The organism is Verrucomicrobiia bacterium, from assembly GCA_035577545.1.
Classification (GTDB): domain Bacteria; phylum Verrucomicrobiota; class Verrucomicrobiia; order Palsa-1439; family Palsa-1439; genus Palsa-1439.
The window spans coordinates 57672-115342 of sequence record DATLVI010000015.1; the positions used below are offsets into that span (position 1 = coordinate 57672).

A 57671-nucleotide genomic window follows, 5' to 3' on the forward strand; every position below is an offset into this window, starting at 1 on the left:
GAAAAGAAGGACGGGGACGACTTTCAAAAATACTGGCAATGAAGGTTGGTCGCAAGCTCCCGCAGTTCAATCCTTGATCAGGAACCGGGAGATAAAGAAAAGAATCGCGACGACGATGATCGCCATCGCCACCCAGTTGTTCTTTGCCCAGGCAACGAGGCCCCCGAGCACTTCGGGCGACTCCGCGGCGGGTGGCGGCGCGGGCGATGGCGCGGGTGGAGCCCTGGATGCCTCGACGGTATTCGTCGGGGTCGTTAGCTCGGGTGGGTGCGCTTTCAGCGTTGTGAGCCTCTGTTTTACGGCATCGCGTTGACTCACGGCGAAATCAAATTGGTTCTGGGCGGCATTGAGTTCACTGCGGGCCTGATCAACGGCGATGTGGGCCTGGGTGGTTGACAGCGAGTTGCGATCCGTGGCCTGCGCCAGCGTTGCCTCGGCCGAGCGCAGTGCCTGACGAGCCCGATCCACCCGATCCCGAGCAGACGAGACCTCACCCACCAATTGCCGTTGTTGACGGTCGAGCGAATTCGTGGCCGATTGATAAGCGGACACCAGTAACGGTCGTGCCGCCGAAGCCAGCTCCGGCTGTCTTTCCATGCGAACGACGAACTGGAGCCGTTGGACAGCCGTCTCGAATCGGCGTTGGGCCATGAGTTCGCGGGATTCTTGCAGCAACTGCTGGCCCCACGCGCGCTCCATCTGCGGCGCAACCTCCGCGGCAGGCGACCATCGGCCACGAAACTTGACGTTTCCGGCGGCCACCAGATCGCGCTCCGCCTTCCACCCAACGATGCGCTCGGTCACGTTCGACGCGTAGGGCGAGTTCGGGTGTTCCTTCAGGAACGCGCCGAAGACGTCGCTGATGACCTGGTCGTAGTACTCAACCCTGTAGCTGTCGCTCGGGCTAAGTTGATACTTCTGCAGGTTTTCGTAGTCACGCGCTATCTGATGCTCGGCCCGTTGCTCGGGCGTCCAGCGGATGACCGCGGCAATGTCCGCCCTGTCGACGCGGCGTGTTTGCGTGATCGTCCCGCCGGCGAACTCCAGCAGGATCGAAAGCGACGAAGCGTCCTCGGACACGATCTCACCCTCGAGCGCCGTGCCGTCCTTGAGTTTGACGGTGTCGGCCCGGGCGTAAAGTCCGGCCAGCAACCACACGGCCAATATCAAGCAGTAGCAGGTCCGCATTGAGTCCTCATTGGGCGCGACGAATCTGGATCGAGACGTACTGGCTGCGCGGGATGCTGAACTTTTTCACCTCGACCGTCACCGCATCGGCCATCTGGCGGGCGAGAATTGCCCCGGCGATTTCATGGGCGACCGCCTCGACCAATTTGCGCGGCCGTTCCGTGACCAACTGGCGGACCAGGTCCGCGACGATATCGTAGCGGCTCGTAGCGGCTTCGGCATCCTGACGCCCCGCTTCTGTGAGGTCGCGTTCCATCTCCACCGTGATGAGCAATCTCTGGGCCTGTGCGCGCTCGGATTCCGTGACGCCGATGTGCGCGTCCACCTCGAGATCCTTGATGACGATCTTATCCACGCACGACCTCGGGCTTGGCGAGGAATTGTTGCAACTCACCGAGATGCTCACAGATGAGGTCGGGTCCCATCGCGCGCAGTTTCTCGAGGGAATTGTAGCCCGTCAACACCGCGCAGGTGTGGATGCCGCCCGCCTGACCGGCCTCGATATCGTGTTCCATGTCGCCGACAAACATCGTCTCGTCGCGGTCGAGGTGGTTCTCGTCGAGGATGTGGTGGATCGTCGATGTCTTGTCGACAATGCCAATGTATGGCTTGGTAATGAAAGATTTGATACCGAAAAGATCCCCCAACGTTTCGTAGGTGTGGGGATCGACCGTGCTGGCGATGTACACGCCCATGCGCCGTTCCTTGCAGAAGCGCAAAAACTCCTGCGTGTGCGGCAGGACGGTGATGGCGGCGTGGTGTTTTGGATATTCTGCCAGAAAAATCTCTTCCAGTTTCGCCTGCGGTATGTGGGAGACGCGCGTCTCGTAGAACTTGCGAACCGGCAGGCAAAACTCCGCGCGGAACTGCGGCAGGGACATCGCCGGCAAACCACAGAACGCGAGCACGTGGTTCGTGGTCCTCACCACCGGCAGCAAATCATCGACGAGCGTGCCGGACCAATCGAGAATGACGTTACGAATGACCACCCGGCGAGGGTATCACAAACACCTTGGTTGAGGGATAGGAAAAGACAGGGGCACGGCCTGTCCGTTCGCGGTAGCACGACCATCTCTCGCCTAGGGTTTGCGGCGGGTGCCGCGGACGCGCTTGGCGAGGCGGTCCGTTTTGCGTTTGCGCAGGCGGCGCTCGATTTTTCCCGCGACTACTTCAAGCGCGCCGATGACATCGGCGCTGGATTCCTCCGCGCTGAGGTCGGCGCCGGGAATTTCGACGAGCACGCGGACGGTGAATTGACGCGGCGAGGGGTGGGCGCTGACTTTGCGCAGCCGCACGCGCGCGCGTACCGCGCGGGGCGCGTAAAGTTCGACCCGCCCGATTTTTTCATCGATGGCATCCTTGATGACTTCCGAGAGTGTGACACCGTCGGCTTGGACCAGAATATCCATGGTCGGTCTCCTTGCTTGATAACGGAACTTGCCTACTCAAAACTTAGCACGGAACACACAATAGACAACCGATGGAACACGAAGACTCAATAAATTTTCAATAGGGGCTCTCGGTGTCCTCTGCTGGCCGCACTTTGCCCGCGTAGTGGCGGTGGATAAAGAGGGAGTAACCGATGGACAGCACCAAGGCGACGGGCCACCAGACGAGCGCGATGGCCAGGCCGTGTCCCGTGGCGGCGCCTTCATACGCGGTGAGGGAGTTTTCTGGCGCGAGCGTGGAGTGGAGCATGACGGGAAAAACGCTGGCGGCCCCGGCGATCATCAGGCCGGCCAGGAACGCGCAGGAACCCATGACAGCACTCTTTTCCAGGCGGTTGCGGAGGCCGATGAATACCGCCAGCAGGCCGCCGAGAACGGCGGCCACGCCGAGCCAGGCGAATGGTTGGCGCAGCATTCCCGGAAACAGATCCGGTCGCACATATCCTGACTCCACCGTAATCACGACGAGCAGCACCAGGACAATATCCCAAAGGAGCTTTGCGAGCCGTTCGGCGCGGTCGTGGACTGGGCCGGTAGTTTTCAATACCAAAGCGACCGCACCGTGGGCCGCGAGTGTGACCAGGGTGAAGACCGCGACCGAGACCGTGTACCAATCCAGGATGCCGACGTGACCGCGCACGCCGAAATGGGTGAAGAAGCTGAGGGTGAACCGACCACGGACGTCCAGCGGAACGCCCCGCACGACGTTGCCGAGCGCGGCGCCGATGAGGATGGCGAGCAGGATGTTTGAGGCCACGAAAGAGAAATGCCAGCCGGTGCGCCACAGTGGATCGTCGATGTGGCCGCTGACTTCATGGGACACACCACGCAGCACGAGCGACCAGAGCAAAAGGAAAAACGCCAGGTAGAATCCCGCAAAGGCGGAAGCCAGGACCGAGGGAAAGGCGACGAAGAGCGTCCCGCCGAAGCTGACGAGCCAGACTTCGTGCCAGCTCCAGAGCGGGCCGATGGCGCGAAGGACCAATCTTCGTTCCGCGTCGGTCTTGCCGACGGCGTATTGCAGGGTTCCCGCGCCGATGGCGAAGCCGTCGAGGATGATGAACATCACGAGCATGAACGACAGGATGGCGTACCAGGTTTCAACCATGGGCGGCTCCCCGTTTGGTGGTGGACGAAGCGGGCTGCGGGCCGTGGAGAATTTCGCGGCCGACCATGAACAGGTAGAGCACGCCCAGCACGAAATAAAGACCCACGAAACCGATGAGAGTGAACAACACGTCGCCGCCACTGACCACTTCGCTGCTTCCTTGAGCGGTGCGGAGAAGTCCATAGACGAGCCACGGTTGGCGACCGAGTTCCGCCACCATCCAGCCGGCGGAGGTGGCGATGAACGGGAATGGGAATGCCAGCATCAGCAACCAAAGTAATGCGGGCGTTTTTTCCAGTCGGCCGCGCATGAGTTGGAAGCAGGCGCAAGCCATGAGCGCGATAAAGATCGTGCCGAGGCCCACCATAATATGGAAGGCGTAATAGAGCAGTTCGATATTGGTCGGCCAGGTGTCTTCGGGGAATTCATCCAGGCCGTGGACGTTTGCGTAGACACTGCCGTAGGCCAGGAAGCTGAGCGCGCCGGGGATGCGAATTGGATTATCGAGTCGGCGCTCCTTCATGTTCGGCTGACCGATCATGTTGACTTCGGCCATGGGGCCGCTGTGGAAGCGGCCTTCCATTGCGGCCAGCGCGACGGGTTGGTACTGGGCGACTTTCTTCGCATGCATATCGCCAGTAGGAAATGCCACGAGTACGGACGCGACCAAGCCGACGATGGTGCCTGTCTTGAGAAAGAGCGAGGCTTGGGCGGAGTGCCGGTTACGCAAGGCGTAAAGCGCGCCGACGGCGGCCACCACGAATGATCCCGTTACGACCGCGGCGGTTTGGTTGTGGAGGAAGACGACCAGGGCCCAGGGATTAAGCAAATACGCCTGGAGATCCGCGAGCCGCAAGGTGCCATCAGCGGCCAGCGCGTAACCGACGGGGTGCTGCATAAAAGCATTCGTGACAAGGATGAAGTAGCCCGAGAGCCAACTACCAACGGCCACGCCCAGGGTGGCGAGGAAATGATTGCGCGGGCCCAGTCGTTTCTCGCCCCAAACCATGGCCCCGACCATTGCGCTCTCGAGAAAGAAGGCGAACATGCCTTCCATGGCGAGCGTTTGGCCGATGATGTTGCCGGAGTAGCGGGAAAAATTCGCCCAGTTGGTGCCGAACTGGAATTCCATCGGGATGCCCGTGACCACGCCGACGGTGAAGTTGATGCCGAAGATGCGCGCCCAGAACCGGACGGCGTTCCCATAACGTTCGTCGCCAGTGCGGAGGTGGCGCCACTTCCAGTAAACGAGGATCCACGCCAACCCCATGGTGAGTTGCGGAAAGAGATAATGATAGGTGATGGTGAAGGCGAACTGCAGTCGATGCCAAAGCAGGGCGTCGTCCATCCCCTGATGCTAGTCCTCCGCGCGGGATGACACCAGAACTTCTTGCGGCGATGATATGCACAGAAGAACCAAGGAGCCTCCAGCATATCGTTAATCGATAATTTTGCTGGACGTGGTGTCGCGGGAGAGGTATAGTCGACACTGTCGGGAAAGGTATCCGCCGTCGCCCGAGGCTATGGCGCGACGAGGAAGGCAAAAGGTCGAAGTAAAATGAACGGAAAATGCCAGAAGACGAAGAGCAATGGCGAGAGCCTATGGTCGTTAATGCTATCTTTGGGGAGGGAGAAAGGGGGTATATACGTTTCTGCGAAACGAACCCAATTTTTTTGGCGAGGCAAAATGGTGTTAAGTAATTGTGGGGCAATTGGAAGTGACGCAAAAATTTGGCTAAATAATTTGGGTTCGTTTTGGAAAACGAACCCAATTTGGGGGGTGTTTTGAGGCGCTTTGAGGGCATTTCTCCAGGTTTAGCCCGCCTTTTTGATGCTCGATCCGGGTTGCTCGTTGGTTTGATGCTATTAAATTCGACAGGCGAGATCCTCCGTCGCGAGGACGCTGTGGAGGGCAGGCTGCCTGTTCAACACGGAACACACGAAGGAGAACTGTGACGACGAACGTTCGCTTGTCGCGGGGAGGACGCGGGAGTAGGGTGGGCATCGACTGTTGGGCGTGCTGATCATCGGAGGAGAATCATGAAACTGCAGACCTTGGTGAAACTCGGTGTAGGGTTGCTGGCGGTCGTGGGGGCGTTGGTTCTGATGGTGGCGGTCGTCGGTGCGGTGTGCGCGCTTGGGGCCAAGCGTCCGGTTCCCTCGAAGGTGATCCTCGAAGCTGATTTTGAGAAGGGCCTGGTCGAGTACGTCCCCGATGATGCGGTGGCGAAAATCGTGTCGGGGAGCAGGGCGCCAACGGTGCTGGGCGTGATCGAGGCGTTGGAGCGGGCCACGACGGATGATCGGGTGGTCGGCTTGATTGCGCGCGTGGGTGAAGCCGGTTATTCCGCCGCGCAAATCCAGGAAATCCGCGATGCCATTATTGCGTTTCGCGGCAAGGGCAAACCGGCCATCGCTTATGCGGAGACCTTCGGCGAGGGCACCAAGGGAAACACTTCGTATTACCTCGCGACGGCGTTCGATGAGATTTACCTGCAGCCGTCGGGCGACGTTGGCCTAGCGGGATTGATGGCGGAGACGCCGTTCATCCGCGGGACGCTCGACAAACTTGGGTTCGTTCCGCGCATGGACCATCGATCCGAGTATAAGAACGCAATGAACGAGTTGACCGAGAAGAAATACACCGCGGCGCATCGCGAGGCGACGACGAAGTTAGTGGAGTCGATCTTTGGCCAGATCGTAAAGGGCATCGCGGAAAGGCGCAAGATGTCGGAAACCGAAGTGCGGGCGCTGATCGATCGCGGGCCGTTCCTCGGCGAGGAGGCGTTGCAGGCGAAACTCGTGGACAAACTTGCGTACCGCGACGACGCGTACGCGGAGATCAAGAAGAAGGCCGGTGCGGATGCGAAGTTTCTCTATCTTTCGAAATATAGCGAGCGTGCCGGCGGCCTGTACGACAAAGGGACGACGGTGGCTCTTATATATGGAGTCGGCGGGGTGAATCGCGGCAAGAGCGGCTACGATCCGGTGTTCCAAGAGGTGACGATGGGCGCGGACACGGTGGCGGCGGCGTTCCGGGCGGCGGTGGAGGACAAGAAGGTGAAGGCCATTTTGTTCCGCATCAACAGCCCTGGCGGTTCGTACGCTGCGTCCGACACGATCTGGCGGGAAACGGTGCGCGCCAAGAAGGCTGGCAAGCCGGTGATTGTGTCGATGAGTTCGGTCGCGGGATCGGGCGGTTATTTCGTCGCGATGTCAGCGGACAAGATCGTCGCGGAACCGGCGACGCTGACGGGATCCATTGGCGTGTTTGCGGGCAAGATGTTGACGACGAATTTCTGGGACAAGCTGGGCATCTCGTGGGATGAAGTGCATACGAGTTCGAATGCCATGGTGTTCACGGGGCTGAAAGATTACACGCCCGAACAGTGGGCACGGTTCGAGACGTTGCTCGACCGCATCTACGAGGATTTCACAACCAAGGTTGCGGAGGGCCGCAAGCTGCCGAAAGAGAAAGTGCTCGAAATCGCCAAAGGCCGCGTCTGGACGGGTGAAGACGCCAAGGCGCTCGGCCTGGTGGATGAACTCGGTGGATTTCCCGTTGCGGTCCGTCTCGTGCGCGAGGCCGCGGGATTGCCTGTGGACGCGAAGATCCGCCTGAAAGAGTTTCCCCTGAAGAAGTCGCCACTGGAGGCGCTCCTCGGTGGCGGTCCCGACAACAGCCAAAAAGCCGGCGAGGCAACGCTGGCGCGCGCGCTTGAAGTCATCCAGCCGTTGGCGCGCGTCGCGCGCGAACTCGGGCTTGGCGCTACCGATTCCGGTGCCTTGCGGATGCCAGAACTCGGCATGGAACCGTAACGACAACCGGAGATCAAGAGGTTACTACCTCATGGCGAAGAAACTCAACCAGGCTTGTGTCCTGACGATCAACGGCGGTTCTTCGAGCATCAAGTTTGCGCTGTACCAGACGGGCGACCTACAGAAGCGAAGACTTTATGGAAAGGTTGATCGCATCGGCTTGAGCGGAACAAATCTGACGTTCCGTGATCGCACAGGGAAACCGCAGGATAGTCGCCGCATTGCCGCTTCCGATCACAAGTCGGCAGCGAAATTCCTGATCGATTGGATCGAACAGCAGGATGGCTTCAGTTCGGTTCGGGCCGTGGGGCATCGAGTAGTACACGGCATGACTCATACCGAGCCGGAACGGGTCACGCCGGAGTTGCTCGATGAACTGCATCGCCTCCGGCCGTACGACCCGGAACATCTGCCCCGCGAGATAGAACTGATGGAAGCGTTCCGCCAGCGTCATCCGAAACTACCGCAGGTGGCCTGCTTCGACACAGCGTTTCACCGCACCATGCCGCGGGTCGCGAAGTTATTGCCGATTCCGCGACGCTTCGACGCAAAAGGAATTCAGCGGTACGGTTTCCACGGTCTGTCGTATGCCTACCTTATGGAGGAACTCGCACGGCTCGGCGACCCGGCGGCAACAAAGGGCCGCGTGATCCTGGCGCATCTCGGCAACGGCGCCAGCCTGGCCGCAGTTCGCGACGGCAAGAGCATCGACACCAGCATGGGTTTCACGCCGACGGGGGGATTGGTGATGAGCACCCGCACCGGCGATCTGGATCCGGGCCTCCTTTCGTTTTTGGCACACGAGGACCGAATGACCGCATCACGATTTGGGCAAATGGTGAACCACGAGTCCGGACTGCTCGGCGTCTCGGAGACCAGCTCCGACATGCGGGACCTGCTCGCACAGGAAGCCAATGACGTGCGGGCGGCGGAAGCCGTGGCGCTGTTTTGTTATCAGGTAAAGAAATGGATCGGCTCCTTCGCGGCCGCGCTCGGCGGCCTGAATACACTGGTGTTTGCCGGCGGCATTGGGGAAAACATGCCGGCGATCCGCGCCCGTATCTGCGAAGGACTGGATTTCCTCGGCATCGAATTGCATGAGGCGCGCAACGCGAAGAATGCAGCGCAGATTTCAACAACTTCCAGTCAGGTCGCCGTGCGGGTCATCCGCACGGACGAAGAACTGATGATCGCCAGGTCAGTTATCCGTGTCCTCAGCCCTGGCGACCCCAAGAAAATTAAACCATGAAGACAAGCACTCTCACTCCGGAACAGCTCCAGAAGATCGATGCGTACTGGCGCGCCGCCAACTATCTGTCGGTCGGACAGATCTACCTTTGGGACAATCCCCTGCTCACACAGCCGCTGACGCTCGCGCATGTGAAGCACATGCTGTTGGGACACTGGGGGACCACGCCGGGGCAGAACTTCATCTACGCGCATTTGAACCGGGTCATCAAAAAATATGATCTGGATATGATTTACATTTCCGGCCCCGGACACGGCGGCCCGGCGGTCGTGAGCAACACGTACCTCGAAGGAACCTACAGTGAAGTTTATCCGAACATCAGCCGGGATGAGGCCGGGCTCAAAAAACTCTTTACGCAGTTCTCATTTCCGGGCGGGATTCCGAGCCATGCTTCGCCGGAATGCCCCGGGTCGATCCACGAGGGCGGTGAATTGGGATATTCGCTCAGCCATGCGTTTGGAGCGGTGTTCGACAATCCCGATCTCGTCGTTGCCTGTTGTGTCGGTGACGGCGAAGCGGAAACTGGTCCGCTGGCTACGGCATGGCACTCCAACAAGTTTCTCAATGCGGCCGCCGATGGCGCGGTCCTGCCGATCCTACATCTCAACGGCTACAAGATCGCCAACCCAACCCTCCTAGCCCGCATTCCGAGAGAGGAGTTGGAACAGTTGCTCCACGGTTACGGGTGGACGCCCTATTTTGTCGAGGGTCACGAACCCGCGCTGATGCATGAAGCCATGGCCGCGACGCTCGACACCGTGGTGGAGCAGATTAAACAAATTCAAAAAGCGGCGCGCTCTGACGGCGACGCCGCCCGTCCTTGCTGGCCGATGGTCGTTCTCAATTCGCCCAAGGGCTGGACGGGACCAAAGGTGATCGATGGTCGAGAGGTTGAAGACACGTTCCGTTCGCACCAAGTGCCGCTCTCCGACCCAGCCACCAATCCCAAACACCTCAAGCAATTGGAAGACTGGCTGAAGAGTTATCGACCCGAAGAACTTTTCGATGGGCAGGGCCGCTTGAAACCGGAACTGTCTGAACTCGCGCCCACGGGCACGCGACGCATGGGCGCAAATCCCCATGCCAACGGCGGTATTTTTCTCCGCGACCTGCGGATGCCGGATTTCCGGGATTATGCGGTCGACGTGTCCTCGCCGGGAGTTCGCGGCATCGGCGACACGCATGTACTGGGAAAATTCCTGCGCGACGTGGTGAAGCTGAACAGTGAACGGAGGAATTTTCGAATTTTCGGTCCCGACGAGACACTCTCCAACGGCTTGGAAGCCGTGTTCGAAACGACCAATCGCCAATGGGAAGCCGCAACCGTGCCGAACGACGAATTTCTTGCGGCCAGCGGACGCGTGATGGAGGTGTTGAGCGAACACCAATGCGAGGGTTGGCTGGAAGGCTACCTGCTCACCGGTCGACACGGACTTTTCAATTGTTACGAGGCGTTCATACACATCGTCGATTCGATGTTCAACCAGCACGCCAAGTGGCTGAAGGTCACCGCGCATTTGCCGTGGCGACGAAAGATCGCCTCGTTGAATTACCTGTTGGCTTCGCACGTCTGGCGGCAGGACCACAACGGCTTCACGCACCAGGATCCCGGTTTCATCGACCACGTTGTGAACAAGAAGGCTGAGGTCGTTCGGATTTATTTGCCGCCGGATGCAAATTGTTTGTTGTCGGTGATGGACCACTGCCTGCGCAGCCGCCATTACGTCAATGTCGTGATCGCGGGCAAACACCCGGCGCCGCAGTGGCTGACAATGGACGCCGCCGTCAAACATTGCAGCAAGGGCATCGGCATCTGGTCGTGGGCCAGCAATGATCAGAGCGGTGCGCCCGACGTGGTGATGGCCTGCTGCGGCGACGTCCCCACGCTGGAGACGCTTGCCGCAGTTTCCATCATGCGCCACCATCTGCCCGATCTGAAAATTCGGGTCATCAACATCGTCGATCTCATGAAACTGCAGCCGCAAACGGAGCATCCCCACGGGCTGAGTGACAAGGATTTTGACGAACTCTTCACCAGGGAGAAGCCCATTATTTTCGCATTCCACGCCTATCCATGGTTGATTCACCGACTGACGTATCGCCGCGCCAACCACGAGAACCTGCACGTTCGCGGCTACAAGGAGGAAGGAACCATCACCACGCCCTTCGACATGACGGTGCTGAATGATTTGGACCGCTTCCATCTCGTAATGGATGCCATTGACCGCCTCCCGCAGACCGGCGACCGGGGCATCTATCTGAAGCAGCAACTTCAGGACAAGCTCATCGAGCACAAACAATACATAGCAAAATTCGGCGAGGACCTGCCGGAGGTCCGTGATTGGAAATGGGGTGCGTCCAATGCAGTCGGGCCGGTGTTACGTTCTTAAGCTCCTTTGTCGCTCGTGATACGCGCGATCTTTACGCATCGGTAATCGTACTTGCCCGGACAAAACGCGCTCGACCCACAACGCCATTTCAAATACCTTATCGGCAGTAATCATGCTCCCGTAGCTCAGATGGATAGAGCGTCGGTTTCCTAAACCGCAGGTCGCCCGTTCGAATCGGGCCGGGAGCGCCATTTTTTGCTCTCTGACAATCCACTGACACCAGTCGGGACGGATCCAATCATGATGGGCGCGGGCTGTGTTTCCTGGGAACGCGTTTGCCAATATCTTTGGTGATCTCCCTGAGGACGGTCTCGTAGCTCTTGCGCCCCTGGGCCAATTCTCCGATGGCGGTACCCAGCCCTTTTTCAAAAGCAAACAGTGTTTGCCCGGCCCGGATGCGATCTCCGGCCGTCAGGCCGGTTTCCGCGACAGGTAGTTGATTCAGCCACGTGCCGTTGACCGACTTCAGGTCGCGGATAGAATGCCGACCATCCTTGTACTCGATCAGGAAATGGCGTTTGGACATTTCCGGATCATCGATTTTTACGTCCACATCCTTGCCACGGCCGAACGTCAGTGCTTTCTCCCCCAACTGCCACTGTTGCACCATCGTGCCATCGGTTTTCTTCTGAATAAGATAAGGCATGGATTCCTCCGTGGTTATCCGCCGCCACTGCCGCCAGTGGATCTGGTAGTTTGCAATGCATAAGAAATGGCGCGTTCGTGATCCATCTGTTTTCCTTCGGACCAGAGCGTCGCAAACGGCGCGCCGCCGAGTTGAGTGCGGGCCGCCTCGATCCGGGCGTTGTATTCGCCGGTTTCAAACGATAGCGACGGCCCGGCACCAAGTGCCACCCGCAATCCCTCGGCGATTCCAAACAAGCGCGCCGCACGGTCGGCCTCGTTCTGGATTGTCGCGAGCACGGCGAACCCTTCCATGCATGCCGTGACGCCGACCTTGTCGTCCAATTCCCGGAAGAGCCCGAGGCTTTGTTGGTAGAGGACACTTGCCCGGGGAAGTTCGCCCTGCAACTGCATCAACTCGGCGTAGTTCCGCAGTGAAACAGCAATCCCCTTCTTGTTTCCCAATTCACGATCAATCGTCAGGCTCTCTTCCAACAGGGCGCGGGCATGGTTGAAGTCGCGTTGTTCCTGGGCCAGCACGGCCAGATTCGTCAGCGATTGTGAAATCCCGGCTTTGTCCCCGATTTTTCTCCGGATCGCCAGGCTTTCTTCCTGTAAGGCGCGGACCCGGTCATTGTGGCCCTGGGCTTGCGCAAGGTTCCCGATGTTGTTGAGCAGGGTCGCGATGCCGGCCATGTCACCGAGTCCCCGTCGAATCGCCAGCGCCTCTTCATAAAGCGCCACGGCCTTCGGAAAATCACCCTGCTCGTGAGCAAATGTTCCCAGGGCGTGCAGTGAACTGGCGATACCGCTCTTGTCACCCAGCGTGCGGCGGACCGCGAGGCTCTTCTCCTCAAGCGAACGGGCTTCGTCATAGTTCCCATGTTTCCACGCCACCGACATCAAGTTGTGGAGAGCGTCGGCAATGCCGCGTTGGTCGGCCAACTCTTCCTGCAGAGCCAGTTGCTCCTCAAAAAGTGCCCGCGCCCGCCGGTAATCCCCCTGGCAGGATGCCAGGTTGCCGGCCGCATCGAGAGCCGCCGCGCGCAGGTCCTTCGCCACCGTATCACCAGCCGACAGGCATTGTTCCAACCATCGCAGTCCTTCCTTCCAGTGTCCGCGGAATTCCCAAAATCGTCCGAGGGCCTTCGCCAGCCTGATACCAAGGGTAACGTCGCGGGTAACGGCCCACGCCAGCGCGATCTGCAGGTTGTCATGCTCCATCTCCAGACGCTGCAACCACGATGCCTGGTCGGGTCCCGTCAGCTGTGCACCCCCGCGTTCCGCCAATTGCAGGAAAAACTCCCGGTGCCGTGCCCGCACGCCCTCGGAATCCGAGGTGCTTTCCAGTTTTTCGCGCGCATACTGGCGGATGGTTTCCAGCAGTCGATAACGGATTTGCTGGTCTTCGTCCACCTCGATGACCGACGCCAGGGATTTGTCCACCAGTTCCGAAAGCAGGTCGAGGATTTCACCGCCCTGCAATCCGTCACCGACACACACGGACTCGCACGTTTCCAGCGCGAACCCACCGGCAAAAACCGCCAGCCGACCGAACAGGACGCGCTCCTTCTCCTCCAATAAATCGTAACTCCAATCCATCGTCGCCCGTAGCGTTTGCTGCCTCGGCAGCGCGGTTTCCACGCCGCGCGTCAACAATTGGATGCTGTCGTCCAGTCGCGACGCGATTTGTTGGACGGACAACATTTTTACGCGCGCTGCCGCCAATTCGATGGCCAGCGGTATGCCGTCCAAGCGTCGGCAGATGTGTGCGATTTCACGGACGTTGCCATCGGTCAACGCAAAACGTGGCTGATTGGAGGCGGCCCGCTCGGCAAAAAGTTGCACGGCCTCCGAATTGCGAAGCTCTTCAAACTGGACCAATGCCGTCGCAAGGTCGGCCTCAGTGGATGCCGTGCGTGGCGCCGACGGTAATCCCAGGGACGCGACATTGTAGATTGTTTCGCCCGCAACCCGCAGAGATTCGCGGCTACTGACGAGGATTCGGATGTTCGGGCAACCGCGCAACAGGGTTTCCGCCAACTGCGCGCAGGCACTGCGAAGATGTTCGCAGTTATCCAGCACCAACAGCACACATTTGGTCCGCAACGTGTTCACGAGCGTCTCGGTGAGCGGTCGCCCCGGCTCCTCGCGCAAGCCCAGCGCGGCGACCACACGGTCCGGCACGAGCGCCGGGTCCGACAATGCCGCAAATTCCACCAGGGACACGCCGTGCTTGTAGGACTCCAATAATTCGCCGGCGACTTCGAGTGCCAGGCGTGTCTTGCCAGAACCACCGGTTCCCACCAGGGTCAACAAACGGGTTTTGTCCAGCAACTGCTTGATCTCGATCATCTCCCTGCGGCGACCGACGAAGCTCGTCAACTGCACCGGCAGATTGCTGGGTGGCAAGGGAGTCGGCTCGGGTATCAACGGTGCCGCATTCGGCGACAACACGGTCTCCTGCTCGGAAAGGATGGTCGCGGCTTCTTCCGGATCGGGTGACATTGCCGCGGCGGGAGCATGTGGCAGCCCCAGCGCCGCGCCCAACTGGGCGATCAATTCTGACGCGGAGGCAAAGCGGTCCGTCGGCGCTTTCTGGGTTCCGCGACTGAGAATCTGGCCGATCGCCTCGGGCAGGTCTGGTACGAGAAGACGGACATCGGGGAGGGGCGCGTGCCTTTGTTTGTAAAGGACGTCCCCAATATTCCCACTCCCAAACGGCGGTTCGCCGCCGAGCAAATGATAGTACGTACAAACCAGCGAATACAAATCCGAGCGCGCATCCAAATCCCCGCCCGCGCATTGTTCCGGCGACATATAGGCCGGGGTGCCGATCACCGCCCCCGGTCGCGTGATGTCCGACCGTTGGTCAAAGGGTCGCGCCAGTCCGAAATCGACCACTTTGATCACGCCGCGCGTTGTCCGCATCAAGTTCGAGGGCTTGATGTCACGGTGGATCAATCCCACTTCATGCGCCGCCGACAATCCCGCAGCCGCGTCCCGTATCACCCGTGTCGCCTCCGGCCAGGCCATGCGCCCATGCGCGCCGAGGTAATCCTGGAGGTTGCCGCCATCCACCCATTCCATCACGATGAATACCGCCCCGCCGGATTCGCCCGCCTGGTAAATGGCCACCGTGTTGGGGTGATTGAGTTTCGCCGCCGATTGCGCCTCGCGCAGAAACCGGCCAACCATCCGCTCGTCCCGGGAATACTCCGGTTGCAGCAGCTTCACCGCGACCTGACGCCGCAACTTCGGGTCAACCGCAAGCCACACGACACCGATGGCTCCCTCGCCGAGTTTACGGCGCAGGATGTAGGGGCCAATTTTCTCTTCCGGCGCTTGCCGTTGGGGACTCATCGTACGCAATGAGCTTCGCCATGTGTCCGCACGACGAGCCCAGGAGCCAACGGCCAAAGATTATGGGAGTTTGACCGGCAAAACACAAGAAAGCACCACCCGGCGCTCGCGCGAAGATTCATTCTTCAGGCTGGTCGTTTGCCACTGGGTGTCAGCCCCGGATTTCGGGGTAGCCGGGATCGCGCACCAGCGTGCCACCTTCCCGCAGGTGCCGTTCACCGCGGCGCTGGTGCTGCACTTCATCCGTCTGAGCGGCATCATCTTTGGTGGAATAGACCAACACCGTCGCACCGACGCGGATTTGATCTCCATCCTGCAGGACGTGCTCCTGGATCTTGGCCCCATTCACATACACGCCATTTGCCGCTGCATGCGCGTCCGTAACCACATGGCCGTCGCCCTGAGGCCTAATCAGAAAATGCCGCCGCGACACTTCCGGATCTAGAAGTTGGATCTCCTGTGACGGATGGCGACCACCGGCGAGAGGACGGTTTTTGATGACGAAATGTTTCCCCACCTGGGTTGCAGGGCCTTTTGTAATGAGTAAGGATGCCATATCTTTCCTCCAACGCGCGATCAGAGTACCAAGCGCACCCGGTAAAAGCGAGTCGGTATGTTGGTCGCGCCCCCGACATCCAGGTAGTTCGTCAATGTGCCAACGGTGTTCGTTACGGTGAACAGGTCGGTAAAGTTCGTCGTGTAATTTCCCCCGTTGGCGAATTGCAGTGCATTGGTCTTATTGCTGCCCATCGTCCAGATCACGCGGACATCGCTGCCGGTCTTTATGACACTGGTTATGCGAAATGCCGACGCGCTGTTGGTGGGGTCGGTGCCGGCCAGATATTCCTGCAAGTTGCTCAGCCCGTCGCCATCGGCGTCCTCGCTGCCGAGGTTCGGGTCAAACGGATCCAGACCGTGCGAAAGTTTCCAACCGTTCGGAATTCCGTCGCCTGCGGTGCTTTGGTTCGGGTCCAGCAACAACGAACTGTACACCAGCGCACCGCCCGTGCGGATAAACCGCGCGCACGCATTCGTAATGACCAGCCTGTCCACGATCACCGTGCCCGCGCTGAACGTGAACGTCCCGCCGCGCACCTCCAACATCGCGCTGCCGCCGTTGGTGACGAACAGGCTGCCGCCCGCGACCTTGACGATGCCGGTGGAACCGCAGCCGACAAGACCGATGGTCATGTTCGAGTACACGCTGGTGATGCCCCCGTCCAACTCCAATGTACCGGTGTTGCCGGCGCTGGCGGCGACCACCAGGCCTGGTGCGCGGACCGCGCCGTTGGATACAATCATTTTGCCGTCGGCCAGGTAGGAAATGACGATCCGGTCGTGCAGGATTGGGTCCTCGAACGCGGGCGACGGGCCGAGCACCACTTCGAGCGTGCCGCCGTTGACCACCGTGGTCCGGATCCCGTTGGATCGCAGGCCGCCGTGGGCGCGGACCGTGCTGGTGCCGGCCACGGTCAGATTGGCGTCGCTGCCGAAGTTGTCGCCGATCAAGATACTGGCCGACTCCACCACGCCGTTGGACAGCGTGACGTGACCGACGCCGCCGGTGCTCAGGAGCGACCCGCCATTGCCCACCGCGAACACGCCGTTGGTCACGAAGACCGAGCCGCCGGTCATGGTCACGATGCCAGTTGCTCCGAGCGAGGTGCCGACGACCAGGTTGCTCAGCACGTTTAATGTGCCGCCGACCTCCGTCATGGAGCCGAGATTGTCGAAGCCGATGAATGCCGAGCGCACCGTGGCGACACCATTGGAAGAGATGAACTCGCCGGCATGGGTCTGACCCGCGAACATGTCAGCGTTGGTCGCGTCAATCGTCCCGCCATCCAAAATGCCTTCGTTGTAACTGAGCCCGCACGCAGCACAGCCGCCGGTGATATGCAGGATTGCGCCGGGCTGGATCGTCATGATGCCGTGACCGCCCGCGCTGCTGCCGAGGTTGACGCCCTTGGCTGTGACCGAGGCATTGGCAATCGTCATCTGCGCGCTGCCGCTGCCGCCGGTCAGGTTGCCATTGTTGCCCACGCCGATAGTGCCGTTGGGGACGAAGAGGGAACCGCCGGTCATGGTGACGGCGCCGGTCGCGCCCACGCCCGAGGCAACGATGAGATTGCTGGAGACGTTCATCGTGGCACCATCCTGCAGAGTTATGGTGCCCGCTGAATTGGAGCCTGATGCAACTTCGGTTTGTCCGAGGTCAAGTGTGCTGTTGGTCGCGGTGACGGTGCCGACACCATTCACGCCAACGCTCATCACGCCTTGCGTGACAACCAGCGAGCCGCCGGTAAAGTTGACGATGCCGGTGGAGCCTACGGAAGTTCCAACCCGAAAGCCGTTCGTCAACGTTTGGTCACCGACGATGACGTTGCCGCCAACCACAGAGAAGAAGGCTGTGCCGTTTGTGGCGACTCGCACGGCATTGGCAATCACGGTGCCGTTGGAAACGATCATTTGTCCCGACCCGCCACCAAAGATGTCAATGAAACCGCCCGGTCCGCTGGAGCTTAAATTGCTGTTGTTGGTGACAACCAACTGGCCGCCCGTCACCCAAACCGTTCCCGTGCCGGTGGGGTTGGCGATCGCAATGTAATTGGCGAGCACCGAGCCGCCGGAAACGATCAACTGTCCTAGCGTGTAGTCTCCGACGTCGATTCGACCGGAAGATCCTGCATTTGGATTCTGCGGGTAGGTGACGTTGAACTGGCCGCCCGCCACCGAAACCGTTCCCGTGCCGCCGTTCCCAATGTCCAACAACGGAGTCGTATTGGTACCGCCGGTCATGGTGAAGATGCCCTGACCGGAACCGTAGCCTACGTATTCGGCGTTGGTCACGGTCAACTGGCCGCCCGACATTAAGACGGTTCCCTTGCTGCCATTCAGTGGGATACCTAGGAGATTCATGAGGTTGGTGCCGCCGGCCATGGTCAACGTACCGTTATCGACGAGTTCGGACCCGGCCGTGACCGAGCCGTTGGAAATGGTCATCTGCCCGCCCCCACCGGCGGCCCAGAGAATCGTTGGGCTCGGTGCGTAGCCTGTGACTTGCTCGTTTGTGACAAACAACTGGCCACCGCTGACCCAGACCGTCCCGGTCCCCGCGCCGTTGCCAAGCACGACGGAAGAGGCGAGAACCGTCCCGCCGGAAACGCTCAACTGGCCCTGCCCGGAAGCGCCGATATCGATCACACCGGAGACAAACGAATCCACGTGATTGGTGACATTCAACTGGCCGCCATTCACGCGGACGGTCCCATTGCCCGTTGCTCCGATCTCGAGCAACCTCGTCACGTTGGTGCCGCCGGCCATGGTCATGAAGCCGGCGCTGTTGAGCCCGTCTACCCGCTCATGGCTGGCGGTAACCAAGCTGTTCGACATGGAGAGCAGGCTGTCGATCACCGAGAGTTGGGGGACTCCGGCGACGGGCAGCCCGTCGATTTGCAATGCGGAATTGGTCAACGTGATCGCGCCGCCGGTCGTGACGGTGGCAGCATTGAGGATGTGCAGCGGCGTGACCGTGCCGGCATTGGCGAGCGAAAGCCTGTTCGATGTGCCGACGGTGAGGTTGTTGATGGTGAGTGTGGAGGGCGAGTTGGTGGTGACGGCGTCGATGGTGACGGTGTTGTTGCCGGCGTTGGTGATGAGGTCGGCGCTGTCGCTAATGGAAGGCGCACCACCAGACCAGTTGCTGCCGAACTCCCATTTGCCGGTGCCATCAGTCCAACTGTTCGTGGCGGCGCGGGCGGGAAGGGTCATGGCGATGCCGAGTGCAACAATGGCGAGGATTTTGGCTCTCATGTCGGTTCTCCATCGATGGCTGAATGAATCGGCGCTTGGTGTGCCGGATTGAGGGAAATGTTGCGCGCTAATGATAAATCCTGAAGATGGGTCTCGGAGGGATGCGGGCCGTCAAACGGATACGCCCTTTGTTCGCTGGCTGACGGAGGTCCCCGCGGCGCCACCGGACTTAGAAAGACGACCGCGGGTATGGCGTCGCTTGGGGTGACAAGCACGCCGCCCGCACGCATCTGACCGTGGTAGCCTCCGGTAATGGTGAGATCATGCTGGTAGAGATTTGGGGATTGCTCGCTGGTCCGGGGCGATTTGTTATCGACGCATTTTAAACTGGCAAAGTCGGACAGCGACGGCGCACCGCCGGACAGGTCGGTCCAAATCTTCCGTTTGCCGACGCCATGGATGCGATGGTCGACGGCGGCGTGTCCGCTGGAGGCGAACATCACGCAAAACGCGATCGCCAGCCACAATGTCGGCGTCAGGGGAAAGTTTATGTCGAAGCCGTATTCCGATACGGCTGACACCAGAAATCCAATCCACGAGAGGACGGAAGCAAGTTTCTTAACCTGATACTTCTTCGTGGACCGGCATGGGAATAAAGGCGCGGCTTGGTGAACCGCTTTGTTGCGCGACCCGCGTGATGCATCGAGCGTCATGGTGTCCGTTGGTGCATGGGACACGCGAGAGGGAAACGCGAACATGACGCCGGCCTCTGCGCTTCTGCGAACCAAGAGGGTAGTATATCCGGCCACCTCCCCGCTTGTCCAGCAAAATTAAGGCTTTGGGATGCGGGAAGCGACTGTCCTTTCGCCGTCAACCTTTCTGACTGGCGGCGGCATGGCGGGAGTAGTAAACTGCCGGGCACAGACCAGCGAGAAAGGACGGTCCATATGGCTTTCACATTACAGATTGGAGATAAGGCGCTCGATTTCAAGTTGCCCGCCACGGACGGGAAGACCTACCGGCTCGCGGATTTCGATGATGCCCGGGTACTGGTGGTATTTTTTACCTGCAACCATTGTCCCTACGTCACCGGGTCGGACGAAGTGACGAGACGCACCGCGGAGCAGTTCGCGTCCCAGGGAGTCAGGTTCGTGGGAATTAATTCCAACAGTCAGAATACGTACGCGGAGGACGGCTTCCCGCACATGGTCGCGCGGATGGAGGAGAAGAAGTTTCCCTGGGTCTACTTGCGCGATGAATCACAGGACGTGGCCCGCGCTTACGGGGCGTTGCGCACGCCGCACTTCTACGTGTTCGACCAATCCCGAAAACTCATCTATACGGGCCGGGGGGTGGACACGCCGCGCGACACAAGCAAGATGACGGTGAACGACCTGGAGCGGGCGTTGCGGGAACATTTGGCGGGGAAACCGGTGAGCCAGCCCAAGACCAATCCCATTGGCTGCAACGTCAAATGGGACGGGAAGGACGCGCACTGGATGCCGGCCGAGGCCTGCGATCTGGTCTAGGCGATGCGAGTTTTGATCATCGGCGGGACGGGACTGATCAGCCGGGGGATCGTCAAGCATCTGCTGGCGCGGAATGCCGAGGTCACCGTCTTCAATCGCGCGCAACGCGAGGACACCTTGCCTGCCGGGGTGAAGCGACTCACCGGCGACCGCAACCAGATTGCGGATTTCGAACGGCAGTTCGCGGCGGCACGCTTCGACGTGGTCATCGACATGATCTGCTTCACGCCCGAGCAGGCGGACAGCGCCGTGCGCGCCTTCCGTGGCCGCTGCGAGCAGTTGATTTTCTGTTCGACCGTCTGTACTTATGGCGTGAAGGTGCCGCCGCAGGTGCTGGTCGACGAGTCGTTCCCGCAGGAACCCATCACCGGTTACGGACGCAACAAGCTGGCCTGCGAACAAATCTTTCGTCGCGCCCAGGAGGGGCGACATTTTCAAGTGACAATCGTCCGTCCGAGTAGCACCTACGGCGCCGGGGCGCCATTGATCGACAACCTGGAACCCAACGCCGTGGCGTGGGACCGTATTGAGCGTGGGCAGCCGGTGCTCTGCGCCGGCGATGGATTGGGCCTGTGGCAATCCACGCATCGCGACGATTGCGGCAAACTTTTCGCTTACGCGGCGCTCAATTCGCGAACGTACGGTCAGGATTACAACGCCACGCGGGATGAGGTCTTGACGTGGCGGGACTATCATCGCCAGGCGGCCGCTGCGCTTGGCAAGACGGCGCACCTGGTGTTCATGCCAGCCGCCTGGATTGTGCGTCATGATCCGCAGCGGTTCGGTTTGCTCCACGAGATTACCCAATTTCACGGTGCGTACAACTCGGCCAAGGCCCGCCGCGACGTTCCCGAATTCAAATGTGAGGTGGATCTGACGCGGGGCGCGACCGAGACATTTGCGGACATGCGACGACGGGGAGTCTGGCGAGATAGTAGTGGTGATTCGCTCTACCAGACAATGATCGACGAGGCACTGGCGACGGGCATCGAGCCGGTTCAGGCTTGAGAGCGAGTTGATGCTAGCGGAGCAGGCTTGTGTACATCGGCCTGACGTGGACGGGCCCGCCGCTGAAATAAAAGGTCTTTTCGTATGAGAATGTTTTTGTGAGGCAGTCGAAGGTCAGCGTGCGTGGGGCGTCGGTGAAATTCGGATCATACACGTGGAAGGCAACCTGCCCGGGTTGCGTGGGCGCGATCTCTTCAAAGACCGTGACAGCGTGGTTGATATTCACCCCGGGGAAATTATAGAGCCACACCACCATCGGGTGGCCCTGGTGCAGCCAATTTTGCAGGTCTTCGCTCATGCGCGCCTGGTGTTCGGGTGAGGGCACAAAGGGCATGGGAAACTTCCGCAGATGAAAATAGGTCGTCCACCCGGCCCCCATGTTCGCGCGCAACAGACGGCCTTCGCGTTCGCTCAATTCGTGCAGGTTGGCAAAGCCCGGGAAAACAACGCGTTTGTCCGGAGGTTCGCTGGGCCACCACGCCGCCCGGTCGCGCACCTCACGAACGCGGCGCGCCAGTTCCTCAACCGGAACGGGCGACGCCTGCGGCTCGAACTGGGCGTGTTTCCAGAATTGCACGACGCCCGCGGCCATGATGAAGCAGCGGCGGGTGTAGGAGCGTTCGCGTTGCTGCGGGTTTGCATCCGCGACGTGAACACCATTTTGGTAGTTGAAAACCAATTCATTGGCGTAGGCGAAAGTATCGTGGTGAAAATCGAAGGGCCGTCCCGCGCCAGTGGTCGGTTGGACCGACGCGCAGCCCGCGGAAATCATCACCAAGCCGACCGCAATCAAGATTCGCATGCTTTTAGTTCCAATAGACACTGCACATCGGCGTCATTATTCACTGTGCGCGGGTGAAAGTAAAACTCATGGAGCCCGCCCGTCAGTTGTCGCGCGGCGTCCACCACTTCCCGGGCTTGCATGCGAAATGTCCGGCCAAGACCCCAGGTTGTGTCGCTATGGCGGTATGGGCAGCGCCGACGTCGTGCTTCCATGAATAGTTTGTCAGTAATCCCGAAGACGACCATGCCCGGCTGAGGCGTGAAAAAGCGCGGTTTACCCAGGCGAATCCAGCCTTTGAATTGGGATGGCAGGACATTCAGTAGCGCGGAGTATACAAATGGATGGGCGTGGAGATGATGGTGCGAGTTGACAAAGGGGCAGGGCAAGCCGGTTGCCTGAAACAACTCCCATTGTACCCTTACCTCGTCGCGCATCAATCGCCGCGCTCTGGAGGACAATCCGATGGCCCACCCGGCGCGAGAGTGTGATTCGCCCCACGGCCAGGCGACGCGCGTGATGGGTTGCGAGTCGCAAAGGTGCAGATGCCAGCCAACTTGCAGCCCCGGATTCTCTCGCGCCAGGCGGACGGCATCTTCGGTGGCCGGTTGGCCCATCATCAAGCTGGCGCCGTGCAACGCGCCGCGACGATGGGCGTGGACGATGGCGCGGTTGACTTCCGGGCTCATCCCGAAATCATCCGCGATGAAAACCACTTCCCTGTCGTTCATGTTTGACGTAGATTCTGCCTCAATGTTTGCGTCGAGGCAATTCCTGATCACCGGTGGCACCGGGTTTATCGGCCGCCATGTGGTGCGCCGGCTGCTCGTCCAGGGCGCGAGTGTGCGTCTCTTCTGTCGGACGCCGGAGAAAGCGCGACGGTTGTTTGGTGATCAAGTTGAAATTGCGCGCGGGGACCTTTGTGATCGCGCCAGTATCGCAGCGGCAATACCGGGTTGCAACACGGTCATCCATCTGGGCGCGGCATTTCAGTTTGGGCGGAAGGCGCGGCGGGTCAACGACGAGACAAATGTCCGCGGGACGAAGTATCTGCTGGAAGCTGGTGAACGGAGCGGTATCCAGCGGTTTGTCCATGTAAGTTCCTGCGGTGTGCTGGAGGGCCGCCACGGATTGCTGTCGGAGCGCGATTTCCCAAGCGACGTCGGTACGCGGGAATCGTATCGCCGATCCAAGTGGCTGGGCGAGATGGCCGCGTTGGAAGCGGCGCGCCGCGGTGTGCCAGTGACGATTGCCAGCCCGACGAGTCCGCTCGGTGAGGGGGACGAAGCGCCGACGCCGACGGGAAGGATCGTACAGGATTATCTGCGTGGCCGTTTTCCATTCAGCGCGCGGGTGCAGTTGAATTTCATCCACGTGGCTGATTTGGCGGAGGGCGTCCTGGCCGTGGCGGAGCGGGGCCAGACCGGCGAGCGGTATTTGCTCGGTCATCATAACGTGTGGCTCGATGAATTTCTTCGAGTGCTGGCGCGGATCACGAATCGGCCGGTTCCGCGGTTCACCCTGCCGCAACCCGCGATTACATTGGCGGGGGCGATCGGTGAAGCGTTGGGAAGTGAACGGATCTGTCGGGAAACAGCAGCGCATGCTCGGCGGCGGCAGTGGTTCGACTTCTCGAAGGCGGCGGGGGAACTGGGCTGGAGCGCGCGGACCCCCATGGAAGCGATTGCTCTCGAAGCCGTCCAGTGGTTCCAAGGAGTGACAACATCGAACACGGATCTGGTACTGACGGAATCAAATGTCGCGACATCTTGAATGGCTGCTCATCAGCTGGTCCCTGCTGGCCTTTTGCTGGTGGGGGATCGCGCTCTGGCTGGTCTTCCGCGAACGTCGCAAAACATGTTCGCAAAAAACGGGTGGAAGCGATGCCGTCCAGCAGAATCGACCCACGCTATCCATCTTCAAGCCCATCCCGTCTTTGCACGGTGCCGCACCTTCCTCACAACTGGTCGGCGCTCTGGAGTCGTTTGTCAGCCAGTTGACCGCGGATACCGAGATGTTGCTGGGGATCGAGGACACGGAAGCGCTGTCTTGGGAGCCCGTCATCGCGAAGTGGCGGCAGACGTATACGGAAGCAAAGCTGAACGTGATTGTTGCCCCACGGCCCGCGCAGTTCCGCAGTCCGAAGGTTTCCTGGTTTCATCATCTGGCGCGATACGCCGATGGCGAAGTGTGGCTGTGGAGCGACGCGGACATTGTTGCGCCAGCAAGATCGCTGGACGCAATGCGGCGGGAGTTTTCGGAGAGTGACGCCGGGATGTTGACGAGTCCGTATGTGGTACGGAACGCAGGGTCTGCGCCGATGATGTTGGAGGCGTTGTTTGCGAACATGGAGTTTTATCCCGGCGTGCTCTTTTGCCGACAAATGGGCCCGGTGCGATTCGGGTTGGGACCGGCGATGATGTTTTCTGCCGCGCGTTTTCGCGAACGCGCCCAGTGGGAGAAACTGGGCGCGCGCATGGCGGACGACAACGCGCTCGGTCGGGCCCTGGCACCGGTGAAGATTAGCGAAACCACGGTGGCGACGTTTGCGGCGGAGTCCACCTGGCGCGATGCAGTCCAGCATTATTTCCGTTGGAAAAAAACGGTGCGCTGGTGCCAACCCGCTGGGTTTGCCGGGCTGATTATCATCCAGCCGACGCTGGGGTGGCTTCTGGCAATCCTGATGCATCCGCTCAGCGCGGTTGCCTGGCTCGGATTTGTGGCGACGGGACAGGTTGAAGTGCTGACGGCTGCGACTTTGTTTTGGCTGATCGGGTGCGAATTACGCTCGTGGTCGGCGGTCATTTTGTGGAGCCTGCTGCTGCGACCGCTGACGTGGGTTGCCTGCTGGATGCCCTGGCCGGTCGTGTTCCGCTCGCAGAAACGGAAGTGGTGGAGCTTGTATCATTCAGTGCCGCTGGAGGGAGAATCATGAAACAAATCCCGCAATTACAGCGGTCATCGCACCAACGGACGTTCGTCGTTGGAGGCTGATGCTGTGAGCGAACGCGTGGTGGTTACCGGTGTCGGCGCTGTCACCCCATTGGGCCTGGATTTTCCGACCACATGGCAGCGGCTCGTGTCGGGCGAAGAGGCGACCGCGCCGGTCACTCTGTTTGACATCGCTGGCTGCCGTTGCAAACAGGCCGCGACGGCGCGATTACCCGATCTTCCCGATCTCACTCCCAAGAAGTTGTCGCGGCTTTCGCGGGCCAGCCGTCTTGCATTGCCGGCCGCGCGTGAAGCGTTGGCGAATGCTCGATTGCTGAATGACCGCGGACGATCGCGTTTGGCGCAGCTGGCCCTTTCCGTTAGCACTACGGGCGGCGGCATGGCGCTGGGCGAACAGTTCCTGCGGGCGATGCTGACGCAGCAGCGCGTGTCGCAGCAGTTCTTCCGGGTCGCGCGCTATCAAGCACAGAACCAGGTGCATGATTTGCACCAACACCTTGGTTTTCGCGGGCCGATGACGATTGTGGCGAACGCCTGCGCCAGCGGCGCCAACGCGATCGGCCACGGCGCGGATTTGATTCGTTCTGGCCGGTGCGACTGCGTGCTGGTCGGGGGCTTCGAAGCGTTGACGGAATTGATCTACGTGGGGTTCGATTGCCTGCAGGCCATGAGCCCCGAGCGCTGCCGCCCGTTCGACGTGGGACGCAATGGCTTGATGCTCGGGGAAGCAGCGGCGTTTGCGGTGCTGGAATCGGAGCCTCATGCACAGGCGCGCGGTGCCACCATCCTGTGTGAACTGGCGGGCTACGGACATGGAACCGATCTGCATCATTTGACGCAACCGCATCCCAACGGAGTTGCTGCCGTAGCCGCAATGCGACAGGCGATCAACGAAGCGGACTGTCGCGCATCCGATATCGGCTATGTGAACGCGCACGGCACCGGCACGCCGCTCAATGACTCGAGCGAAGGCGCGGCGATCGCTGCAGTATTTGGCGAAGGTGGCGCGATCCCGTCGCAGTTGCGCATCAGTTCCACGAAGGCCGCGATTGGCCACACGCTCGGCGCGGCGGGCAGCATCGAAGCCTTGTTTGCGGTGGCGGCGTTGCAGTCGGGACAACTCCCACCGAATCTGAATGTCCGACAGCCGGAAGCAGTGGTGGCCGCGAGCCTGGTGAAAGTGGGAGAGCAACAAACCGGAATGGGAGCGACGTTGACCGTGAATCTCGGGTTTGGCGGGTCGAACGCCGCGCTGGTTTTCAAGAGGTACGATCAAGGCGCTACGCGCCGAGCGCGTGGCAGCGGTCATCGATCGCCGTTGGAACTGGCCATTTGCGGGATGGGCGCGGTGTTACCATCGGAAACGCCGCAACGGATGAAAGGGTTGCACGCGGCGACGGGGGAGCACACGGTGCTTTGCGTGGACAGAACCCGGGAGCCACTGGCGACGTTGCAGAATGAGTCACGCGTGCGCCGGGCCAGCCCGATCGCACTGTATATGCTGGCTGCAGCGCAACAGGCGTTGGCCGCAGATCCTTCGATCTCCCGGGACCGTCTGGGCATTGTTGCGACCTTCAACACGGGCGCGGTTGTGGCTACACGGCGGTTTTTTGAAGGGGTGGTCAAATCGGGGCAGCGGTTTGCCAGTCCCAATGTGTTTCCCGAGACCGTTTTCAATTCACCAACCAGCCACGTGGCGGCGGTGCTGGGCGTGGCTGGACCGTGCTCTTCGCTCGTCAGTGACGACACGGCATGGGTCAATGGAATCAGCGTGGCCGCGACATGGCTGGCGAACGGGTTGGTGGAACACGTGTTGGTGATCGGGGCGGAGGAACTCGATCCCATCGCCATCGACGCCTACCGACGCGCCGGTTGGTTATCGCCACCCGTGCGGACGGGTTTTGTGCCGAGCGAGGGAGCCGGCGCATTGCTCCTGCGGCGGGCGGAATCTGGAAAGGGACTACGCATCGCGCAGTGGGCGGAAGGTTTCACCTACCACAAGCGTTGCGACGCGCTGGCGTCGGCGCAGGAATGTCTCGCGCAATTTCCAACGGACGTCCTTCGTTGTCGCAACGCGCCGCACAACTGGTTCCACCACGTCGAGGAACAGTTGCCCGGTGGGAAAACCCTGTCATTGCCCTATCGCGGCGACGCATTTGTGGCGTCAGCAGCCTGGAGCACGATCGACGCGGCGGAAGCAACGGGCCGCGAGGGACGGAAGATTTTGTTGCCCGTCTGGGGTCTAAGCGGGCAATGTTCCGCTTTGCTTTTGGCTGCGGAATGACCTAAATAACTGGTAGAGGATAGGGCACATGGCTGATGTCTCGCTGGATGAATTGAAGAAAATGGTTGTCGAAAACTGCGTCCTGAAGGTCAAACCCGATGAGATCGGGGAAGGGACCCCGTTATTCGGGCCGGGAAGCGTGGGGTTGGACTCGTTGGACGCGCTGCAATTGACGGTGGCCATCGAGCAGCAGTTCGGGATTGTGATCAACGACGCCCAAGTCGCGCGGCAAGCGTTGCAATCGCTCGGCGCCCTGCGTCATTGGCTGGCGCAGCAGCCTGGCGCCGGCGCGAAATAGCGGTGGTGCTCATGAATACTCCGCCTGTCTACGACACGATCATCATCGGTGGCGGCCCCGGCGGCAGCACCGCGGGCGCATTCCTGGCGAAGGCGGGGCAGCGCGTGCTCCTGCTGGAGCGCGAGGTCTTTCCACGGTTCCATATCGGCGAATCACTCCTGCCATTCGGGAACGACGTGCTCAAGGAAACCGGTGCGTGGCCAAAGGTTGAGGCCGCCGGGTTCCAGCCGAAGTACGGCGCGGAGTTCTTCGTCGGCAACGGTTCACGCTGGCAGCGGTTCTGGTTCGCGCGCGGCCTGGTACCGGGCTACGGGCAAACATTCCAGGTCGAACGGGCGAAATTCGACCACGTATTGCTCGATCATGCCGCTACGTGCGGTTGTGAAGTGCGACAGGGTTGCGCGGCGAAAGAAGTGGCGCATGAAGACGAGGGGTGGCGCGTCACACTGGGCGACGGCGAGGTGCAGGGACGCTGGCTGATTGACGCGAGCGGGCGTGACACGTTTGTCGGGCGCGCGCTGGGCTTGCCGAAAATCCCCGTGAACATTCCGAAGCGCGTGGCGGTGTACGCGCATTTCCAGGGCGTGTTCCGCAATCCCGGCGACGCGGAAGGGCATATTACAATCGTGCGGCTAAGAGACGGATGGTTCTGGTTGATCCCGCTGGCGGGCGGAAAGACGTCGGTCGGCATGGTACGGATGCTCGACGACCTGAAACAGTTCGGCGGCTCGGTCGAAGAATGGTTCGCGAAAACGGTTGCGGAGAGCAGTGAGCTGTCGCGGCGTATGAAGGACGCGCAGCAGATTGGGGAGTTCTACAAGACTTCCGACTACAGCTATCGCTACGCGCAACTCGCCACGGACCGCGCGATTTTAATTGGCGATGCCGGCGGATTCATCGACCCTATTTTTTCGTCGGGTGTTCACATCGCCACAAAGTCGGGGCAATGGGCGACAGAGTTGATCTTGCGCGCCGACACCCGGAAGCGTTCCCTGACCACGAGTGAGCAGCGGCGTTATACGAGGGAAATGCATCGATTTATGGGCATTTATCGCAACATGATCCTGATGTATTACGATAACCGGGCCTTTGAGGTGTTCATGCATCCGCGCAACCGCTTCCGCATGGTCCAGACGGTGAACTCGATCCTCGCGGGGAACATGCGCCGCTCTTTTGACATGTGGTGGCGGGTGAAACTCTTTCGATTGATCTGCGCGATTCATCGTCGCGTGCCGATCGTGCCGCGACTGGATTACACTGAGACTTGAAACCCCATTACTCGCAAACATTTTACCGGGCCTTTTGGTTCAATGCCGGTGTTGTGTTCGCGCGGATTCTTGGGGTCAAGGGCGCGCGCATCGTGAGCCGCGCGCTGGCGGAAATCTATCGGCTGACGCATCCGCAGGCGCAAACGGCTGTGCGTGAGAATCTCGCCCTGCTCTGCGGGCCGCAACTGCGTGAACAAACCGTCCGTCGCACGTTCCGCAACTTTGGCGCAACGCTCGCCGATTACTTCCAGCTGGGCGCGGGAGACAAACCGCACGCACTGGCGCTGATCGAGTCGCGCCGCGGGTTCGAGCATATCCAGGGTGCGCTTGCCGACGGTAAGGGCGCGTTGCTGGTGACGGTGCACACGGGGTTGTTTGAACTTGGTGGCGTGTTGATGGAGGAGTTTCGGCTGCCGCTGGTCGTGCTGTCACTGCCGGAACCAAGCGCGGCGTTGAATCGCTGGCGGGCTGCCTACCGCCAGGGCTGGGGCGCGGAAACCTTGGAGGTCGGCACGGACCAATTTAGTTTCGTCGACATCTCGCGTCAGCTTGCGCAGGGCAAGTGCGTCGCGATGCTTATGGATCGACCGCATGGCAATGGGGACGTGGTCTTCGCGGATTTTCCGCATGGCCGCGTGCCGTTTTCGACCGGCCCTGTGTGGCTCAGTTTGTTGACGGGCGCGCCGCTGGTAGCGGTGAACATGCTGGCGACGGGGTCGGGCAACTATGCGCTGGAAGCACTACCGCCCCTGCGCTGGCAATGGCGCGGGCCCGACCGGGCCGCGACCGTTCGCGAGTACACCCTTGAACTTGCCAGTCATTTTCGTGAACCGTTATGCAATCATCCCGATCAATGGTATCAATTTGTGCCGCTATCGCGGCTTTACTCCTCGGCATCAGCCTGACCGCGGCCCGCGCGGACACGAACGCCGACGCGTTTGTCGCGCACCAGGCGGCCACAACGACGTTCGAGGCCGACTTGCGACAGACGTTTCACTGGAGTTTTCCGCGAAAACATGTCGAGAGCCTTGGGTACATCTGCTACCGGGCGCCGGACTCGCTTGCGATTGTTCTCACCAATCCCGCACCCGAACTGGTCCTCGTGCGCGGGGACGACCTCTACATTCAGCGGGACAAAAAAGCGCTGGCGAAGTACAAGTTGGAGGTGCACAACGGCAAACCAACGCAGAACGTGCAGTTTCTATTGAGTTTCTTCCAGAACGGCTGCACCAATTTCGCCGGACTTTTTGACGCCACCGTTGCGCGGACCGGAGACGCAGAGACGGTCACACTTTTGCCAAAACATCCCGGACGGATGTTTCCGCTACGGTCCGTGGAAAACGTCATTGGCTGGCCTTCGTTTGACGTGCGCTCGATGCGCATCGGCCTGATTTGGGACAGCTACATTACGTATGAGTTTCACAATCCCCGCCGCAACCAGCCGCTCGCTCCCAGTATCTTCGAGGTGCCGAAACAATGAGTTTGACGCCGCATGGCCCGGGTTTTTCGTTCCTTGATTCGTTCGAGATTATCGATCCACAGAAACGCGGTCGCGGTCGCAAATGGCTCGACCCGTCGTCGCCATTTTTCGCCGATCATTTCCCCGGCAGCCCGTTGATGCCCGGTGTGCTGCTCATCGAGTGTGCCGCGCAGGCGGCGGGCGTGCTGTGGCAGGCATCCGGTGGGGCCTATCTCGTCGCCGTGAGCCAGTTTCGCTTTCGCAAGCCGGTCTTGCCGGATCAAACATTGGACATCGAAGTGACGCTGGAGAAGGAACTCGGCGGGTTCGCGCAATTCGACGCTGTCTTGCGCGTCGGCCCGACGGTAGTGACTCAGGGCAAATTGACGCTGAGCCGGGCCCTTAGCTCAGCGGTGTGAAGTTTACCGCGGTCGGTTCTTGGAAGGGCGGGGGCGAGGATCCAGGTTTTGGGAAGTTTCCAGGCGGACAAGCTATGTAGCAATTCTTGCTCGATGTCAGGGCGGGGACGCTTGGTCTCGACGGCGGCGGCGAGGTAGTCGTTGCCGCGTTTGTCCTGTAGAACGGCGACCCAGGCATCGCTGATACCGCGGAGTTCGCGCAGGGCGCGCTCGATTTCCGCCGGGGCCACTTTTTTGCCGCCGACATTGGCCACTTCCCCGACGCGACCGAGCAAGCGCAATTCGCCATAACGATTCCACTCGCCCAAATCGGGCAGCGTGGCGTTGCCCGCCGGGCTGCTCACCGCGACGCGGCCATCTCGACGAATCCGCACCTTCACACCAACCAACGGTTTGCCGACGCTGCGGCCCTTGAGTGTCGCGTTCCCGTTGCGGTCGTAGCAGATGCCGCCGGTTTCGGACGAGCCGTAGAAATTGTGGATCTTGATACCGTAACGCTGGTGGAATTGTCGCGCCACTTCCGCAGACAACGGCGCACCCGCGGAAATCACCAACCGCAGACTCGGGGGTTTGATCGCGCCTTCCAATTGCGCCAGCGCACGCAGGATCGCGGGAACGGTCGGCAAGACGGTAACTTGGTGCTCCTTGATCAAGCGCAGGATTTGGCGCGGGACGAACGCCTGCGCGCAAACGACTGCCGTCCCCTGCAACAACAAGGGCATGACAAGATTACCCAATCCATACGAATGACCGAGCGGAATGATGGCGAGGTTGCGGTCGGCAGGGAGAAGGCCCATGGTGTGGATGATGTGTTCGCCGTCCGCCCGCAGATTGGGGGCTGAACAGAGAATATGCTTCAGATCGCCGGTCGTACCCGAGGTGAGTTTCACGCAGCAGACCGGGGACTTTGAGCGCGGGCCGAGACGGCGAATGGTTTCGCGTTGTATTTCCGGGGGCAGCGAAACATCGAGCGGAACAGCGGCAGCGTCGATCTTCTGGATGGCAAGGAAGGTCGCAAGCCACAAGGCGCCGTTGGGCTGGCAGATGGGCACGTAGGGGCCGCGGAACATCGTGGCGACATGCTCGGCTTCCGCAGTGAGCTGGGTCGCGGTCCACGCCCGGCCGGTGTCCGCATCGATCACCACTGGTTTTTCGGCGCAGCGAGCGGCGGTGTCCTGCCACAATGACCACAGCGAGGTCATACGTCGGGGCGCAACTCGTATTTATACCCGATCTTCCCGAAATAGATCCGCAGAAACGGCGCGGTAATCACGGTGCTGAAAATGGCCATGAGCACCAGCATGGTAAACACATTTGGCGGGATGACGCCGAGATCGAAGCCGACATTGATTACGACCAGTTCCATGAGCGCGCGGGTGTTCATCATGATGCCGAGGCAACCGGAATCCGCCCAGCTCAAACCGCAGAACCGCGCGGCCAGTGAACAACCGAAGAACTTGCCGAACGTGGCTCCGCCGATGATGACCAGGCACCAGCCCCAGAGCGCGAGTGAATCGAGACCATTTACGTTGGTGCGCAGGCCAGTGAAGGTGAAGAAGATCGGCAGGAAGAAAACGGAGACGAAATGGGACACGGTTCTTTTCCACGCGGCGACGAATTCGGGATGATCGTGCAAGAGCATGCCCAGGACGAATCCGCCGAAAATGACGAAGACACCGAGGGAATAGGTGATCAGGCCGTAAACGAAAATCAAACCGATCATGATGGCCATGAGATCATGTGGGAGAAATTCGTTGGCCGGCTTGTAGGCGTCCACCATTTTTTTTAACAGAGGACGGACGATGAAGAGGCTGATCAACAGGAAGGCGGCCAGCAGCGCAAGTTTGAGAGCGAAGGTCTGCAGGGAGAACTCGGAAACTGTCAGGGCGCTAACAATCGCCAGTAACGTCCAGCCGGTTACGTCATCCATTGCCGCGGCAGTGATGGCGATGGCGCCGATACGGGTTTTCGTAATCCCCAATTCCATCATGATCCGCCCCAGAATCGGTATGGCGGTGATGGACATCGCCACGGCGAGGAATAACCGATAACCCAGCGGGTTGATCTCCGGGGCCAGAGACGCATGTGACCAGTCGCCGATGAACCATCCCAGCGCGAATGGCAGCACGATCCCCGCTGCCGAAACGCTGAACACCGCGGCCCGGGTTTTCTTATCGCGGAGATGACTGAAGTCGAATTCCAAGCCGATTTGGAACATCAGTAGCGCGAGCCCAACCTGGCTGAGGATGATCATGGGCACCGGTGAAATTGATTTGAAGACGAAGTCGAACTGCGCGGGGAACAATCGTCCAAATAACGATGGCCCCAAAACCAAGCCGCCGACGATCTCGCCGACCACGCGGGGTTGTCCGAGCAGTCGCGCGATTTTTGCGGCCAGACGGGCGGCGGCGAGAATGACAAGCAGCTCGACCAGTGTGAAAGAAACGAGTTTTTCCGTTTCGTGGACGGAGGAGGTAGCGGCGGCGAGGAGCAGAGTCATGTCAGGAAACAGGCGCGGTGGAGGCGCCGTTGCGTAGATGTTTGGCGATGCCGATGCGGCTGACCTGACAGCCGGCCTGTTCGATGGCCGACAGTACGCGCTCTTCATCCATAATAACGCGGTCGCGTTTATAAATCGGATAGTCGGCACGGACGGTACGGGGCGTAAAGTTGATCGTGGCGAGGTTGGCCCCCGCCTGGAAGGCGCGCACGTAGCCGTTTGCGGACACCAGTTTCATCGCGCTGACGGCGGGGATGAGCCAGTGGGGCGCGGCCAGCCGCATCCAGGCCAGGCAATTCAAGGTTTGCTCGATGGGCCCATTTGCCGCATCGGAAAAGGGTGTTTGTTCCCCGGCAACGAACGGGCTAACACTGCCACCCGCCAGCGGCAGCGTGGTCAAAAACTGCAACGACTGCTCCAAGAGCGCGTTGGTTTGTCCCGGCAATCCCACGATCAATCCCGAGGAGACTTTCCAGCCTGTGTTCGCAAGATAGCGGATGGCTTCGATACGGTCGGCCAGTGTTCCCGGGGCTTCAATGAGACGGTAATGCTGGGCATCGCCGGTTTCGATTTTCAAGACGTAGTAATCGCCGCCGGCGTCACGGAGTTCGTCATATTCGCGCGGCGTCAGCGTGCCGAGGCAGAGGGTGATACCGAGATCGGTGTGCCGCCGCAACTCGCGCACCAATGGCAGCACAACTTCACGCACGGCCACGGGATCTTCCCCGGCCTGGATGTCGATGTCAGTGATGGAAGCGGGCCGGTGGTGGATGATCAAGTCGGCAAGCTTGTCGGCCGCGAGCCGGTAGCGCACCAGAGCATGGTTGTCGCGCCGCATGCCGCAGTAATGGCAATTCTGGCGACAGTAGTTCGATACTTCCACCACGCCGCGCACAAACACGCGGCGACCGAAGACCGCGTCCCGCGCCGCAGCTGCGCGCTGATGGAACGCCTGCTGCGCGCCGTCGGTACCGTTCAACCAACAAAAATCTTGTCGGGTCTCACCCATTGACGGGGACAACATAATATGGAATGAGGAACAAACTCAACCTCGACTTCCAGGATGGGCAAATCAATAGAGCCAGGGCACCAACCGCTTCGTAGAACGACAATAGACCTCGTATTCCCGCCCGAAACGCTGCCGTAGGGCGCTCTCTTCAACGCGAATCCGGTAGAGAAACGCGCCGAGGATGGGGAGGAAGACGATCAGTAAGGAGAGCCAATTACACATCCCGAGACCGACGCCAAAAAAGCCAATCAAGGCTCCCAGGTACGATGGATGGCGAACGTGCGCGTAGAGGCCGCGCCGGATGAGTCGGTGATCGCTGAGGATGGTTACGCGGACGGTGAAGAATTTTTTGAGGGTGAGAATGGCTGTCAATCGGATGGCTCCCCCGACGACGACCAGCAACGTGGCCGCCGCCAGCAACACCCGCTTGTGCTCATGCCAATCACCAGGGCCGAGCTTTTGCACGATGGAGGCTGTAAGAATGGAAAGCAGTAACGTGATCCAAATGGCGCCGAGAGAAGCCCGGTCCAGGCCTTGGGCACGAATCCCCCCGGCGATCCTGATCCCAACGAATTCCGTGATGAACCAGAAGAGGCAAACAAGGGCATATACTTGAGCCAACGACATGCTGATTGAGGAATTGCCAGAAAATCGGGCCTGCGGCAAGCGCAGACGACCGGGAGACGACACGGGCGAGGCGGGAATGCCGGTTGATTACGCCTGAGGACTCAGTACGCGCCCGGAGGGTTTGCCCACAAGCTGGCCGATGATTTTTAATGCCTCGTCAATTCGGAAGGGCTTATGGATGAAGGCGTCGATCGGATACTGCTTCATGATTCGGCGAAGATGCATTTCCTCCGCACCCGAGAAGAGAACGACCTTGATGTCCGGATTCAACTTTCGCAGATGCTGGACGGTCTGACCGCCATCGAGCGTGGGCATGAAGTAATCCAAGAGCACGAGGTCGGCGTAATGCGTGTTCCATGCGAATTTTTCCAGCGCCCGCAAGGGATTCAAGGCGATCTCAACCGTGCAACCGGGACGCTGCAACACTTCTTTGACAAGGGTGGAATTGATGCTGTCATCATCGATGATCAGAATGCGGATATCTTTCTGGCCGGCTTCACCAGTCGGTTCGCAATATGACATAGATTCCTTCATGCGAATTTGGTTTAATTGAAGCAGGCTGCATGCCATTTGGCATCCTGCGCTGCAATGACATCCAAGTATTAACACGCTTCCGGGTCGACTCCGCCTAGAACGGGTGGGGGCCGCGGGGATTAGTAGCGTTGGGGATTTGAATTCGGTTCTGGGGACGGGGCGCTTTCGTTCCTGGAAACTTTCGGTTGTTGGGCTTGCTGGAACCCCTTTTTGTACATGGACTCCGCGTCGTCGCCGTAACCAGAGACGAATCCGCGTTGAAACTCATCGCGGACCCAGGACGGCGCGTTGATGATGTAGGCTTGCAGGTATTCGACGAACCAGTCCCACGAGACCGCCTTTTTCCGCAGAGCCTTGCCCGCGTCGTGGCCGAGCATTAGGTAGCTGCGCCCATCGGTTGGGGGATAACCGGTACTCCTGTCGGTGTAGTAAGAAGCCGGCGGGCCGTAATCGTAATAGTAGTAACCGGGCGCATAATCATAATAGCCGTCGTAATAATAATACGGCGGATAATCATAGTAGTAGTACGGTGGCCAATAATACGGATACCAGAACGGGAACGCGCCGAAGAAAAAGAAGCTGGATCGATCGTGGAACCGGTCATGATCGAAGCGATTTCCGCCACGGAAGCCGCCTCCCCAGTGATTGCCCCACTGACCTGGTGAGCCTTGCTGCATCGGAGCGCCGCCTCCGCCCATGCGGGCGTTCGCGGACGGGAGAGCAAGCAAGGCTGATACCGCCGCCACCGTGATTGCGTGACGAATAACACGTTTCATGTTTGCCCACCTCACTATCTATAGGTTAGATGCTTCAGAACAGGCTTTGGTTCAATAGTTGTCGCCAGCCAAAGGCATTGACGGTAAACCGGTTAGGTTATTTCTGGCTGAAAACAAGGGTCAATTATTTACCGGCAGGCGGCAGGAAGAGATCGGCCATGTTGGTGGGCCACGATCGGCTGATGAGCGTCTTGCCACCTCCCAGATTCGCCAGGACGGCCTCGACCCGGTTACTGCTTCCAGCAGAGTCGCCAACCGGCACGGCCAACGCGATTTCATTAGCGCTTCGCCAACTCGGGATGAGTTGCTCGGAGCTTTGTGTGTTCGTGTAGACGGCGGCCACTTGCAGTGGCACCACTTTTCCCGTGTCCAGGGACAAGATGCTCACCTGCCCGGCATTGCCGGGGATGGCGACTTTCTTCTTGTCCGGGCTGAGCACAAAGCGGTCGGCGCGGTTTGGGAGTTGGTCGATGTCCGCCGGGGAAATGACCGATACGACGGATTGGGTTGCACCTGCTGGGAGAGCAAATAGCGTGAGCTGACCAGGCATATCGGCGGTGATGGCCGGCAAGTGAACGGTAGCGGCGGCGAATAAGATCCGTCCATCCGGCAGGCAGGCCACGCGCGTGACGTGTTCACTGAGAAGCACTCCGGCGAAGTCTTTCGAGGGGGGCAATTCGACGAGCAACTGACCGTTCGTCCCGCAAACCTGCCGGGTCGTGATCGTACCGAGTTGCACACCCTTGCTGAGCAGTTCGTAAGGGAGGGTGGTTTTTGCGTAGACAAGGTTCTGGCCGTCGGTCGACCAGTCGGCTTCGGTAACGCCTTCGTCCACCAACGTGGCGTGAGCAGCGGCGGAGCCCGGGATGACGTAGAGGGACGGGCGCCCCGGTGTTTCCGCGGTAAATGCAATCACCTGTCCGTTCGTGGAGGGGCTCGCCCACAGAATCGAGAACGGGAAACGGGCGAGCAATTGATCGGCCGGTGGTTCAGAGGGCAGGACATTGCGGATGATGATCTCGTGGATATCGGGAGTGAGATCGTCGATTTTGGCTTTCTCATCCGCCGGCATCGCGTCGAGGACGGGAGCGATGGCCTGCGGATTGATTTGTCGGAGATAGAAGGTCACGGACTGGAGCAACCATGCTCCGTTGTAGGTGTCGCCGATCTCTATTTTTTCCCATTTTTTGTACGGCACGGATTCCGAGAACTTGCTCCAGTCGTCGTGATAGTTTTTGATCGTGTTCACCAAATGGTCGGCGGCTTCGGTCACGCGGTCGATATTATTGGTGTCCAGCAACTGCGCGTACTCGTCCCAGGTTTTGGGTTTGACGGCGCGGACGGCGATGACGTGATGGGAATCTGGCAACCAGGCGCGGGCGTCGGTTGCTGGGCCGAGAATGGTGCCGGAACCGTCGATCAACCAGGTGCCGTCGTTGCCCTGCACGAACGCGTGCTGGCCGTCGGGAGTCCAATGGATGAAGTCATGCAGGTCGCAGCCGGCGGTCAGTAACAACAGGCTGCCGGCTACGCAGCTTAGAAACCGGATGCCGTTTGGAGGGACGCGCTTCGTCGCGTCCGTTTGTTTCATGCGGCCACGACGGAGCGTGGCCCTCCAGTGGAACATTTCGGCGATGGTCATTGTACTTTTTCCTTCGAGTTGGCGGCGGCGGAGGCCAACAGGTAGATCCGCTGATTGGACCAGAAGGGAAGCGATTCGATCTTGCTCTTCACGAGAGCTGGTTGGATCTTCGCGATCGTTGGTGGATGCACGACGGCGACCTTTTCTGGAAGAGAGGTTGTGTGAATCAGCAGTGCGGTGAGGCCCACGCCGATGATGAACGATGCCGCGAGGGCCAATACCCGTTCGGTGCGGTGCCGCCAGACAAGCTGATGAATCTGGGTGGGCATCTCGACAACCGGCGCAGGGCGGCGCATGACCTCGGTGGCGAGGCGAACAGTTTCTTGTAATTCGCGGGCCTGTGTTGCCGCGGCGGGATCGTTGGCGAGATAATCGGCCAACAACACCTCCGCGTCGGGGTCGAGGCGTCCGAGCGCGCGGTCCATCAACAGGCGTTCCAAAATATCGGGTTTCATGAATTTGTTTCCTCCGGCTTGGTCATCGTGCCGCGCAACTGGCGCACGGCGTTGTGCAGGCGCGAGCGGACGGTCCCGATGGGGATGTCCAGCACGTGGGCGATTTCTTCGTAGGACAATTCCTGTTCGAGCCGCAATTCCAGTGTGTCGCGCAATTCGGCGGGGAGAGTGTGAATGGCTTCGCGCATGGCGGCGAGACGGTCGTCTTTGGCGGCGGGTTCGGGCGCGGACTCGTACCACGTTTGGGCGACGGGCAGCGGATCGCGTTGTCGGCGGTAGTGTCGCGCGAGCATGTGACGGGCTATGCCGAAGAGCCAGGCGCGGGGCATGGTCACCGCCGACAGTTGATCCGTCTGGCGGACGACCTGCAGGAACGTTTCCTGCAAGAGGTCACCGGCCGTCGCGGTGTCGGGACAACGTCGGGCGAGGTAGCTATACAGCTCGCCTGAATGCTGCTGGTACAACTGTTCAATCGAACCTGGCTCGGATTGCACGTTCGTAGGATTGTCTCCTGTATCCTAGTAGTTGCAAGTCGAACCCGAAAAGTTCACGGAAGGGGTGGAATTGCTGAACTGAACTCATCACAAAACTGGTTTTTAACGACAATCAGGTGGTACGCGCGCATGCGGGTAGGAATCAATGTCCAGTGATCCGAACCCGCTTAAATGTGAATAACTCAAGAAACAGCCCGTAAATGGCATGGATTTTTGTTGTTGCCAACGACTCGGCAAGGCACGTCCACTACCATTAGTAGGCTTACTGCGATCCGGCAGCCCGACCGATGCCGAAGAGACTGCGGGTTCGAGGTCGAAGAAGATAGTAGCAGAGAAATGGCCAAAGCAGGAAAGATATGGCCATGCCCCCTGTTTTCTTATCCCATCCGCAGCAATCGCCGGTTTCTCGGAGATGGGCAAGCCCGACGATCCCTCCGTATGCCATTGTAGACCCCCAAAATAAGAAGTTGAGGGTAGCCCACCACCACGCCCACTTCCTGAGGCGAAAGAAGTCTAGGGACGCAATTACGTCAAGTAATCCAATGGTCAAGAGAACCGCAAAGGCTTGCCAGTCCACAGGATGAATTGTGAACTGAAGAATTGACATAAAAACCAAGAACAGCCCGATCAATGCTGCGCTGATGGCGAGAGCAAGTATTCCGGGCGGAACTGACCTTCTCATTGCCATACTGAATGGTAGCCTTTCACCCTCAACAACTCAAGGGCATTGGTAAGGTTTCCAAATTCTCCCGCCGATCCGCCCATTTCGCAAGCCAAACGAGCCGACTGTCTGAATCTTCAACCCGCTTTAATGGCCTTTGTCGCTGCCTATCCGCTTCTCGTAAAAAATGCAGTCGACGATGCCGAGTTTGCCGCGGCGGACTTCCTGGTAGCCGTTTTTGGTGTAGAAATGTTGGGCGCCTACGAGGACGACGGCGGTGTCGAGGTGCAAGACGGAGTAGCCCAGTTCTCGGGCGCGTTTCTCCAGGGCCGTGTAGATTGCCTGTCCGAATCCTTGTCTTTGAAAGTCGGTGTGGACGCGCATGCGTTTGATTTCGGCTCGATCCGGATCGGTTCGGCGGAGGGCGCCCATCGCGACGACTCGGTCTTCGATGGTGCCGACGAGAAATTCGCCGCCGTTGTTCAGGTAGACAGCTTCGATCTGACCCAGATCGACGTCAAAAGGGCTGTCGTGAATGTAAGCGCCGGCGGCGAGCAGGGCTGTTTTGTGCAAGTCCCACACGGCGGGGTGGTCGGATGATTGGTAGCGGCGGATTGTTAGCATGATTGAGCCGGTGGGTTGAAATTACAGAAGGGAGGCGAGGAAAACGAGGATTTATGGGGGCTCACACAAAACCGGCGAGGAGACGGTTGCGGCGAAAACAACATCGCCGCGTGTCGTGCAGCCAGTGCTGCACTCCGCTTTCTTCTGTACATCGGATTCCGATAGTGGTATGATGCTGAACATGGATTGTTTGACTGGCCACATTGGGGGGACGGTTCCTATTGAGTTAATGCTACGAAATGCAAGTTCCGGGCGGAGCAAAGAGACCCCCCATACGTTTCTGCGAAACGAACCCAATTTATTTTTGCGTAGTTTATGTTCTATCGATTTTAGATACAGGGACTTATGCTGCTTGCAGTCACGTTTGCAAATGGGTTCGTTTTGGAAAACGAACCCAATTTCAGGGGGTAATTGAAGGCTGAAAGCATAGATTTGATGAAAACGAACCCACATTCAGTAGGGGGCTGACGAAGATGATGCTACGTCGCGAACCGCGGTCAGCGCCCGCGGCTACAGGAGAGATGGAATGCGGCTTAATTTTATCCGCGCCTTACGACGCGGCTACAGGGCCGATATTTGGCGGCGTGGCGGAGGGGCGACTTGAATTTGCTTTTCGCGGCGCGGGGAAGGGGTTACACTGCGTTCGGCGTTACACGGCTGCGGTAGGCGAACGGCAGCATGAAAACGATCTTCGATCAGTCTGAGTGCCAGAATCTTAAGAATGCGCTCGGCAAGGAGTGGTTGGAAACCAACGGCCTTGGCGGGTTCGCTTCTTCCACAATCATCGGCGCCAATACGCGGCGGCAGCACGGGCTTTTGATTGCGTCGCAGCGGCCGCCGGTGGAACGGCACGTGTTGCTCGCGAAATTCGAGGAGCGCGTGTTGATCGGCGGACACGAGTCCTCGATATCCACGAACCTTTACCCCGGCACGATTTTCCCCCACGGATTCAATGTCCAGATGGAGTTTCGGTTGCGTCCGTGGCCGACGTTTCGGTATGCGGACCACGATTTTGAAATCGAGAAGAGCCTATTTCTCGTGCACGGGGAGAACACGGTGGTGGTCAGCTATCGCAATTTGCGGTCGCGCACGCCGATCGACCTGAAGCTGCGGCCGTTGCTGGCGTTTCGCGACTATAGTGCGCTTGCCAAGCGCGATGAGAAGGTCAACCTGGCGGTCGAGCGCACCAACGGCACGCTTTCGGTGCAGCCGTACGCTAATCTGCCGCGGCTTTATTTCTATGCGAAGCCCGACGCGGTGGACACGAAGTCGGATTGGTACATGGATTTCACGTATCCGGTAGAGCAAGAGCGCGGCCTGGATTTCCAGGAAGATTTGTTCACGCCGTTTGAGCTGTCGTACCGGCTGACCGAGGGACAGACCGTCTACCTCGTCGTTTCGACGGACAAGAAGAACGCGGTCAACGCGGAAGATCTCGTCGCGAGCGAGCGACAACGCCGCAAGGAATTCGAGCAGGTGGGCGATGCGTGGCGGCAGCCGCTGGTCATTGCGGCGAATTCGTTCATTGCACGGCGGGGGAAAGACAACCTGACGGTGCTGGCCGGTTATCCGTGGTTCACGGATTGGGGCCGCGACACGATGATTGCTTTGCCGGGGCTCACGTTGACGCCCCAACGGTACGACGTCGCGCGCAAGATTTTGCTGACCTTCGCCCAGTACTGCGACCGGGGAATGATCCCGAATGTGTTCCCGGACGCGGGCGAGGAGCCGCAGTACAACACCGTGGACGCGTCGCTCTGGTTTGTGGTTTCGAGTTGGAAGTACTGGAAAGCGAGCGGCGACGACGAGGGGACCCGGCAGTTGTTGCCGGCGCTGGCGGAGGTGGTGAAATATTACAAGGAAGGCACGCGCTACGATATTCGCGCGGACGACGACGGCCTGATCACGGCGGGTACGCTCGGCTCGCAGTTGACGTGGATGGATGTGAAGGTGGACGGTTACGTGCCGACGCCGCGCCACGGCAAGCCGGTTGAGATCAACGCGCTGTGGTTGAATGCGCTGCTCATGCTGGCCGAGATGGAGGAGAAACTGGCGCGGAACATCCATGCCGCGGTGGTCCTGCGCAAACTCGCCGACCAGGTCGCGGGCAATTTCGTCAAGGCGTTTTGGTTCCGTGAGGGCAATTATCTTTACGACGTGATCCAGGGTGACTTTCGCGACCCGAGCGTGCGGCCCAACCAAATCTTCGCCGTGAGCCTGCCGTATTCGCCGCTGGACAAGACGCAGCAGAAGGCGGTGCTCGACGTCGTGACGGAGCAGTTGCTGACGCCGTATGGGCTGCGGTCGTTGACGCCGAAGAGCGACAAGTATTGCCCGAAGTACACGGGCAACCAGTGGCAACGCGATTGCGCGTATCATCAGGGGACGGTTTGGGCGTGGCTCATCGGGCCGTACTGCGACGCGTATGCGAAAGTCAACGGCACGGGCAAGACGCAGCGCAAGGAAATCGCCCGGATTATCCAGCCGCTGCTCGACCATTTGCAGGAAGCCGGGTTGGGAAGCATCTCGGAGATTTTTGACGGCAACTCACCGCATCGCCCGGTCGGGTGTTTCGCGCAGGCATGGAGCGTGAGCGAAGTACTGCGCGCGTACGATACCTACGTGCGGTGAGGGATTAACTTCGGGCGATGACGAAGATTTACGACATCAGCGTGTTGGTCTATGAGGGGATGCCGACGTGGCCCGGTGATCCAAAATTTTCGAGCAGCCTGGCCAGCAGCATTAGCCGGGGTAATGCCGCCAACGTCTCGCATCTCGACATGGGCGCGCACACGGGGACGCATGTTGATGCGCCATTTCATTTTTTTGCGAACGGCACGGGTGTCGATCAACTTTCCCTGGAAACGCTCATCGGCCCATGCCGCGTCTTTGATTTGACGGATGTTACGGGCGGCATCACGACGGCGGCTCTGGAGAAGTGCGATTTGCGAGGCGTGACGCGGGCGTTGTTCAAGACGCGGAACTCGCGGCATTGGGCGCAGGACGACCGGGAATTCGACAAGGGGTTTACGGCGTTGTCCGCGGATGGGGCAGCGTATTTGGTCGCGCGGGGCGTGAAGTTGGTTGGTGTCGATTATCTGTCGGTAGAAGGGTACGGCAATAAGGACCATGCGGTTCACGACACATTGCTGGGAGCGAACGTTGTGATCGTGGAAAGTTTGAATTTGTCGGAAGTTCCCGCGGGAGATTATGAGTTGATCGCGCTACCGGTGAAACTGAAGGGCGCGGACGGCGCGCCGGCGCGGGTGGTGTTGCGGGCGCTGATGTGAATGACGCAACGGCAACGCGGAGTTCGTCAGCGAAGCGCGGCGCGACGCTCAACGCGGTCGGGGTCATCGTGCTGGTCCTCGGGATGGTCGGGGCCTGCGTTGTTTATGCGATGGGACAGAATCGGTCGATGGGGCAGGACGCCAATGCGGACGGAAGCTGGCAGGATGGTTCGCTGGCACCGGCGGATTCAAAAAGCTTCTCGCGCGATGTGCAAATGTACAATGGAACGGCTGGCGTCCTGGTGATGAAGTGGTGGCACTTGTGTGACGAGCTGAAACCTCCCGGATCGGTGGCCATTATCATAGCGGGATGTTCCGTTATCGCGGCGACTGCGTGTTTTGTGACGGCGAGGCGAAACAATGGAGCTTGATTGTTGCCCTGTGTTTCTTAAGTATCTTTGGACATGCAACCCAACGTGACTTCTTTGGAGGGGAAATTCGGAATCGTTTTTGGAGTGGCGAACAAGCGCTCGATCGCGTGGGCCATCGCGCAGGCGTGGCATGACGCGGGTGCGAAGCTGGCGTTTACCTACCAGGGTGAGCGGCTGAAGGAGAATGTCGAGGAGTTGGCGTCCAGTTTTGGGCAGGAGACGCCGATGTATCCCTGTGACGTGACTCGCGATGAGGACATCGCGCGGGTTTTCGAGCAGGTTGGGAAGGATTTTGGAAAGCTCCATATTTTGCTGCACTCAGTGGCCTTTGCGCCCAAAGAAGCGTTGGAGGGCCAATTCCTTGATACTTCGCGCGAAGCTTTTCGGGTCGCGCATGACGTCAGCGCTTACTCGCTGGTGGCGATGGCGCGAGGCGCGGCACCGTTGATGACGGAAGGCGGGTCGATCCTGGCGATGACGTACCATGGTTCGGTCAAGGTGGTGCCGCATTATAATGTGATGGGTGTAGCCAAGGCCTCGTTGGAGGCCTCTGTTCGCTATCTCGCCTATGATTTGGGACCAAAGAAGATTCGGGTGAACGCGATCAGCGCGGGCCCGGTCAACACGCTGGCTGCGCGCGGTATTTCGGGCTTCACGCAAATGCTCAAACACTATGAGGAGCGGGCGCCCCTGAAGAGAAACCTTGATCCGAAAGAACTTGGAACTACAGGGTTATTTTTGGCAAGTGATATGTCAACGGCGACGACGGGACAGGTAGTCTACGTGGATTGTGGTTACGAAATCATGGGAATGTAGCGATCTGCTTGCCTAATGCTCTCCAGGCCAATTACATGTCCACGCGTTTTGGCTTTCAGGAGGCCCACAACATGATTCTTCAACCAACTTTGGTTCAAAGGTGATTGACCAAATTGAACAGTCGCAGGACTGGGTTACAGAGGATCAGCAGACTGCCTCTCCCGAACATGTTCAGTTCGAAATTCCTGCCATGTAAGCGCCGTTTAGCTTACGGGTTACCGTTGGCTATCGAACGTTGACAAACAGCCTACCGGTGGGTATGAACATGTCCACTTTACACACCTAAAAGCGAGCTTTGCCTCTTATTGCTTGGCTTGGAAGGTGCTTAACATGATGTGAATGCCGCTGCGGCTGCGGTAGTTCCAAGCCAAAGTATTGGCCTGATAAGTTTACATGTCGGGAGTTGTGCTGGACATGCCAAGAGCGAAAATACTGATAGTTGACCAAGACGCTTACTGGACTCTCAAGCTGTCAGAACTCCTCATTCAGGATGAATGTGAGATGTTTTCGGCGAATTCGGTCGCGGATGCGATGCTGCTACTGGATGCACGGAGCATTGACATCATCATTGCCGAAATCAACATGCCGGGAACAGACGGCACGGCGTTTCTGGAGCAGGTGCGCCAGGTTTTCCCGGAAACCACGGTCATCGTCCACACTGCCAAGGCGACGGTGGAACAGGCAGTTCAGGCGACCAAGCTTGGAATCTTTGATTACCTACAAAAGTCCGAGGATCCGGGGGCGCTGACGACACTCCGGGGATGCGTCGGGCGGGTAGTACGGGAAATCGGGACGCTGGTACGAACGTCCGTCGTGGATCCACGAACCCGCGGGCTGCTTGCCGCGCCAGTGCAGGGCTTCTACGGGATCATCAGCCAAAACCAGCAGATGCGCGATATCTTCGAGTTGATCCAAACCATCGCGGATTCCTATGCCAACGTACTGGTCCACGGGGAAACTGGAACCGGCAAGGAACTCGTGGCACGAGCCATTCACGAGGCGAGCGGGCGCCATGGTAAGCCATTTGTCACGCTGGATTGCACCGCGCTGGCCCGCGAGCTTTTGGAAAGCGAGTTGTTCGGTCACGAAAAAGGGGCTTTTACGGGCGCGGTGGACCGTCATGTCGGCCGTTTCGAGCGGGCCAACACGGGAACTCTCTTCCTCGACGAAGTCGCCACCATCAATCTCAATGTGCAAGCGAAACTGCTGCGTGTGCTGCAAACACGCACGTTCGAACGGGTGGGCGGTTCCAAATCGATTTCCGTGGATGTGCGCATCATTGCAGCAACGAATCGTCCGCTGGAAACGTGCGTGGCCGAGGGGATTTTTCGCGAGGACCTCTATCATCGGCTCAATGTCGTCCAGATCGAGTTACCACCACTGCGCGAGCGCACGGTGGACATCCCGCTGCTGGCGATGGAATTTCTGCGACGATTTTCCCGGCAGAACGGCAAGGATTTGCGCGGCTTCACCGACGCCGCCATCGATGTGTTGTGCCGGTACAACTGGTCCGGTAACGTGCGCGAGTTGGAAAACGTGGTCCTGCAGGCGGTAGTGCTTGCCAAGTCCTCGCTTATCGACGCCAGCGATCTACCCAGGCGCATTACGGAATCCAAGCTGGTGTTGGGATCGCAGTCGGCCGCGCTGTCCGACCAACTGGGCGAACCCGAGAAACAAATCCTCATCAACGCGCTCCGCCAACACTCCGGCAATATCAAGCGCACCGCCGAGACCCTCCAGATCAGCCGCACGACGCTCTACGCCAAGTTGAAAAAATACCAGATCGACCCCGACGCAATTCGCTGAGCGCGACTCACTCAGGCCGGCAGGAATAAACAGCCGTGACGTCATCCGTATACGACAGGCTCCAATTCTTGCGCAGCGCCAATAGTTCGTTCAGCGGGTGCGCGCGAGGGAGGACCGTCCAGTCGACTTTGTACTTTCGCAAGACATCTTCCCAGCCGGGATGAACCCGGTTCACCGTGTCGAAATCCTGGATGAGTTCCGGCCCGTAAAAATCGTTGCGTCCGTCCACGAATATCTTGCGTTCGGGCAGTGCCAGCATGAGGTAACCTCCCCAGCCATAGTTGTTAAACATTTCGCCATGCACTGGCGAGGGGTTCTGCTGCAGGAATCTCACGGCGGCTACTGGAAATCGATTCGTCAGTAATTCCGTGGCCAAGATTGGTTCGCCACCCACCACCCGTGGTTTGGCGACCACCAAGAGCAGCATCACCGATGCGATCCCGGCCAGCCAACGGCCATCCGCACGCTTGTCGATTTGGCTCACATTCTCGCAGACCTTTCGGTAGAGCGTTAAGAGTACGGAATCGCAGCGTCCACGTAGCCAGAGTGTCAGGTGCTGTGCCAGGATCGGTGTCGCCACGATGGCGAAAACCGGCATGTTGCGAACCCAACGCAACGCAAGGCATCCGGCCCAGCCGACCAGGAGAATTTCAGTCCGACTGAGACGCGATCGCGCTGTAATCAGTGTGAATGCGAGCACAAACAACATGAGCAAGAATCCCCGTGTGCCGTTCGAGTGAAAATCAGGTGAACGAAATTCGTTCACCAAGCTGACCAGTTTCGGATGTTGCAGGAAATCGAGGATATAGGCATGCAACCTCCAGCCGTTGGGATTGACGAGGGAAGCCACGAGGCAACTGGCTCCCAACAGCGCGAGAGTTGCCATCCGCCGCCGGGCGATCATGCGCTGCCCGATGTCATGGTCGCGCAATTCCGCAGCCGCACCGACGAAATAAACACCGATCAGCATCAAACCCGTGAGAAAACCCGCATGGAGATTGACCCACAGCGCGGTCAGGGGAACGAGCAACACGAACAATCGACGTGGTGGCAGGCGGCCCTGTTCAAAAGCGCGGAGTTGCCAGGCCCAAAAAGTCAGAAAAGCGAATGAAATCACATGCGGTCGCGCCAGCCAGTGCATGGAGCATGTCATGGCTGCCAGCAGGGTCAATCCGGTCGAAAGCAGGAGGTCGTTACCTTCAGACAAGAGTTGGCGATACAACATCCACAGACTGGTAGCGATAAATGTCGCTGCCAACAACACGATGCCGTTCCAGCCGAGTGCGTCACCTGCCGCGGCGAAAGCCACTTCGGTCAGCCACTCCATCGTTACGACGGTCCTGCCAGGGCGCGTGTGGGAGAAGACATCGGCGTGAATCACAGAGCGGTGCTCGATCATCCATTGGCCCAGCCGCCAATGCAGGGATGGGTCACCGTCCGCGTTGATCATGACCAGCCGCCATTGCGACAGCGACAGGCCCAGCATGAAGATCAGCCACAGCGTCAAGCCGATGGTTGGCAACCACCGACTGCGTTGCGGGAGTTCCGGGGCAATGGCGGTGTTGTCCATCATGATGACGCGCGCGAGAACACAAGCGCAACCTGGTTCGAGAAAGTCAACTGCCAATCCGGTCGTAGTTCCAAAATGCGATTCAGCGGATGTTGCGCGGGCAGGATCGTCCACCTGACGTGATGTTTTTCGAGCACCTTCTCCCAAGCGGGAGTCAGATGGGAGACATCGGTGAAATCGTGGAGCAACGCTTGGTCATAAAAATCGTCACGGCCGTCCATGAATACCTTGCGTTCCGGCAGATAGAGGATGAGATAACCACCCCAGCCGTCCTCGTTGAACATCTCGCCGAGGACGGTCTCTGGATGCGACCGCAGGTAATCCACCGTTGCGACCGGAAACCGGTTCGGCCAAATCTCCGTCTCCATAATTGGGCGCCCGCCGACCGTCATTGGCTTCGCCAGGATGAGCAGCATGGCCGCGATGACGACGGCCACCAGACCGTTGCCACCTGCGGCATGATTCAGCGCACCCACGTCATTCGAAACCCTGCGGAACCTGCGACTCCATGGCGAGTCCCGCACGCTTTGCCACGCGGCGGACAGGTGCTCGGCGACAATTGGCGTGGCGATCAATGCGAAGATTGGCACGTTACGCATGGCGTTCAGCGCCGAGTACAACCAGAATGCCATGAGGAGCAGATCGGTAGTCGCCCAGGGCCGGCGGACGACGACCAGGATGAATCCGAGGACCAACAATTGCAGCGCGAAGCCGCGCATCCCCCCGAAGTGGAAATTGGCGGAGTTCCACTCGCTCGTGAAATACGATTGCGAGGGGTTCCACAGGAAGCCCAGGAGGTGCTGATGGAGTTTCCACCCGTTCGGATTCAGGAGCGTTGCGAGCGCGCAAGTCACACCCAGAATTCCCAAGGTGGTTATCCGCCTGCGTAGCACGTGTCGAGAGGACGCATCACCGATCACCGCGCGCAGTATGTTGCCGACGAAATGGATTACGATAAGGGTGAGCCCCGCGAGAAATCCGCCGTGGAGGTTCGTCCACAATACCATCAGGGGGACCAGCCCAAGGAAAAGCTGCCGACGGCTCACGCGTTCCTGATCGAACCACCGCAGTTGCCACCCGAAGACGACCACGAACAAGAGCGTGAACAAATGCGGACGCGCCAACCAGTGTATCGAGCAGGCCCACGCCGCCAGCACCACCAGCGCCGTCGAGAGCAGCGTGTCACTTCCCTCGGCCAGCAATTGCCGGTGCAGCAGCGCCAGCGTGGTCGCAATGACCAGCGCCGCGACCAGCACCACTCCATTCCAGCCCAGTCGGTTTCCCGCTGCCGCAAAGAGTACTTCGCTGAGCCATTCTTTCGTGACGAACGGCGCACCGGGTCGGGTGTGGGAGAACAGGTCGGTACGCATGATGGCGTGATGTTCGATCATCCAACGACCCGTCTGCCAGTGCCAGCACGGGTCACCGTCGGCGTTGATAAGCATCTGCCGCCAATCGGTCAGGAGAATCGCCAGGAAGAATACAATCCAGAGGAATTGGGTGAGCGACGGCAGCCACCACCGGTACGGCGAAACTGTTTCTGCATGAGACGAAGTGGTTGTCATGGCCGTCGCGAATAAACCAACGTGTGGCTGTTCGAGAAAACCAACTGCCAATCCTGGCGAAGCTGCAGGACCTGATTCAACGGATGTTGGACCGGTAAGATCGTCCAATCAACATGGTACTTGGCGAACACCGCGTCCCAACCCGGTTTGGGGTCGCTCGCGGTATGGAATTCCCGTACCAGACCCAACCCGTAGAAATCATTACGGCTGTCGATGAACGTTTTATACTTTGGAAGTGAATATTCGAGGTAGCCGCCCCAAAGGAAGAGGTTGAACATTTCACCGCGGACAACGTCCGGGTGCGCACGTAACCAGTCCACTGCCTCCACCGGATAACGATCCGGGGGGAAATCAGTCACGAGCACAGGCCCGCCGCCGGCAAGGGTGGGTTTAGCCATGACCAGCGTCACGCAAACGACCGCGGCGATGATGATGGCCGTACTGGTGGGACCGTCCCTGGAGATTATCCCCGCCGCCCAACCGCGATACAAACGACACCACCGGGAGCTTTCATTGGAGAGCAGGAATTCGTTTATCCACTGCGCCAGTAATGGTGTCACTATGAATATGAAGAGGGGAACGTTGCGCGCAGCGAGCAGCGTCAGATAACCCCAACCGCCCACCACCAGCACGTCCGTCGCGTCGAATTTAGGGCGGATAATCAGCAGTGCGGCCCCCAGCAGGAAGAGGAACAACAGGAATCCCTGCATGCCGGCGGTATGGAAATCGGGCGAAGTAAATTCCGTTGTGACCGTGGAGAGCTCGGACAATTTCAGGAAGCCCAAGACATACAAATGCAAACCCCAACCATTGGGGTTAAGTAGCGAGGCGGCGCCGCACGTGAGGAGGAGGATTGTAAAGATCCGTGCTCTCTTCCGCAAGAGCGGCTGGGAGCGAGCGGTGATGGCGCTGCCGAGGGCGTACATACCAATCAGCACCAACCCCGATATGAACGCGCCATGCAAGTTTGTCCACAATGCCATGAGGGGCGGCAAGAACAGGAATAATTGTCGCGTTGACACCCGTCCTCGTTGGTACCAGCGTAATTGCCAGGCAAATATGAGGGTCAGCAGGTGTGTGAAGATATGGGGTCGCGCCAGCCAATGCATTGAGCAAGCAAGCATGGCCACAAGTACAAGGCCTGTCGCGAGCAGCGCGTCACTACCCTCCGCCATCAACTGACGATGGAGCAGCCAGAAGATGGTGGCAATGACAAGGGCGGCGATGAGCACGAAGCCATTCCATCCGAACCAACGAGCGGCGGCGGCGAACAGGACTTCACTGAGCCATTCCTTTGCCACAGCAGTTTCGTGGAACGTATGCAAGAGAAGATCGTGATGCAGGATGGCATGGTGTTGGATCATCCACTCGCCGAGCCGGCGATGGAGTGCGGTGTCGCTGTCCGCGCTGATGAGCACGACGCGGGCATTGGTCAGGCTCAACCCAAGAAAGAGCGTAATCCAGATCGTCGCGCTCAGCGACGGGAGCCACCCGTGGGCGCGGGCGTCGGCATGGGGCGAGGCGTCCTTCACAGTTCTTTGCGGAAAACGGCTGCCACTTCATTGGAGTAAACGCATTGCCAACCCGGGAGAAGGGCGAGCGCAAGATTCAGGCGATGCTCGGTGGGCAGCAACGTCCAACTCACGTGGTATTGCTCGAGTGCCTGCAACCAGTTGGTTTGCAGCGCGGAAGTATCATTGTACTGACGGATTAATGATTCCCCGTAAAAGTCCGTGCGGCCATCCACAAACACGAGATGTTCCGGCAACGCGTGCAATAAATATCCGCCCCAGACGTAGTGGTTGAACATATTGCCCTGGAACTGATCGGGGTGTTGCTGGATGTACTCGACTGCGGCGACCGGCCACTTTTTCGGCGGCATCTCCGTTGGGCGCGGCCACGCCACAATGGCCGCAATTGCGGCCACCCCAACGAGCAGCCAGCCGCGTGACATACTATACGTCTCGCGCAGCCGATCCGACAATCGTCGCACCCGCGGTGGTGACGCATCGGCGAGCGCGGTGGCGAGAATTGGCGCCACAAAAATCGCCAATAACGGGATGTTACGTGCCGCGTACAGCCCCAGGTATGTCCAGACGATCAACATCAGCCCGGCTGTTGGGGACAACCGGGGCCGGACCAGCGCCAGTGTCAAAAAGGTGACTGCCAGCCAGGCCAGAAGCCCGCGCGAATCGATTTCGTGGAAGTTGGGAGAGGCGTATTCTGCCAGCCAGCTCGTCAGGTAGTCCGAGCGGAGAAAAAGAAGATTATGGAGATGGAGATTGTAGCCGCTCGGATTGAGCAGCGAAACCACCCCGCATAACGCCACAGTGCTCGTCAACACGTTAAGTTTCCGTCGCGCGGCGCCCCAACGGGTGTGGTCCATTCGTACCAGGAATAGTTCGATTGTCGTGCCGACCCAGTAGATTCCCAGCACAATGAAGCCGGCGAGATAGCCGCCGTGTAGATTGACCCAGAGGACTGTTAGGACGCCGAGAGTAACAAGGAGTCGGCAGGCTGACTCATCCCGGTCGAACCGGCGGAGCGCATCACCCCAAAGGACCGCGAGGAGAAAACTGAATACGTGCGGTCGCGCCAGCCAGTGTGTGCAAGCCGCCCAGGCGGCCAGCAACGCCACGAAGATCGCCACCGCGTGGTTGCCGGTTTCGCGCACCAATTGGCGGTGGAGCAGGGCGAATGTCGTCGCGATCAACAGTGCGGCGACTACGACCAGTCCATACAATCCCTTCCACCGTCCCGCCACGGCGAAGATGAGTTCTGCCAGCCATTCCTTCGAAACGACAGGCTGACCGAAGCGTGTGTGTGAGAAAACATCCGCGCGGACAATATGACCGGTCTCCAGCATGTATTCGCCGACGCGCCAATGCAGGCAGGCATCGCCGTCGCTGGAGACCATCATGGTGCGCCACGGTTGTGCGAGCAGGATCAGTAGAATGATCAACCACAACCACTGGGTGAGCGATGGTGTCAGCCAGGGCAACACGCCACCCGGTGGAGATGGATCGGGGTTTGGTTGCGGGCGAAGCTCGTTGTCTGTGGGGTCTGCGTTCACAGCCATGGCGCGCAGCTTACGAAGCGCCACAGCAATGTTCAACGCCGAACTACGGTGGCATTTTGCCTCGGATTGCCCATTTAAGTCTGGTAGTGGAGGGAGGAGATGAGATACGAACGATGAGTGGATGGAATCGGATATTGCGAAGTCCCGTATTCGATGCTGCAGTTCTGTTGATTGCCGTGCTGCATGTGGCGTGGATCGCGCAGATGTTGCCGATGCGCATTTTCTCTTTCGACTTCAACAACTATTACATGCCCAGTCGAATGATCCAGGAGGGTCGTGACCCTTATCGGACACCCCTTGCGGAAGAATCACGGAAGTATGGATTCGAGTATTCAGAACGGATTCCGGTCGGTACGAATCCACCGTTATTGCTCTGGGTGTTCGCTCCCTTGACGCTACTGCCACCGCGACCTGCTTTTTGGGTTTGGGTTGCGGTGGAGTCGGGCAGTTTGGTTGTGATCTTGTGGTTGACCAAGCGTTTGCTAAACGGACGGCTCACTCAACGGGCATGGCTGTTCTTCTTCGCCGCGGCATTGTCTTCGGCACCTGTATATTGGAATTTCGCATTTGCGCACGTGGAGATGACAATCGCCGCGCTTCTGCTGGCGGCATACGCGTGGCATAAGAATGGCAAGCACGCGCTGGCCTGCGCGACGATCCTGCTGGTGGGAATGATAAAGATCTATCCCCTGGTATTGTTGCCGTGGTTTGTTTGGCGAAGCGGATTTCCCGTCCGGAAGCGATTACTCTACGTCGTGGCCCTCCTGGCAGGTATTGCCGCCATCGTGCTCGTGACAGGGGTGGCGAGGTGGCAGGGTTTTTTCGCAAGAGCGATGCCGTGCATCAAGAGCTGGTCAGTGGGTCAGACTTTCACTTTCACCCTGCCATCATTCGTCATTAATGTAGGGCAAGTGTTGCAAAGGGGGACCGCGACGGCCGAGCCCGGCCGGTTATGGTGGGATATCGGTGTTTCGATCGGCCTGGCGACAATCCTTGCCTCCTACGCGTTTTGTGCCGTGGGCAAAAAGGATGAAGATGTGCAATTCTCCGTGCTATGCGGCGCAATGTTGGCCGGTGGGTTGACGGCGTGGGGGTACTATTTCGTCATATTGATTTTCCCCGTTGGACTGGCCACAGCGCGAATGGTTGAATCACCTTCCTGGCGACGGGCGCTTGTGTTCGCAGTGCTCTTGATGGCAATGAATTCTCAAGGCCCATGGAACGGATTTTTCTTCGGGTGGTCTCCAATCGGACGAATCCTGTTGAACTACGTGCCCCTATACGGGCTCTTGGGATTCTGCTTCTTCCTTGCGAAGTATTCAACGGCGACGGCGGCAGGCCAACGGGAGCGACCAGATCCATACTCTCGCAGTTAGCGCTAGAGCTACCCCGGCAACTCTGCTAGTGGAAGGCGACGCGTGAATGAAATAATGAACTGGTTGCGACGATTGGCGCAGAATCGATTGCTGGATGTGGGGGCCATCCTGATCATGGCATCGATCGTTGTCCTTTGGGCCGTGATACTCCCGCCGCGCTGGTCTGACTTCGATTTTAATCTTTACTATGTCGGCAGCCGGACGTTGTTGGAGGGGCGGAATCCTTACACGACCTTGCAAAAGCCAATGAGCGAAGCCTTGGGCTTTCGATTTTCCGAGGAATACCCGGTAGCCGGTTATCCGCCCAGTTTTCTCTGGTTGTTCACGCCCCTGGCCGCGCTGCCGCCAAGGGTGGCGTTCGCCATCTGGGTGGCGTTGGAAATTGGTTGTTTGGTGGCCATTCTCTGGTTGATGCGCTGGTTGCTGAGGGGAAAATTGTCCTCAAGGGGTTGGCTGTTTGTTGTCGCGCTGGCCATCAGCTCGCGGACCGTAAGTTACAATTTTTACTTCTCGCAGGTACAATTATTGTTGGCCGCTCTCGTTCTGGCCGCGTACGCGGCACAGCGCGCCAGCCGACACGGTTGGGCGTGCGTGGCGGTTTCCGCGGCCGGGATCCTCAAGTTCTATCCTTTCGTCTTGTTGCCGTGGTTTGTCTGGTCCGGCGGCGGTGGCTTGCGCGCACGTTTGTATCGGTTGGCAGGAGCCGGTGGGTTTGTTCTTACCGTCATGGCGTTGACGGGACCCGGACTCTGGCGTGATTTTTTTCAACACGGTCTACCCATGGGTGTTGGGGAGGAAATCGGGCGCACGTTCCATTTCTCGCTGCCAGCATTGGTGACCAATCTTGGGTACCTGTACCACGGCTTCCTTCCATCTCCTGAAGCAAAGCAGTGGTGGTGGTCCGTGGGGACGATCGTGGGCCTGGCGGTCATTGCCGCGGTTTACGCCGTCTGTATCGCTACCCATGTAGATCGAGAAGCGGAGTTCTGCCTTTTGTGCGTGGCGATGCTGATCGGAACGGTCACGGTGCAGGGCCACTATTTTGTTTTCCTGATATTTCCGCTGACGGTGGCAGCGATCCGCGTTGCGGCGAGGCCCACGCCGGGAAAATCAGTCTGTTTGATATTGCTCGTGGTGGCGGCGAATTGTGTCGATCCACCGGAATCGGCATTTCTCTGGCGGTACCCGCTCTTGTACATCCTCGTCAGCAACGTCCCGCTCTATGGACTTTTCGGATTGGGAGCTTTCTTCTGGCGGGAACTCTGGGTTCAACGAGGATCGGCTCCGCACCTTCCTTGCAGCCGAGCTTGATCGCCAGCATTCAGGGAGAAGGTCAGACGTCCATACTCGACTTTCCTTGCAAGGCACCCTAGAACGATTCCTGTGAACCCGAAACCTGAAGCGGCACTCCATATTGGCGAGGGAGGGTGGAGGCGTTGGCTCGCGGAAAGAATCGCACCGAATCCCCGAGTGCTGTTGCTCATGGTGATCGGTTGGGCAACGGAACTGATCTTGATCGGGTGTGTCAGCGACAACATTTACCATGTGTCGTCCGAGATGCGGTGGTTGGCGGTTGAGTTTACCGCATGGTTTTGGATGACAGTGGGCTGGGTGATGTGGTTGGCAGCAAGTCGATTGCGGCATCCTTTGACGCGGGTGATTTGGGGTGGGCTGCTCGCCGTGGGTTTCACGTTGTACGGAGTAAGCTGGGGCGTGTATGAGCGAACCGGTCGATTTCTCGACTGGGATGCAGTGCGGTTCACGGTCGGCAACTTCCGTTTATTATGGATGTACGCGCGACAGGCCGAGCATGGCGTGTTTTTCATTACGATGGCCATGCTGATTGCCGTGGGGGTAGCGATTGTCGGCAGCGGGCCCTGGTTGGCCAGGGGCCAGTGGTCTGTCGGCGGGCCGACACCCTTGCGGCGAGCGCGGCGAATTGCGTGGTATTGCCTGGGATTTGGGTGCGTATTGTTGCTCTGGGCCGGGGATACACCCGATAACCTGTCGATCGTGGGTCGCCGCCTGGATACACTCCGCAATGGCCTACATCCCTCGGTCACGATTGCGGTCGGCTGGGTATCCTCGTCACTGGAAGGGCGGATCATGCCGTGCATCGAACCCTCCGAGTTGCGACCCTTGGCGCAGGCCGAGGTGTGGAACAGCACGGCCCATGTGACCAATCGCGAGAACGTGATACTGATTACCATCGAGGCGATGCGGTACGACGTGGTGGGATTGTGGCAGCAAGGGCAGGAGGTGATGCCTGCGGTGAACGGGTTGGCACGGGGCGGCGTACAATTCACACGGGCATACTCGCAGACGACACACACCGATTATTCAACCACGGCATTGTATTCGTCATTGTTCCCGTTGCGTACCCGACGACATTTGTATTTTCGTCAGAACGACCCGTGGCCGAAAGTGTTATTCTACGACATCCTGAAGCCTGTAGGGTATGCCACCGCGATCATCTCGTCGCAAAACGAGGGCTGGGGTGGTATGGACAATTTCCTTGAAACTCCGCGTCTCGATTTGTTTTACGACCCCGAACGCGGCAAGGTCGCACCACACAGCGAACTGACCTTCGACAACCTCCCCGATGCGCAAACCGTGGACAAGGCGATCGCGTGGACTACCGAGCAGGGGGCGCGCGGTGTGCCGTATTTTCTCGGGATAAACTTACAGAGTTCGCATTTCCCGTACAAGCTCCCACCGGATGTTGAAAAACCGTTCCAGCCAGCGACGATTGATTTCTCAGCGAATTTTTTTGATTATCCGGTCGCGAAGATCGAGCTGATGCGCAACGCATACTACAACGCGCTGCATGAGTGTGACCGTCAAGTTGGGCGGCTCGTGGAGACATTGCGCGCCACCGGCCAACTGTCGCACACGATCATTGCTGTGAGCGGGGACCATGGGGAGGCGTTTCACGAGCACGGGTATGTCACTCACGCACGTGAACCCATCGAGCCGGTGATTCGTACGGCATGCGTGCTTTATGCGCCGGGCATGATCGCCCCGCGTGTCGATGATTACCCCCTCGAACTTATCGATCTGGCGCCGACCGTGTTGGGGTTGCTCGGGTTGTCACCGCATCCGAATTTCCAGGGGATCGATGCGCTGGCTGCGAACCGACCGCCCCGGGAACAGCGATGGCTGTACTTTCACGTGGAGAATCCTGTGACTCACGCTGACGCGCTACTGTGGATGGGCCGGTGGAAATACACATACAATCGCCAGAGTCGAGAGGAGAGCTTGTTCGACCTGGAAGTTGATCCAGCCGAGAATGACGATCTGAGCACGCAACGTCAGGAGTTGACCCGATGGCTGCGAGGGGTATTGCAGACCTGGCGGCAGCGCCAGTTGGCGTACTATCAGTTCCCGATGTACTATGAACGCTATTTTCCGCCGTTGCCGCCGGCGCCGGCACGTTGATCACCGGTAGACTGCATTCAAAGGCGAAAAGGCGCCAGAACAACATATGGATCGTAGGAGTGGACAGGAACTACGCAAGGCTGATGTGGCAGCGGCAG

50 protein-coding genes and 1 tRNA gene (2 of these 51 cut by a window edge) are annotated in these 57671 nt (G+C 59.3%); 24 read left to right on the forward strand and 27 right to left on the reverse strand.

What is annotated here, in order from left to right; genetic code table 11:
* Positions 1–42 carry the end of a CvpA family protein gene (locus VNL17_05130; protein HXI83457.1) on the forward strand. The gene continues 534 nt to the left of window position 1, outside the view, so 42 of the gene's 576 nt are visible here — the last part of the coding sequence; the start codon falls outside the window, past its left edge; its stop codon occupies positions 40–42.
* A gap of 24 nt (positions 43–66) precedes the next feature.
* Here the strand turns inward: VNL17_05130 and VNL17_05135 are convergent, their stop codons facing one another.
* The 6 genes from VNL17_05135 to VNL17_05160 form a co-directional block, all read right to left on the reverse strand.
* On the reverse strand, positions 67–1188 hold the full coding sequence (locus VNL17_05135; GenBank protein HXI83458.1) for a hypothetical protein: 1122 nt from the start codon (positions 1186–1188) through the stop codon (positions 67–69).
* A gap of 7 nt (positions 1189–1195) precedes the next feature.
* Positions 1196–1543: a dihydroneopterin aldolase gene (gene folB, locus VNL17_05140; GenBank protein ID HXI83459.1), complete on the reverse strand. Its 348-nt coding sequence runs from the start codon at positions 1541–1543 to the stop codon at positions 1196–1198.
* Positions 1536–2177, reverse strand: a complete 642-nt coding sequence (locus VNL17_05145; protein ID HXI83460.1) for an HAD family hydrolase — start codon at positions 2175–2177, stop codon at positions 1536–1538. The genes folB and VNL17_05145 overlap by 8 nt, the downstream gene beginning before the upstream one ends.
* 90 nt (positions 2178–2267) lie before the next feature.
* Positions 2268–2597 carry a ribosome-associated translation inhibitor RaiA gene (gene raiA, locus VNL17_05150; GenBank protein HXI83461.1) on the reverse strand — a complete coding sequence of 110 codons (330 nt, stop codon included), beginning with the start codon at positions 2595–2597 and terminating at the stop codon, positions 2268–2270.
* Positions 2598–2694: 97 nt separating this feature from the next.
* Positions 2695–3744, reverse strand: a complete 1050-nt coding sequence (gene cydB / locus VNL17_05155; protein ID HXI83462.1) for a cytochrome d ubiquinol oxidase subunit II — start codon at positions 3742–3744, stop codon at positions 2695–2697.
* A complete protein-coding gene (locus tag VNL17_05160; GenBank protein ID HXI83463.1) occupies positions 3737–5092 on the reverse strand; it encodes a cytochrome ubiquinol oxidase subunit I in 1356 nt (451 codons plus the stop codon). Before VNL17_05160 ends, cydB begins: the two co-directional genes overlap by 8 nt.
* A gap of 692 nt (positions 5093–5784) precedes the next feature.
* Here VNL17_05160 and sppA point away from each other — a divergent pair.
* From sppA to VNL17_05180, 4 genes are all read left to right on the forward strand, one after another.
* Positions 5785–7563, forward strand: coding sequence for a signal peptide peptidase SppA (sppA, locus tag VNL17_05165; GenBank protein ID HXI83464.1), 1779 nt, complete (start codon positions 5785–5787; stop codon positions 7561–7563).
* Between the two features lie 31 nt (positions 7564–7594).
* Entirely contained in the window at positions 7595–8812 is a 1218-nt protein-coding gene (locus VNL17_05170) for an acetate/propionate family kinase (protein HXI83465.1), read from the forward strand.
* A complete protein-coding gene (locus VNL17_05175) occupies positions 8809–11202 on the forward strand; it encodes a phosphoketolase family protein (protein HXI83466.1) in 2394 nt (797 codons plus the stop codon). Before VNL17_05170 ends, VNL17_05175 begins: the two co-directional genes overlap by 4 nt.
* Positions 11203–11316: 114 nt before the next feature.
* A tRNA-Arg gene (locus tag VNL17_05180) sits at positions 11317–11393 on the forward strand.
* Positions 11394–11440: 47 nt separating this feature from the next.
* Here VNL17_05180 and VNL17_05185 read toward each other — a convergent pair.
* From VNL17_05185 to VNL17_05205, 5 genes are all read right to left on the reverse strand, one after another.
* Complete coding sequence (locus VNL17_05185) at positions 11441–11848, reverse strand: FHA domain-containing protein (GenBank protein HXI83467.1); 408 nt, start codon at positions 11846–11848, stop codon at positions 11441–11443.
* A gap of 14 nt (positions 11849–11862) precedes the next feature.
* On the reverse strand, positions 11863–15189 hold the full coding sequence (locus VNL17_05190) for a tetratricopeptide repeat protein (protein ID HXI83468.1): 3327 nt from the start codon (positions 15187–15189) through the stop codon (positions 11863–11865).
* A 151-nt stretch (positions 15190–15340) separates the two neighbouring features.
* Complete coding sequence (locus VNL17_05195; GenBank protein HXI83469.1) at positions 15341–15745, reverse strand: FHA domain-containing protein; 405 nt, start codon at positions 15743–15745, stop codon at positions 15341–15343.
* A 20-nt stretch (positions 15746–15765) separates the two neighbouring features.
* Entirely contained in the window at positions 15766–19002 is a 3237-nt protein-coding gene (locus tag VNL17_05200; protein HXI83470.1) for a thrombospondin type 3 repeat-containing protein, read from the reverse strand.
* Positions 18999–19655, reverse strand: a complete 657-nt coding sequence (locus tag VNL17_05205) for a hypothetical protein (protein HXI83471.1) — start codon at positions 19653–19655, stop codon at positions 18999–19001. The genes VNL17_05200 and VNL17_05205 overlap by 4 nt, the downstream gene beginning before the upstream one ends.
* A gap of 234 nt (positions 19656–19889) precedes the next feature.
* On the opposite strand from VNL17_05205, the gene VNL17_05210 reads away from it, so the two are divergent.
* A complete protein-coding gene (locus VNL17_05210; GenBank protein ID HXI83472.1) occupies positions 19890–20471 on the forward strand; it encodes a thioredoxin family protein in 582 nt (193 codons plus the stop codon).
* 3 nt (positions 20472–20474) lie between these two features.
* The gene (locus VNL17_05215) at positions 20475–21479 is read left to right on the forward strand and encodes an NAD-dependent epimerase/dehydratase family protein (GenBank protein HXI83473.1); all 1005 of its coding nucleotides are present in this window, start codon (positions 20475–20477) and stop codon (positions 21477–21479) included.
* Between the two features lie 13 nt (positions 21480–21492).
* On the opposite strand, the gene VNL17_05220 is transcribed toward VNL17_05215, so the two are convergent.
* Together VNL17_05220 and VNL17_05225 are read right to left on the reverse strand one after the other, a co-directional pair.
* Entirely contained in the window at positions 21493–22281 is a 789-nt protein-coding gene (locus VNL17_05220) for a hypothetical protein (GenBank protein ID HXI83474.1), read from the reverse strand.
* Positions 22269–22991, reverse strand: a complete 723-nt coding sequence (locus tag VNL17_05225; protein ID HXI83475.1) for a ChbG/HpnK family deacetylase — start codon at positions 22989–22991, stop codon at positions 22269–22271. Before VNL17_05225 ends, VNL17_05220 begins: the two co-directional genes overlap by 13 nt.
* Before the next feature lie 22 nt (positions 22992–23013).
* Between VNL17_05225 and VNL17_05230 the strand changes: the two genes are divergently transcribed.
* The 8 genes from VNL17_05230 to VNL17_05265 all read left to right on the forward strand — a co-directional run bounded on the left by VNL17_05230 (position 23014) and on the right by VNL17_05265 (position 30940).
* Positions 23014–24033 (forward strand): NAD-dependent epimerase/dehydratase family protein, encoded by a 1020-nt coding sequence (locus VNL17_05230; GenBank protein ID HXI83476.1) that lies wholly within the window; start codon positions 23014–23016, stop codon positions 24031–24033.
* A complete protein-coding gene (locus VNL17_05235) occupies positions 24017–25195 on the forward strand; it encodes a glycosyltransferase family 2 protein (GenBank protein HXI83477.1) in 1179 nt (392 codons plus the stop codon). Before VNL17_05230 ends, VNL17_05235 begins: the two co-directional genes overlap by 17 nt.
* Before the next feature lie 63 nt (positions 25196–25258).
* A complete protein-coding gene (locus tag VNL17_05240; GenBank protein ID HXI83478.1) occupies positions 25259–27496 on the forward strand; it encodes a beta-ketoacyl-[acyl-carrier-protein] synthase family protein in 2238 nt (745 codons plus the stop codon).
* A 28-nt stretch (positions 27497–27524) separates the two neighbouring features.
* Entirely contained in the window at positions 27525–27794 is a 270-nt protein-coding gene (locus tag VNL17_05245) for an acyl carrier protein (protein ID HXI83479.1), read from the forward strand.
* An 11-nt stretch (positions 27795–27805) separates the two neighbouring features.
* Positions 27806–29062 carry an NAD(P)/FAD-dependent oxidoreductase gene (locus VNL17_05250; protein ID HXI83480.1) on the forward strand — a complete coding sequence of 419 codons (1257 nt, stop codon included), beginning with the start codon at positions 27806–27808 and terminating at the stop codon, positions 29060–29062.
* Entirely contained in the window at positions 29059–29967 is a 909-nt protein-coding gene (locus VNL17_05255; protein HXI83481.1) for a lysophospholipid acyltransferase family protein, read from the forward strand. The genes VNL17_05250 and VNL17_05255 overlap by 4 nt, the downstream gene beginning before the upstream one ends.
* Positions 29916–30542 carry an outer membrane lipoprotein carrier protein LolA gene (locus VNL17_05260; GenBank protein ID HXI83482.1) on the forward strand — a complete coding sequence of 209 codons (627 nt, stop codon included), beginning with the start codon at positions 29916–29918 and terminating at the stop codon, positions 30540–30542. Before VNL17_05255 ends, VNL17_05260 begins: the two co-directional genes overlap by 52 nt.
* Positions 30539–30940 (forward strand): 3-hydroxyacyl-ACP dehydratase FabZ family protein, encoded by a 402-nt coding sequence (locus VNL17_05265; GenBank protein HXI83483.1) that lies wholly within the window; start codon positions 30539–30541, stop codon positions 30938–30940. Before VNL17_05260 ends, VNL17_05265 begins: the two co-directional genes overlap by 4 nt.
* Here the strand turns inward: VNL17_05265 and VNL17_05270 are convergent.
* The 10 genes from VNL17_05270 to VNL17_05315 all read right to left on the reverse strand — a co-directional run bounded on the left by VNL17_05270 (position 30895) and on the right by VNL17_05315 (position 40262).
* Positions 30895–32142 (reverse strand): fatty acid--CoA ligase family protein, encoded by a 1248-nt coding sequence (locus VNL17_05270; protein HXI83484.1) that lies wholly within the window; start codon positions 32140–32142, stop codon positions 30895–30897. The genes VNL17_05265 and VNL17_05270 overlap by 46 nt on opposite strands.
* A complete protein-coding gene (locus VNL17_05275) occupies positions 32139–33440 on the reverse strand; it encodes a cation:proton antiporter (protein HXI83485.1) in 1302 nt (433 codons plus the stop codon). Before VNL17_05275 ends, VNL17_05270 begins: the two co-directional genes overlap by 4 nt.
* Before the next feature lies 1 nt (position 33441).
* Positions 33442–34449, reverse strand: a complete 1008-nt coding sequence (locus VNL17_05280; GenBank protein ID HXI83486.1) for a radical SAM protein — start codon at positions 34447–34449, stop codon at positions 33442–33444.
* Positions 34450–34512: 63 nt separating this feature from the next.
* Positions 34513–35076, reverse strand: a complete 564-nt coding sequence (locus tag VNL17_05285; GenBank protein ID HXI83487.1) for an isoprenylcysteine carboxylmethyltransferase family protein — start codon at positions 35074–35076, stop codon at positions 34513–34515.
* Between the two features lie 87 nt (positions 35077–35163).
* Positions 35164–35598 carry a response regulator gene (locus VNL17_05290; protein HXI83488.1) on the reverse strand — a complete coding sequence of 145 codons (435 nt, stop codon included), beginning with the start codon at positions 35596–35598 and terminating at the stop codon, positions 35164–35166.
* A 131-nt stretch (positions 35599–35729) separates the two neighbouring features.
* Positions 35730–36386, reverse strand: coding sequence for a hypothetical protein (locus VNL17_05295; protein HXI83489.1), 657 nt, complete (start codon positions 36384–36386; stop codon positions 35730–35732).
* Between the two features lie 124 nt (positions 36387–36510).
* Positions 36511–38028 carry a hypothetical protein gene (locus tag VNL17_05300; protein ID HXI83490.1) on the reverse strand — a complete coding sequence of 506 codons (1518 nt, stop codon included), beginning with the start codon at positions 38026–38028 and terminating at the stop codon, positions 36511–36513.
* Positions 38025–38483, reverse strand: a complete 459-nt coding sequence (locus tag VNL17_05305) for a hypothetical protein (protein ID HXI83491.1) — start codon at positions 38481–38483, stop codon at positions 38025–38027. The genes VNL17_05300 and VNL17_05305 overlap by 4 nt, the downstream gene beginning before the upstream one ends.
* Positions 38480–38977: an RNA polymerase sigma factor gene (locus VNL17_05310; GenBank protein ID HXI83492.1), complete on the reverse strand. Its 498-nt coding sequence runs from the start codon at positions 38975–38977 to the stop codon at positions 38480–38482. The genes VNL17_05305 and VNL17_05310 overlap by 4 nt, the downstream gene beginning before the upstream one ends.
* 808 nt (positions 38978–39785) lie before the next feature.
* Positions 39786–40262 (reverse strand): GNAT family N-acetyltransferase, encoded by a 477-nt coding sequence (locus VNL17_05315; GenBank protein HXI83493.1) that lies wholly within the window; start codon positions 40260–40262, stop codon positions 39786–39788.
* Between the two features lie 678 nt (positions 40263–40940).
* On the opposite strand from VNL17_05315, the gene VNL17_05320 reads away from it, so the two are divergent.
* From VNL17_05320 to VNL17_05340, 5 genes are all read left to right on the forward strand, one after another.
* A complete protein-coding gene (locus tag VNL17_05320; protein ID HXI83494.1) occupies positions 40941–42893 on the forward strand; it encodes an amylo-alpha-1,6-glucosidase in 1953 nt (650 codons plus the stop codon).
* A gap of 17 nt (positions 42894–42910) precedes the next feature.
* A complete protein-coding gene (locus VNL17_05325) occupies positions 42911–43552 on the forward strand; it encodes a cyclase family protein (GenBank protein HXI83495.1) in 642 nt (213 codons plus the stop codon).
* Entirely contained in the window at positions 43549–43923 is a 375-nt protein-coding gene (locus VNL17_05330) for a hypothetical protein (GenBank protein HXI83496.1), read from the forward strand. Before VNL17_05325 ends, VNL17_05330 begins: the two co-directional genes overlap by 4 nt.
* Before the next feature lie 33 nt (positions 43924–43956).
* A complete protein-coding gene (locus VNL17_05335) occupies positions 43957–44739 on the forward strand; it encodes an enoyl-ACP reductase (GenBank protein ID HXI83497.1) in 783 nt (260 codons plus the stop codon).
* A 414-nt stretch (positions 44740–45153) separates the two neighbouring features.
* The gene (locus tag VNL17_05340; protein HXI83498.1) at positions 45154–46545 is read left to right on the forward strand and encodes a sigma-54 dependent transcriptional regulator; all 1392 of its coding nucleotides are present in this window, start codon (positions 45154–45156) and stop codon (positions 46543–46545) included.
* Positions 46546–46552: 7 nt separating this feature from the next.
* Here the strand turns inward: VNL17_05340 and VNL17_05345 are convergent, their stop codons facing one another.
* The 4 genes from VNL17_05345 to VNL17_05360 are packed head-to-tail and all read right to left on the reverse strand — an operon-like array spanning position 46553 to position 52759.
* The gene (locus tag VNL17_05345; protein ID HXI83499.1) at positions 46553–48118 is read right to left on the reverse strand and encodes a hypothetical protein; all 1566 of its coding nucleotides are present in this window, start codon (positions 48116–48118) and stop codon (positions 46553–46555) included.
* On the reverse strand, positions 48115–49680 hold the full coding sequence (locus VNL17_05350; GenBank protein HXI83500.1) for a hypothetical protein: 1566 nt from the start codon (positions 49678–49680) through the stop codon (positions 48115–48117). The genes VNL17_05345 and VNL17_05350 overlap by 4 nt, the downstream gene beginning before the upstream one ends.
* Complete coding sequence (locus VNL17_05355; protein HXI83501.1) at positions 49677–51212, reverse strand: hypothetical protein; 1536 nt, start codon at positions 51210–51212, stop codon at positions 49677–49679. The genes VNL17_05350 and VNL17_05355 overlap by 4 nt, the downstream gene beginning before the upstream one ends.
* A complete protein-coding gene (locus VNL17_05360) occupies positions 51209–52759 on the reverse strand; it encodes a hypothetical protein (protein ID HXI83502.1) in 1551 nt (516 codons plus the stop codon). The genes VNL17_05355 and VNL17_05360 overlap by 4 nt, the downstream gene beginning before the upstream one ends.
* A gap of 113 nt (positions 52760–52872) precedes the next feature.
* Between VNL17_05360 and VNL17_05365 the strand changes: the two genes are divergently transcribed.
* From VNL17_05365 to VNL17_05380, 4 genes are all read left to right on the forward strand, one after another.
* Positions 52873–54135 carry a glycosyltransferase family 87 protein gene (locus VNL17_05365; protein ID HXI83503.1) on the forward strand — a complete coding sequence of 421 codons (1263 nt, stop codon included), beginning with the start codon at positions 52873–52875 and terminating at the stop codon, positions 54133–54135.
* Between the two features lie 42 nt (positions 54136–54177).
* The gene (locus tag VNL17_05370) at positions 54178–55446 is read left to right on the forward strand and encodes a glycosyltransferase family 87 protein (GenBank protein HXI83504.1); all 1269 of its coding nucleotides are present in this window, start codon (positions 54178–54180) and stop codon (positions 55444–55446) included.
* 72 nt (positions 55447–55518) lie between these two features.
* Positions 55519–57573, forward strand: coding sequence for a sulfatase (locus VNL17_05375; GenBank protein HXI83505.1), 2055 nt, complete (start codon positions 55519–55521; stop codon positions 57571–57573).
* A 46-nt stretch (positions 57574–57619) separates the two neighbouring features.
* A protein-coding gene (locus VNL17_05380; protein ID HXI83506.1) for a glycosyltransferase family 39 protein crosses the window boundary here: on the forward strand, positions 57620–57671 show its 5' end (the start). Its footprint extends 1499 nt past the window's final position; only the first 52 of its 1551 coding nucleotides appear in the window; the start codon lies at positions 57620–57622; its stop codon lies off the right edge, out of view.

Bases quoted from the DNA above. Each gene is read 5' to 3' on its own strand.
- VNL17_05265 (HXI83483.1), top strand. From the start codon at position 30,539: ATGAGTTTGACGCCGCATGGCCCGGGTTTTTCGTTCCTTGATTCGTTC.
- VNL17_05200 (HXI83470.1), bottom strand. From the start codon at position 19,002: ATGAGAGCCAAAATCCTCGCCATTGTTGCACTCGGCATCGCCATGACC.
- VNL17_05170 (HXI83465.1), top strand. From the start codon at position 7,595: ATGGCGAAGAAACTCAACCAGGCTTGTGTCCTGACGATCAACGGCGGT.
- VNL17_05350 (HXI83500.1), bottom strand. From the start codon at position 49,680: ATGACAACCACTTCGTCTCATGCAGAAACAGTTTCGCCGTACCGGTGG.
- VNL17_05195 (HXI83469.1), bottom strand. From the start codon at position 15,745: ATGGCATCCTTACTCATTACAAAAGGCCCTGCAACCCAGGTGGGGAAA.
- VNL17_05305 (HXI83491.1), bottom strand. From the start codon at position 38,483: ATGAAACCCGATATTTTGGAACGCCTGTTGATGGACCGCGCGCTCGGA.
- VNL17_05315 (HXI83493.1), bottom strand. From the start codon at position 40,262: ATGCTAACAATCCGCCGCTACCAATCATCCGACCACCCCGCCGTGTGG.
- VNL17_05230 (HXI83476.1), top strand. From the start codon at position 23,014: ATGTTTGCGTCGAGGCAATTCCTGATCACCGGTGGCACCGGGTTTATC.
- raiA (HXI83461.1), bottom strand. From the start codon at position 2,597: ATGGATATTCTGGTCCAAGCCGACGGTGTCACACTCTCGGAAGTCATC.
- VNL17_05185 (HXI83467.1), bottom strand. From the start codon at position 11,848: ATGCCTTATCTTATTCAGAAGAAAACCGATGGCACGATGGTGCAACAG.
- VNL17_05210 (HXI83472.1), top strand. From the start codon at position 19,890: ATGGCTTTCACATTACAGATTGGAGATAAGGCGCTCGATTTCAAGTTG.
- VNL17_05290 (HXI83488.1), bottom strand. From the start codon at position 35,598: ATGTCATATTGCGAACCGACTGGTGAAGCCGGCCAGAAAGATATCCGC.
- VNL17_05250 (HXI83480.1), top strand. From the start codon at position 27,806: ATGAATACTCCGCCTGTCTACGACACGATCATCATCGGTGGCGGCCCC.
- VNL17_05295 (HXI83489.1), bottom strand. From the start codon at position 36,386: ATGAAACGTGTTATTCGTCACGCAATCACGGTGGCGGCGGTATCAGCC.
- VNL17_05280 (HXI83486.1), bottom strand. From the start codon at position 34,449: ATGGGTGAGACCCGACAAGATTTTTGTTGGTTGAACGGTACCGACGGC.
- VNL17_05235 (HXI83477.1), top strand. From the start codon at position 24,017: ATGTCGCGACATCTTGAATGGCTGCTCATCAGCTGGTCCCTGCTGGCC.
- VNL17_05340 (HXI83498.1), top strand. From the start codon at position 45,154: ATGCCAAGAGCGAAAATACTGATAGTTGACCAAGACGCTTACTGGACT.
- sppA (HXI83464.1), top strand. From the start codon at position 5,785: ATGAAACTGCAGACCTTGGTGAAACTCGGTGTAGGGTTGCTGGCGGTC.
- VNL17_05270 (HXI83484.1), bottom strand. From the start codon at position 32,142: ATGACCTCGCTGTGGTCATTGTGGCAGGACACCGCCGCTCGCTGCGCC.
- VNL17_05225 (HXI83475.1), bottom strand. From the start codon at position 22,991: ATGAACGACAGGGAAGTGGTTTTCATCGCGGATGATTTCGGGATGAGC.
- VNL17_05360 (HXI83502.1), bottom strand. From the start codon at position 52,759: ATGGCTGTGAACGCAGACCCCACAGACAACGAGCTTCGCCCGCAACCA.
- cydB (HXI83462.1), bottom strand. From the start codon at position 3,744: ATGGTTGAAACCTGGTACGCCATCCTGTCGTTCATGCTCGTGATGTTC.
- VNL17_05260 (HXI83482.1), top strand. From the start codon at position 29,916: ATGGTATCAATTTGTGCCGCTATCGCGGCTTTACTCCTCGGCATCAGC.
- VNL17_05205 (HXI83471.1), bottom strand. From the start codon at position 19,655: ATGACGCTCGATGCATCACGCGGGTCGCGCAACAAAGCGGTTCACCAA.
- VNL17_05190 (HXI83468.1), bottom strand. From the start codon at position 15,189: ATGAGTCCCCAACGGCAAGCGCCGGAAGAGAAAATTGGCCCCTACATC.
- VNL17_05215 (HXI83473.1), top strand. From the start codon at position 20,475: ATGCGAGTTTTGATCATCGGCGGGACGGGACTGATCAGCCGGGGGATC.
- VNL17_05160 (HXI83463.1), bottom strand. From the start codon at position 5,092: ATGGACGACGCCCTGCTTTGGCATCGACTGCAGTTCGCCTTCACCATC.
- VNL17_05335 (HXI83497.1), top strand. From the start codon at position 43,957: ATGCAACCCAACGTGACTTCTTTGGAGGGGAAATTCGGAATCGTTTTT.
- VNL17_05175 (HXI83466.1), top strand. From the start codon at position 8,809: ATGAAGACAAGCACTCTCACTCCGGAACAGCTCCAGAAGATCGATGCG.
- VNL17_05285 (HXI83487.1), bottom strand. From the start codon at position 35,076: ATGTCGTTGGCTCAAGTATATGCCCTTGTTTGCCTCTTCTGGTTCATC.
- VNL17_05325 (HXI83495.1), top strand. From the start codon at position 42,911: ATGACGAAGATTTACGACATCAGCGTGTTGGTCTATGAGGGGATGCCG.
- VNL17_05275 (HXI83485.1), bottom strand. From the start codon at position 33,440: ATGACTCTGCTCCTCGCCGCCGCTACCTCCTCCGTCCACGAAACGGAA.
- VNL17_05300 (HXI83490.1), bottom strand. From the start codon at position 38,028: ATGACCATCGCCGAAATGTTCCACTGGAGGGCCACGCTCCGTCGTGGC.
- VNL17_05365 (HXI83503.1), top strand. From the start codon at position 52,873: ATGAGTGGATGGAATCGGATATTGCGAAGTCCCGTATTCGATGCTGCA.
- VNL17_05320 (HXI83494.1), top strand. From the start codon at position 40,941: ATGAAAACGATCTTCGATCAGTCTGAGTGCCAGAATCTTAAGAATGCG.
- VNL17_05135 (HXI83458.1), bottom strand. From the start codon at position 1,188: ATGCGGACCTGCTACTGCTTGATATTGGCCGTGTGGTTGCTGGCCGGA.
- VNL17_05345 (HXI83499.1), bottom strand. From the start codon at position 48,118: ATGATGGACAACACCGCCATTGCCCCGGAACTCCCGCAACGCAGTCGG.
- VNL17_05220 (HXI83474.1), bottom strand. From the start codon at position 22,281: ATGCGAATCTTGATTGCGGTCGGCTTGGTGATGATTTCCGCGGGCTGC.
- VNL17_05245 (HXI83479.1), top strand. From the start codon at position 27,525: ATGGCTGATGTCTCGCTGGATGAATTGAAGAAAATGGTTGTCGAAAAC.